Consider the following 57,671-nt stretch of genomic DNA (forward strand, 5'->3'; position numbering starts at 1 on the left):
CATATGGCAATAGCAGATCCCGAGAAAGCGTGGAGTTATTTTCCGTTATGTACCGAATGGGCTATTGGAGCACGTGACCTTATTAGTTTCGAATTTTCGTTAAATTTATTGCCTCTGTTAAAACAAGGCGGTACACGGAAGTTAAACTTAAACAGTAACTTACCTTATTACAGAACGGATGGCATATATAATGTTGATGAATTATATGAATACTATCTTAATCTTACATTAAGTTATGTATCCCGCTTTGATGCCCGAAATGGGAGTGCGCATTTTAAAGAGCAATTTGATGAAGTGTTTGATATGATATGAAAATTAACTTATTGTTGAAAAACAATTTTTGCCTTTCGCTACAAATATCATAACTTTGTTATGTAACCAGAAGAAATAAAAAAAATGAATCAGCCCCTTGCAGAACGTATGCGCCCTCGTTCGTTAGACGAATATATAGGACAAAAACACCTGGTTGGCGAAGGTGCGGTGTTGCGTAAAATGATTGAATCGGGGCGTGTACCATCGTTTTTACTTTGGGGGCCTCCCGGTGTGGGAAAAACAACACTGGCACAAATCATAGCCAATACATTAGATACAACTTTTTACACGCTTAGTGCTATAAACTCGGGTGTGAAAGATGTGCGCGAGGTTATAGAAACTGCAAAACGAAGTACTTTTTTCAGCACACAAAGCCCTATATTGTTTATCGATGAAATCCATCGATTCAGTAAGTCTCAGCAGGATTCCTTACTTGGGGCTGTAGAAACGGGGGTAATTACACTGATAGGAGCAACTACCGAAAATCCGTCGTTCGAAGTTATACGACCTCTTTTATCACGATGTCAGGTATATGTGTTGAAGTCGTTGGATAAGGATGATTTACTCGAACTTATTAATAGAACTATAACTACCGATTATATACTGAAAGAAAAGAATATTGAGTTGGAAGAAACAGGCGCATTGCTTCGTTATTCGGGTGGTGATGCACGTAAATTGCTCAATATATTGGATTTGGTAATATCGGCCGATGTTAATGATAAGGTTATAATAAACGATAAGATTGTAACCGAAAGGTTACAGGAAAATCCGGCAGCATATGATAAAGGCGGTGAAATGCATTACGACATTATTTCGGCTTTTATTAAATCGATACGAGGAAGTGATCCCGATGCTGCTATTTATTGGCTTGCACGTATGGTTGCGGGTGGGGAAGACCCTAAGTTTATTGCTCGAAGGCTAGTTATTTCTGCGGCCGAAGATATTGGATTGGCAAACCCGAATGCTTTGTTACTGGCTAATGCATGTTTTGATGCATTACAGAAAATTGGATGGCCCGAAGGACGTATTATTCTTGCCGAAACTACAATATATCTGGCTACTTCGCCGAAGAGCAATTCGGCATATTTATCGATAGATAAGGCTTTGGCTCTGGTAGAGCAAACAGGTAACCTGCCTGTTCCGTTGCACTTGCGTAATGCTCCCACAAAACTGATGAAGGAATTGGAGTATGGAAAAAATTACCAGTATGCACACGATTTTAAGGATAATTTTGTTGAACAGGAGTACTTGCCAAAAGAAGTTCTGAGACAGCGCTTTTGGGAACCGCAACAGAATGCAGCCGAGTCGAAAATAGTAGAACATCTTCGTCGTTTATGGAAAGACCGTTATTGAGGTTGATCTCTTATTAAATAAAATGGTTCTGTACAAAATAAAAACCGTCAATACATTGAATATATTGACGGTTTTTTCTGTCAAAGACAGATTCATTTATTTCTTATGCTTTTTATAAAACTCGTCCCTGTCAAAATATTCGTATCGGGGTGTCGTGGGCCTATAATCGTCATTATCCCATAGCGGACTTGTTAACATCAGATCGGCGCTGTACCTATTACAAGCAATAGGAACATTATGAACCCTACACTGGCGGAGTAACATCATAATATCGGCTTCGTGAGGTTGTGCACTTAAATCGTCTATTAAAAATATAGCTAAATCTACTTCTTTCCGAACTACCATTGCGGCAATTTCGGCATCACCACCCAAAGGACCTGAGTTCATGCGAATTATTTCGGCATCTATATCTTTCGCTTCAAAAGCTTCTTTTACAAGTTGTCCCGTTGTTCCGGTACAAACCAAACGGTGTTTAGCGAGAAAATCGGAATTGTAATAACACCACTCAACCATATCAGCCTTTCGCCTGTCGTGTGCAACAAGGGCTATTGTTAATCTTTTATTCATAAATATTCTTCTTGATTTTATTTTGTGAGTGTAAAGTTAAACAAATACTGTTAAGAATCTATTACTTTATTATATAGTTAATTACAATCCAACTGATTCACGCAAAAAGTCGATAGACTCGAAAATATCTTCTTTGCTTGCTGTTTGATCTAGTTTTATTTGCCCTATATCGCTTAATAAGGTAAAATTGATTCGATTGGCAGATGCATTTTTTTTATCATGTGTCATCAGCTCATATAGCTTTTCGTACTGATTGCAGTCGAAATAAAATTCGCCATAGTTTTCTTTGATAAAGTACACGGTCTGACGTAACTTTTCTTTGGGAAAACCACAGAGTTTTAACGATAAATATAGTTCGCAAACAATCCCCCAAGCTACAGCATATCCGTGTTGCATCGGGCGACCCATATTATACGATAGACTTTCGAATGCATGACCTACCGTATGTCCTAAATTTAGAGCTTTACGAATGCCTTTTTCGAAAGGATCTTCTTCCACAATGCGTTCTTTAACGGCAACAGAATCTACAACAAGTTGGTTTAGTTTTTCATAGTCAATGTTTTCCGTGTCGAACGATATTATTTTAATCCACTCTTCGTCTTTATCTATCAGACTGTGTTTAAGCATTTCGGCATATCCCGACAACAAGTTACTGTAATCAAGCGATTTGAAAAACTCGGCATCAATTAATACCGTTTCGGCAGGAGCAAAAGCACCTACTTCGTTTTTTAAACCGTTAAAGTTTACTCCTGTTTTTCCACCTACGGCAGCATCTACAGCACCCAGCAATGTTGTTGGAATATTTATGCATTTTATTCCTCGTTTGAAGGTTGCAGCGGCAAATCCGCCTAAATCGGTAAGCATGCCACCTCCCAAATTTATGAGTAAGGAGTTGCGCGTCGCACCGTTTTCGGTAAGATACTTCCATACAAAACCTAAAGTTTCAATGTTTTTGTTTTTATCACCAGCTTTTACTGTTATCTTTTCAGCCTGTTTTACTTCTTCTATATCCTTAATGCGGGGAAAGCACAGTCTCTCAGTATTTTCATCGGTAAGGATAAACAGTTTATCGTGTAGGATATTGCGTATCACACTTTGCAGGTCCTTTTTTATATCTGTTGATTTTATTACTTTTTGCATAATGAAGTGTCTTAAGTGTTACTCAAAAATACTGTTGTCTGAGAATTTAAAGCCCCTTAGAAGTTCATCTGTTTTCATTGCTTTTTTTCCGGGTAATTGCATTTCATTTATACTCAGATAGCCATCAGCACAAGCAATATTAAGATAAGTTTTATTGTCGGTTTCTATATATCCTGTACTGAATGAATGAGATTTTTCTATTATTTCAGCCGAATAAATTTTTACAGGCTGAATTGTTTCCTCTCCAATTTTAAGTGTAGTCCATGCGGTAGGGTAGGGTGCTAATCCTCTTACAAAATTATAAATAGTTTTTGCAGATTGTTTCCAGTCTATACGGCAAGTTTCTTTAAATATTTTAGGTGCAGGCTTTAATATTGCTCCGTCTTTATCTAGTTGTTCCTGAGAAATAGCTTCAACCTTATCTTCTATAATAAGATCTACAGTGCGTTTCACAAGTTTTGCACCTGTATTCATAAGTTTATCATGAATAATGCCTGCATTATCTGTTTCGGTAATAGACACTTTTTCCTGTTGTATTATTTTACCTGTATCTATTTCATGAGTTAAAAAAAATGTTGTTACGCCGGTTTCAGTATCGCCATTTATTACAGCCCAGTTGATAGGTGCTGCTCCTCTGTATTGAGGTAATAACGAAGCATGCAGATTGAATGTTCCTTTAGGAGGCATATTCCATACCACTTCAGGTAACATTCTGAATGCTACTACTATTTGCAGGTCTGCATTCCAACTTTTTAAGGATGCGATGAACGATTCATCTTTTAATTTTTCTGGCTGCAAAAGAGGCAAATTATGCTCTAATGCATATTTCTTTACTGCCGAATATTGTATTTTATGCCCCCGGCCTGCCGGTTTATCAGGCATAGTAACTACTCCGGCTATATTATATTCGTTTTCTACCAGTATGCGCAGGCTCTCTACTGCAAAGTCGGGCGTTCCCATGAAAACTATCTTCAGATTTTTTTTATCCATTGTTTAAAACTCTAATATCAATTGAAGTATTAGTCAAATTTTATTCTTAAATATAAATCAAAGATACATATTTTGTTTTATTGATAATTGCTTATAAATAGTGAAATATAAATATGTTTGATATTACTCTATTTTACTATAAAAATAGATTTTGTTACGGAAAATTTAATATATTTGTCTATTCAGAACAGATTATTGTTACAAAAGAAAATCTGAGTAAATTTAGAGAAACCCGCATGGATACACCTGAAAAAAAGAGAGTATATGTTATAATAAACCCAGTATCGGGTACAAAGTCAAAAAAAAGTATTCCTCAAAAATTGTTAGCTATAGATGCCTTGAAATATGATGTGCATATGATTATGACACGTTATGAGGGGCATGCAACTCAAATCGCACTTGAAGCAGTGAACGATAAGGTTGATTGTGTAATTGCTGTAGGAGGGGATGGAACAATAAACGAAGTGGCAAAAGTACTGGTAAACACTGATGTTGTTTTTGGTATTATACCAAGCGGTTCGGGTAATGGATTAGCACGCGATTTGTATATCCCGATGAATTATGATAAAGCAATAGAAATAATACAGCAAGGAAATGTTAAACGGATTGACTATGGGGTTGCAAATGGAAATATATTCTTTTGTACATGTGGAGTTGGTTTTGATGCTCAGGTTAGTGAAAAAGCTTTGACTCAGACTTCGCGAGGAAAGTTAATGTATGCCAAGAATATGGTAAGTACGTTTTATAAATTTAAACCAGAGAAATATAAAATAGAAAGTGCAGATGGTGTTTTTGAAGAAGAGGCATTTCTTATTACCTGTGCTAATGCTTCTCAGTATGGGAACAATGCTTATATTGCACCTCAAGCTGATATTCAGGATGGAAAGATGAACATATCGATACTGAAGCCTTTATCAGTGGCAAATGTCCCTCAAACAGCAATTCAGATGTTTTCCCGTAATTTAGGAAATAATTCGAAGTTAATTGAAATACTAACGCCGGAAGCAACTATTTTCAGAGAAAAAGAAGGTGTTATGCACCTTGATGGAAATGCTATTTATACAGGCTCCGAAATTCATGTTAAAATTATACATCAAGGCTTGAATGTTTTAGTTCCACGCGAAGTGCCAAAAAGCAAGCTAAAGAAAGATGCTTTTATAACAAATATCACTCGTTGGATTTAAAGAATATGTAATGAAAAAAATAAATAAATACTTTCTTCTTTTTGCCGCTGCTTTTGCGCTGACTTTTACTTCGAATGCCGAAAACAATAATAAATTGTGGTATAATGAACCTGCTAAGGTTTGGGTCGAAGCTTTGCCTTTAGGAAATGGACGATTGGGCGCAATGGTGTATGGAAATCCTCAGAAAGATGAATTTCAAATTAATGAGGAAACTATTTGGGGCGGATCGCCTCATAATAATACAAACAATCTGGCTAAAAATCACTTATCTGAAATAAGAGAGTTGATTTTTAAAGGAAACAATCTAAAGGCACAAGATTTAGCCGGTAAGTATATTTCTTCTCTACAAGCTAAAGGCATGCCTTATCAAACAGTAGGCTCTTTAATTCTCTCGTTCGACGGATTAGATAACTACGAAAATTATTACAGGGAGCTCGATATAAGTAAAGCTATTACTCTTACACGTTTTTCTTCAAACGGTATTGAATATACCAGAGAGGCTTTTACATCTTTCCCCGACCAGATGCTTGTAATAAGATTAACAGCCTCGAAGAAAAAGAGTATATCTTTTACTGCAAAATATTCTACACCGTTTAATAATGCAGTTTTTTCGGTCTCTGAAAAAATGCTCCAATTAGAAGCAAAGGGGGAAAATCATGAAGGTATTGATGGTAAAATCAGATTTACAACTTTGACAAAAGTAAAAAATGAAGGAGGAAAGCTTGAAATTTTACCCGATAACTCGTTAAAGGTTACTGAAGCTAATAGTGTTACAATTTATCTTTCGGTAGGTAGTAATTTTATAAATTATAAGGATATATCAGGTGATTCGCAAAAGACTGCAGAAACATATTTGAAAAATGCAGAAAAAAAGACATACGAGAAATATAAATCGGAACATATTAGCTACTACGAGAAGTTTTTTAATCGAGTATCTCTTGATCTGGGTTCAAACGATCAAGTAAAACGACCGACCAATCTTAGGGTTCGGGATTTTTCTAAAGTGTTTGATCCTCATATGGCAGCTCTTTATTTTCAGTTTGGGCGTTATTTACTAATTTGTTCGTCACAACCGGGTGGGCAGGCAGCAAACTTGCAAGGAATATGGAATGAAAAGCTTTTGGCTCCTTGGGACGGAAAATATACTACAAACATAAATGTAGAGATGAATTATTGGCCGGCAGAGCTCACAAACTTGATGGAAATGCACGAACCTTTTATTAAGTTAGTAAAAGAAGTTGCCGAAACAGGGAAAGAAAGTGCACAAATGTATGGGTGTCGGGGTTGGACGTTACATCACAATACCGATATTTGGCGTACAACAGGATCGGTTGATGGAGCCAGATATGGTATATGGCCAACATGTAATGCTTGGTTTTCTCAGCATTTATGGGAACGCTTCTTATATTCCGGCGATGTTGATTATTTACAGTCTGTATATCCATATATGAAAGAAGCTTGTAAATTTTATGTTGATTTTTTGGTCGAAGAACCTGTGAACGGCTGGTTGGTTGTTTCACCTTCAAATTCTCCGGAAAATGAACCCCATACGCCATGTGCTAAAGGTTTTGCAGTGGTATCTGGTACAACTATGGATAATCAAATGGTTTTTGATTTGTTATCTAACACAATAGAAGCTTCAAATTTTTTAGAAGACAACGATAGGTTCACTGATACCCTTAAGCATATATTAACGAAACTTCCTCCTATGCAAGTTGGCAAGTGGGGACAGTTACAGGAATGGATGGAGGATTGGGATAATACGGCAGATCACCACAGGCATGTTTCTCATTTGTGGGGGCTTTATCCGGGTTCTCAAATATCATTTGTTAATTCTCCCTTATTGTTTAACGCTGCAAAAAGATCGTTAGAGGCACGGGGAGACGCATCTACGGGATGGTCTATGGGATGGAAAGTTTGTCTTTGGGCAAGATTGCTTGATGGAAATCGCGCATATAAATTAATAACTGATCAGATAAAACCAACACAGGCAACCAGCGGGCAAGATGGAGGTACATACCCTAATTTGTTTGATGCACATCCTCCTTTTCAGATAGATGGCAATTTTGGTTGTACGGCAGGTATCGCAGAGATGCTTGTACAAAGTCATGCTGGAGCAGTGCATTTGTTACCATCTTTACCCGATGTTTGGAAAGAGGGTGTGGTAAAAGGGTTACGTTGCAGGGGAGGTTTTGAAATTGAAGAGCTTTCGTGGAAAGAGGGCAAGATTGTTAAGGCTGTAATAAGGTCTAACAAGGGTGGTATACTACGCTTACGTACATCTAGTAGTTTATTTATCAATGGCATAGCAATGAAAGATGCAAAAGATGAGAATCCGAATCCGTTTTTTAAATTGCAGCAAATAAAGAAACCTTTGGTAGATGTACAGGCCCCTATTAATAATACACGTAAAATGAATTATTTTCATTACGATTTAGAAACGATGCCGGGACAAACCTATGAATTTACAACAAATTAAATTGTTGCTGATTTTTCGAGATGATAGAAGATTTTTTTCTAAAAAAAGTAAGTGAAAACTTTCGTTTTGAGTTTACTGAAGAACAAACAGTAATACTTAAAAAGATAGTTGAGTTCTTATTCTCAAAAGATGTGGATAGCTTATTTTTATTGAAAGGATATGCTGGTACCGGAAAGTCGTCTCTTATTGGAGCATTGGTTAAGACTATGACTGATTTTAAGCAGAAAACAGTTCTTTTGGCTCCTACAGGCAGAGCTGCAAAAGTATTTTCTGTGTATGCCCAACACCCAGCTTTTACAATTCATAAAAAGATATACAGACAAAAAAGATTTTCGAATGAACCTACAGGGTTCGTTCCTTTGGATAATATGCATAAAGATACTCTCTTTATTGTTGATGAAGCATCGATGATTAGCAATGAGGGTATTGATTCGTCCATATTTGGAACAGGACGTTTATTGGATGACCTGATTCAATATGTATATTCAGGAGAAAATTGTCGATTACTTTTTATAGGAGATTCGGCTCAGCTTCCACCTGTTATGCAGAATGTAAGCCCTGCCTTACAAACCGAAATGTTAAAAGGCTTTAATTTAAACATCATTGATGCAACTATTACACAAATAGTTCGTCAAACAGAGAAATCGGGTATATTGTTTAATGCAACAATGTTACGAAAAGCATTGACTGAGGATAAAACAACTATTTACCCCAAATTCTCATTGGCGGGATTTTCCGATATTGTGAAAGTTTCAGGAGAGGAACTAATAGATGAAATATCGGCATCTTATGATAGAGATGGAATTGAAGAAACGATTGTAATATCTCGATCCAATAAGTGGTCGAATATATATAATCAGGGTATAAGAAATCGAATTTTGTATAGAGAAGAAGAATTGTCATCAGGTGACATACTGATGATTGCTAAGAATAATTATTATTGGAGCGAAAAGATCGATCAGATTGATTTTTTGGCAAATGGAGAGTTGATTGAGGTATTACGGGTACGGAAAATTACTGAGATTTATGGCTTTAGGTTTTGCGACGTTTTGATAAAGCATCCTGATTATGATGTAGAGATGGAAATAAAGGTTTTGTTAGACACATTACATACTGATAATGCGGGTTTATCGAAAGAACAGTCGGAAAAGTTGTTTTACAGTATATTAGAAGATTATGTAGATATACCCACAAAAGCAGGTAAAATGAAAAAAATGAAAACAGATCCGTATTATAATGCTGTTCATGTAAAATATGGTTATGCTATAACCTGCCATAAAGCACAAGGAGGGGAGTGGAAAAATGTTTTTTTGGATTTAGGTTATATTTCCGAAGATTTTTTAGGAGAAAATTTTTACCGATGGTTATATACTGCCTTAACCCGGGCGTCTCAAAAATTGTATTTGGTTAATTTACCAGAAGAGTTTGATTGAAATTTTGTAAATAATTGTGAATAAATAAAGAACCGATGCAACGTTTTAAAATTTGTTGCATCTATTTTAATGACATCAGAGACGAATGGATGAATTGCAGCTAATATCAGGGTGCAAGCAAGGGAAACGCGAATATCAGAAATACCTGTACGAGAAATATTCTCGTTCAATGTATGGTATATGTATGCGTTATTGCTCCGATCCAGAAGCGGCACAAGACCTTCTTCATGATGGATTTATAAAAATTTTCTCGGTAATTGGCTCTTTTTCAGAGAAAGGTTCGTTTGAGGGCTGGATGAAACGGATTTTTATAAATATGGCTCTTGAAAATATAAGAAAAGAAAAGGGGCATCTAGCTACCGAAGATATTGAAAATGTTGCCGATATCGCCGATAATATAGATAGTGATGCTGATAGAATATCAGAAGATGAGCTTTTGAATATGATACAGGAATTACCGCATGGATACAAAACTGTATTTAATTTATATGCTATCGAGAATCTTTCGCATAAAGAAATAGCTCAAATGCTTGGTATTGCCGAAGGAACTTCTAGGTCGCAATATATCAGAGCTAGGCAATTGTTACAAGAAAAGATTCTCGAATATCAGAGAAAGAATAGATAAGGGATTGAATGATGCAAGATAAGGATAATATAAAAAATATATTTTCGTCGAAATTTAAGAATTTCGAGTCTGACGTGCCTGACTCTGTTTGGTCGAAAATAGAAGCTAGTTTATCAACGGCGAATGTTGTACCCATAGCTTCAAAAAAGACATTGTATAGGCGTTTAACTATGGTTTCGGGTGTTGCAGCAGCATTAATTATTGGCTTTTTATTTATTTTGAATGATCAGCCAGAAAAACAGGCTTCTGATTTTATTGCTTCCCAAGAAAAGCACTCTTTCACAGATATTGAAAAACAAATCCAGAGGAATATTAACAACGAAGTAAGTATAACTGAGAAATCTAATCAGTATGCATATATATCTACCATTAGACAAACAGGAGTACAACAGCCTGTAATAGAAACAAATATTGCAGTAGAAACTCATAGCAATGACGAGGTTCACTCTATCGATGTAAAATCTACAATAACAAATTCTAAGCCATATACCGAGTCGGAACTAAGAGATAAAATTAGACTAATGGAACGGCATGCAAGTGGCGAATATGTTGAAATGGGACAACCAATTGCTAAATTACAAAAATCAGAAAATAAAGGATTTGGTATATCTGTAGGTGGACACTCTGGATTATCCAGATCGGCTAGTGAGATAGCCGCTAACCCCTCATTACGAGTTTCTACTGAAGAATATGATGTTCCATCTAATTCTTCGCCTTTTTATAACCCGATGAGCCCCGAAACCACATTAACTAATGGACTTCCTTTGTACGATAAGGATAAAGTAAATATCGATCATAAGCAACCTATATCTATCGGTTTAAGAGTAAGCAAATTGTTATCTAAAAATCTTTCACTGGAAACAGGTTTGGTTTATACTTATTTATCTTCAGATATAAAGTCTGCTGAAACAGCATCATCGGATTATCCTAAAACCGGTTCACAGAGTTTCTATTATTTAGGTGTGCCAATATCTCTTAATTACGAATTTGTGCAATGGGGTAAGGCCCGTTTCTATGTGTCTGCCGGAGGTATGATGCAAAAAGACTTTTATGGAAAATTAGACTTAAGGGAAAGTTACGATGGTCTTATGAATACAGATTATAGTGTTATAAATGAAAAAGTAAGCCAAGATCATATACAATTTTCAGTAACAACGTCGGTTGGGGTTAGTTATCCGGTTTACAAAAAACTGCATGTATATTCGAATATTGGCGGTGCTTATTATTTTGACGCTAAAAATGAATATAGAACTATTTATACAGATAGAAAAACACAGTTGGATTTGAATGTAGGTTTTAAATATGAGTTTTAATACTTATATTAATTTTTAACTTCGTATATGAATTGATTGTTGTACTTTTAGGGTCGATAAAGTATTAGTTTTGTTATTAAAGTTATTATTAACCAGAGAGAATTGTATAAAACCAATGAAAAAAGTTGTTTCTAAATTAGCTTATGCTTTTGCAGGATGTATTTTATTATTATCTTCTTGTTTGGGCGATACAGAAAATGTTACAGAGGTAACGGGTGCTAATGTATATATTGCATCGGAATCGGGAAATAAATATGGTATATTAGGTGTAAGCCCATATTATCCGATGGAGCATTCAAAAATATCAGAGCTATCGCAAGGTGATGTAATATTAGGAGCATCTATACGTTTAAACTTTGAACAAATAGGGAAGTTTGGTTATGCTTTAGAAAAGTTTGAATATCCGGAAGAGGGTTATGTACCCAAGTCTAAGCAGATTCAGCCATTATTGCTTGCTGATCAGATAGATACTTCAGCTATAACATCAAAAACGAATATCCTGGAAGGTTTAAGTTTATCTATTGTTTCTCAATACGCATCTTGGGGAGATAGATGGGTGGCTACAATAAAATACCAAACATTGGAAGAAGAACCTCTGCCTGAAGTTTCTATATCTTATGATAAAGAAAGACAGCGTGATCTTGATGGTTTACCAATAAGAGAAGATGAGAGGATAATAGATCTCAGAATCAAGAGATTTCCAGAGTCGGGTGTTGCCGGAACAGAAAATTCAACAATTATTAATAGTGTCTTCAATTTGTCGGATTTGCGAACTTGGGTTCAAATGGAAAATAGTGATATAGATCTTGTTTATATAAGACTAAGGTATTACAACAAAACATCTTTAGATTCGGCAGATGGTAAATATCAGATTTATTTAACTAACAGAAATACGAATTTAGCATTGGCTTATTCTTCAGATGAAGATCAAAAATAATGAACTAAAGTACTAGATAAAATAAAACGCGAGAATCCGTCAAAGTTAATTGGCGGATTCTTTTATATAATTATACTAATGTCTGTGAATAAAATATTCCGTTAGTATATTTATAGGTAATTATAGTTCGAATTTAATAGTTTTTCCTTCAACAAATACGCCTTTCGATACTTTAATGGCTATTTTGTGATCGGCACTGTAACCAATAGTTTCACCATCTTTTAGGGTTACATCATTTTCAATAACATAAGATGTAATGTTAAGTATGAAGTTATATAATTCTTGCGCATCTTTATCCGATTCTATAATCTCCATTTCGTTCTGATAGAAATTTGTCAGTCCATAAGTGTAGATACTTACTTTATTTTCATCGTTAACACGAACTCCTATATATACCCATAACGGAACAGGAATACTTCCCGATTGCAGGTCTTCAACACAATTCAAATAATACTCTTTCGATAAAAGAAGAGTTTCGTTACCTTGGTATATACCTACACAGTTAGATGTACTGAGAATAGATACCAGCATTTTGCTTAATATTCGAAATCGATCAACAGGAGTCAGATCTCCGGACATTACCGTTACTATAACATGCCCTGTATGATCTTTTAATACGTCTAGAGCATTTGGCCACAAATAGTTGTAAGACGCAACACTTACTATATCCTCATAAGGAATAGGAGCGGGCATTTTAGCTATAGCCACCATTTGCCCGTCAATATTAAAAACTGCTGTTTCGTCACTGGCTCCTTCATCTTCGGTTATTTCAACTTGCCAAAACGACTTCAAATGCTCTATAACCTTTTGAATGTTATAGCTTTCGTTGTTTTTAAACATTGGCATAGCTAATAATATTCTAGATTCCGAGTTTTCTGATTCAGTTTTGGAAGGAGTAGTATCCTGTGTTTTCTTTTTGAAAAAATCGAATATTCCCATAATTTATCTGTAAAATTGATTAAAGTTTGGTTTCAGTAGCCTAATATAGTACAAATATTTTTTATTTGAATTTGTTAAAAAAACAAAGCCAACTAAAATTATGAATTAGTCGGCTTTGTTCTATCTGTTTAATAAGCTTTTATTTGCTGCTATTTTCTCCGCAAGGAATTTTATCGATACGTCTTTGATGTCTTCCTCCTTCAAAAGAAGAATTAAGGAATGTTATCAGAATTTTATGAGCTTCCTCCAGAGGAATGTATAGTCCCGGAAGGGTTAATACATTGGCATTATTATGTGCACGAGCAAAAAATGCAAGTTCTTCGGTCCAGCATAAAGCTGCACGAATATTTTGATGTTTATTTACGGACATATTTATACCATTTCCCGAAGCACAGATTGCAATTCCCGGATAACATTCTCCGTTTTCTACAGCCGAAGCCATTGGATGTGCAAAGTCAGCATAATCACTACTTTCCATAGAATAAGCTCCAAAGTCTTTGTATGCAATGCCTTTTTTATCTAATAGACTAATAAGATACATCTTCATAGGGTATCCGGCATGGTCACTGCAAATGCCAATAGGTTTATCAGTAGGCTGTATCAATGATTTCTCTTCCATTACGGTGTATTATTTATTTTTTCAAGTAGTCTTTAACTTGGTTATATACATTCTCAGCAGTGAAGCCTAGCTTTTCATCTAACACTTTGTAAGGAGCAGAGAATCCAAATGATTCTAATCCCCATATACGTCCGCTATCACCAACCAAGCCAAGTAAGTTTACGGGTAATCCGGCTGTTAGTCCAAATATTTTTTTGCCAGCAGGAAGTACTGACTGTTGGTATTCTGCCGATTGACTACGGAATAAACCTTCAGATGGAACAGATACTATACGTGTTTTTATTCCATCGTTATTTAATAGTTTTGCTCCATCTACAAGTGTTGATACTTCTGAGCCTGAAGCTAGAAGAATAACATCGTAATTTGCATCATCTTGCACAATATAAGCTCCTTTTTTTGCTTGTAATGCGTCTTGATAACCATTAATTGGCAGATCGTTAATATTTTGACGAGACAATATAAGTGCAGTAGGAGTGCTTACGTTTTCCATTGCCATTTTCCATGCTACAGTCGCCTCGTGTACATCGGCAGGACGAAGAACTAACATTGAGTTATGACCTTTATGGTTTTTAAGTTTCTCCATCAAACGTATCTGAGCCTCTTGCTCAACAGGTTCATGTGTTGGTCCATCTTCCCCAACACGGAAAGCATCGTGTGTCCAGATATATTTAACCGGTAACTCCATTAGAGCAGCCATACGCACGGCAGGTTTCATATAATCGGAGAATACGAAGAATGTTCCGCAAGCAACAATAACACCACCATGTAGTGCTATACCATTACACAGACATGCCATTGTAAATTCAGCAACACCTGCTTGAAGGAATGCTCCTGAGAAATCGCCTTTACGGAATATTGTTGTGTTTTTTAAGAATCCGTCAGTTTTATCTGAATTTGATAAGTCGGCTGAAGAAACAATCATGTTTTCCACATTCTTAGCTAGCTCAACCAACACTGTTGATGAAGCTGCACGTGTAGCGGCATTTGCTTTTTGTTGTATTCCAGCCCAATTTATGGCAGGAACTTCATTTGCAAACCATTTTTGCATTTTAGCAGCAAGTTCAGGATTTGCTTTTTCCCACTCTTGTTTAGCTGCATATTTTTTTGCAACAATTGCTTTAAGTTCGGATGCCCGTTTTGCATATAATTCCTGAACTTCAGGGAATATTACAAATGGATTTTTAGGATCACCACCTAAATTGGCAATTGATTTATCGAAACTAGCTCCAGCCTCGCCTAATGGCATACCATGTGTTGCACATTTGTTCTCGAAACTTGAACCATCTTCTGTTACTGCACCTTTCCCCATAATTGTTTGTCCAATTATAAGTGTAGGCTTTTCTTTTTCAAGTTTGGCTTCGGTTAATGCAGCACGTATTTCTGATATATCATTTCCTTTTATTGAGATAACACGCCATCCCCAAGCCTGATATTTTGCAGCAACATCTTCTTCTGTTACATCTTTGGTTTCGGATGACAATTGTATACCGTTCGAATCGTAGAACATAATAAGGTTATCTAAACCTAAATGTCCGGCAATACGACCAGCTCCTTGTGATATTTCTTCCTGCACACCACCATCAGATATAAATGTATAAATTGTTTGGTTCATACATTCTCCAAAACGGGCTTTCAAAAATTTAGCAGCGATAGCAGCCCCCACAGCATAAGTATGACCTTGCCCTAAAGGACCAGAAGTGTTTTCAACGCCACGTTTCAGGTCTAGTTCGGGATGTCCGGGGGTAACGCTGCCCCATTGGCGGAACTGTTGTAGATCTTCAAGAGTGAATTTACCTGTTAAAGCTAAAGTAGAATATAACATTGGAGACATATGACCAGGATCAAGAAAGAAACGATCGCGACCTTCCCATGTAGGATTTTCGGGGTCATATTCCAAAAATTCAGAATATAATACATTAATGAAATCGGCTCCACCCATTGCGCCTCCGGGATGTCCTGATTTTGCTTTTTCTACCATTGCTGCAGCAAGAATACGTATATTATCTGCTGCTTTTTCCAAAACTTTGAAATCGTTGCTCATATTGATTGATTATATAGTAATTTTCTAGGCGACAAATATAGATAAATATCAGCGAGTTTACAAACCATATTTCGGTTATATGAAACTATTTACAGATACTTATTGTTGAAGAATAGCGTACAAGTGTTTTATTTACACTTATTTTAAATAGGCACTTATTGTATATAAGTGGTTCTTATTATAAAAACAAAAAAAATGTCCTTTACATAAAGTATAAGGACATTTTTATTTTGTATTTATCATTCTTCTTGTAAAAGAAGAATTGCTCTATCCTGAATTATGCCGGATGTATAGCTTCTGTTGGACAAACATCAGCACAAGTACCACAATCAGTACAAGTATCCGGATCGATTTTATAGATATCTCCTTCAGCAATTGCATTTACAGGACACTCGTCGATACAAGTTCCGCAAGCAATACAATCTTCATTAATTACGTAAGCCATACTTCAAAAATTTTAATTCTATTATTAATAATACTAACTTTGATACCACAAATATAAATAGTTTTTCTATTAAGCCAAAAACAATATTTATAGATATTCTGTATATACAGATTTATTCTGTCTATAAACGAAAAACAATAGTATAATATAAGCTTTTGTATTCTAAACATATAAGTATACAGAAAAGTTCACTTTATACTTTTACATTTTTAAGGTTATTTTAAATCATTCTAAAAAGTAAACTGTGTTTATTTGCAATAATAAGTTTCGAAAATGAACGTTATATAATAAAAAAGTAAGGTATTGCATTGAAAACAAAAAATATAATAATATTATTCGTTGCGTTATTTCTGTTTGGAAACAGCGTATATGCACAAAAGGAAAAGGTTAAAAACCGTCCTCATGCCGACCAAAAAATGTTTAGCCTGGGCTTTACGGTTGGTATAAATATGCAGGATTTAATTCTTTCACACTCTGGCTTTGCGCAACCTAACGGTGAAGTTTGGTTTGCCGAAATACCGTCTTATAATCCGGGTTTCAGTGTAGGGATTATAGCAGATCGGTATTTGAATGAGCATCTTAACCTCAGATTAGTTCCTTCTTTACATTTTGGGGAAAAACAGTTTACATTTAAAGAACAAACCTCGAAAGAAATTTTTAAGACTACACTTAAAACCAATTATTTAACTGTTCCGTTATTGTTAAAGTATAGTGCGAAGCGGTTAAATAATTTCCGTCCATATGTTTTAGGCGGTGTATATGGTAGTATGGAAATTGGGGGTAAAAAAAACATGCCACTTAGAGCAAAAGGAAGCGATTATGGATTGGAGTTTGGTTTTGGTTGCAACTTCTATATGCCGTTATTTAAATTTTGTCCCGAAATAAGATTTTCTTTAGGTTTGAAGGATATGATACAAAAAGATCGTTCGGATTTGGTTGATAAAGAACAATATTTGAAGTATACCGAAGCATTCAATTCTGGAAAATCGAGAATGATAATTATTACATTCAATTTTGAGTAGTAAGTATAATCGCAAAAAAGGACAAGTTATTATATCCTTAAACTTACTACTTTTGTTACGTAATTAATTAGTAACAAAAACATATAATCATGGAACAGAATTTTTGCCAAAGTTGTGGAATGCCGCTAACAGAAGAGCATTTTGGATCTAATGCTGATGGAAGTGCAAATAGCGAATATTGTACTTATTGCTATAAAGATGGAGCCTATACATCGGATGTAACAATGGATGAAATGATAGAACATTGTGTGCAATATTTGGATGAATTCAATAAGGATTCGGATACAAAATTTACGAAAGAAGAAGCTATAGCTCAAATGAAACAATTTTTTCCAAATCTTAAACGTTGGAAAAGCTAAATATAAATAATATATGAGCAGGTGTCAGAATATTTTATATTGATGCCTGTTCTTTTTATATATCCTTTTATCGTATGAGAAACTCGGTCTGTCAAAGTTGTGGAATGCCGTTAAAATCGGTCGAAATGTTAGGTACAGACATAAACGGGTATCGTATTGAAGATTATTGCCGTTATTGTTTTATAGATGGGCAATTTACATCGAATGTGACAATGGACGAAATGATTAAGCTTTGTGCAAAATTTGTACAAAACGAAAATAGGGAGTCTGTTATAAAAAATATGAGGATACAATTTCCTACACTGAAACGATGGGCAAGAAAAGAAGATACTCAAAACGAATATCATAAATCGATAAATAAAGTACTTGATTATATTAATGATCATCTGAACGAAAAACCAGATCTTGATACATTATCGCAAATTGCAAATGTTTCGCCTTTTCATTTTCATCGTATATTTAAAGCTATTATTGGCGAAAATTTGGGGGGATATGTACAACGGCTTAGGCTCGAATTTGTAGCCAGACAATTGAGAACCACAGACGATAGCCTTGATAAACTATCGGAAAAGGTAGGATATAATAGCCAGCAAGCACTATCGAAAGCTTTTAAAAAACATTTTGGAATTCCACCCAGCGTATATAAAATAACGAAAGGAGAATGGAACAAATATAGAGTATTAGATTTATCTCCAAGAATCTGCAAAATAAATTCCAAGCATGTTATTTATATTCGTGTAATGGATGAATATGGCTCTACCGAGTCGTATAGCGAAGCATGGAAAAAGTTATATACTTATGCTGTGCTAAGCGGATTATTTTCGAAAGATAGCGAATCTCTTGGGGTTAGTTTCGACGATCCTTCTATAACAGAAGCCGAAAAGTGTAGGTTTTATGCATGTATAAGTATAGATCAACATGTGAAACCTAAAGGTATATTTGGTTATAAAGAATTGGATGGAGGACTATATGCTATTTTTACGCTTAAAGGTCATTACAGGGAGTTACACAATCTATATAAGCTTATTATATTTATTTGGTTGCCCGAAAGTAAATATAAGTTACGAAAAGGTGTTTTTTATGAAAAATACCTGAATAATCCACATTTAGTCGCCGAAGAAGAAATACTTACTGAAGTATATATTCCAATAAAAGAGTAGGGGAAAGGGTAATAAAAAAGAAGGACGCCAAAATTAAGCGTCCTTCTTCGGCTCACAAGTCATTATTTAATGGCATCTGTTAAAGAGAATATACGCTCAACAAGTTGCCATTTTTCTTCCGAACGTTTACCTTCTTCTGTTATCTGGTATTTGGAAACAAAATCCTCCCATTCGGCTTGTTTCTCATAAGTTGCCAGTTTGCCAAAAGCTTCGTCCCATTCAAAGTCAATAGGTGTTTCCAGTATCATAAAAGCCATATTTTCTATCACATAGATTTCCATATCCAATATGCCAGCTTTACGAATACCTTCCGGAATCTCTTTCCATATATTATGGCTATTATGCCAATATTTATATTGTTCGAGAGTTTGGGAATTGAGTTTAAGAAACTGACAGAAACGTTTTGTTGCTCCTGCCGGTTTTCTCACATATCCATCCTTCAAATTCATTTAATAATTTATTTTTTATACAATGGACCGTATGTCTGGCATGCGCGGTAGTCGGCACTTTCTTTATCCATACCAAATGCACCCCAAGCAGCCGGACGATATATATCTTTTATTTCTACATTATGCATGCTCACAGGAATACGTAACATCGAAGCCAAAGTTATGAGGTCGGCACCTATATGTCCGCAACTTATCGAGCCGTGATTTGCACCCCAATAGTTCATAACCGAATATACATCTTTAAAGTTGTCATCCTCGGTAAGACGTGGAACAAACCATGTTGTTGGCCAGCCTTTATCAGTGCGATCGTCTAGAATTTTGTGTACTTCCGGATCAAGTTCTACGGTCCATCCTTCGGCAATTTGTAAAACAGGTCCCAAGCCTTTTACAAGGTTTAAACGTACCATTGTACAAGGCATACCTCCACGAGTTAAGAATTTTGACGAAAAACCTCCCCCTCTGAAATATTCTCTGTTTGCCGGTACCCATGATGTTGCATCCAAACAAGCTTTTGCTTCAGCTTCTGTAATATCCCAGAAAGGCTTCATTGTAGGTTTTCCATCCTTGTCGCTTTGACGTCCAGAACCATCGAGTGTTGCAGCACCCGAGTTGATAAGATGAATCATACCACCCGAAGCTAAACCATCAAGTTTTTTACCTGTCACACGTTCTACAGCTTCCGGACTCCAATATGTACGTACGTCTGCAAAAATCTGAGCAGTATTAGTTAGTAGATAGCCGAATAGCATGGCAGTGCCGTTTAATGCGTCGTTTTCGGTTGCTAACACATAAGGGGCACGCACACCTGTCCAGTCGAACGAAGAGTTAAGTATTGCCTCGGTAAAGTCTCCGTTCGGGTAAAAATCGGTCCATTGGCGTTGTCCCTGAAACCCTGCGGCAATAGCATTATGCCCTAATGCTTCTTCTCCAAATCCCATTTCCTTAAGTTTAGGATTCCCTGTCATCAAGTCTTTAACAATAAGAGTCATTTTCACGATAAACTCCCAATCAGCATCATTGCCTTCGCGGGTTTTAACTAAATGAGGCTTATTTATATTATCCGCAACTTCTTTGCAATTTTCTTTTGCCCATGCAAGAGCTTTTTTATATTCTTCTTTATCGTAAATACCTTCGGTCATACGGCGAATGATCTCCACCTCGTCAATACCTTCACAACGCATACCCAAATAGTCTTCAAAAAAATCGGTATTTACAATAGAGCCTGCTATACCCATACATACAGCACCTATCGACAGGTACGATTTACCTTTCATTATAGCTACAGCCATACCAGCCTTTGCAAAACGTAAAAGTTTTTCCTTTACATCGTCCGGTATGGTAGTGTCAGTAAGATCTTTTACATCGTGTCCATAGATTCCGAATGCAGGTAGTCCTTTTTGTGCATGAGCAGCTAATACGGCTGCCAGATACACAGCCCCGGGACGTTCGGTTCCATTGAATCCCCAAACAGCTTTTACTGTATGCTGATCCATATCCATAGTTTCGCTGCCATAACACCAACAAGGAGTTACAGTTATGGTTACCCCTACATTTTCGCGTTTGAATTTTTCGGCACAGGCGGCACTTTCAGCCACACGTCCGATAGTAGAATCGGCAATAACACACTCTACGGGAGTCCCGTCAGGGTATTTCATTGTAGATGTAAGCAAATCTACTACGCTTTTTGCCATGTTCATTGTTTGTACTTCGAGAGATTCTCTTACACCTCCCATACGACCGTCGATAGTTGGACGGATGCCTATTTTGGGCCAGCTGCCCTGATACCTAGTTTTCATGATTATAATTTAAGTTTATAATGATCTATTTTTTCAAAGGTAAATAATTCTGATTTCAAAGCGTTTCATAATATCGATTATCGAATAGTACAAAATCACCAAAAGATGATATATTGTTTCTAAAATTAGTATATTTACAGATGGTAAACATAACAGAAAAAAGCTAAGAATATAATGGATGCGGTAGATGGTACATCGAATCTTATATTATTAAATATCGGGTATACCGAATTAAATGCAAACTGGAACTGGACTAACATACATAGCCCATTTGCGCGTATATATTATGTAACAGGAGGAGAAGCTAGAATAAGAATAGGAGACAGAACACAGATTTTAAAACCGGGTTACTTATACTTAATACCTCCTTTCACTTTACACAATGATGAGTGCGATAGCTATTTTTCATTATACTATATACATTTCTATCAGAAAGCGGTCAATCAGGAGTCTGTATTCGATAAATATGATTTTCCATTGGAAGTTCAGGCAACGCATACAGATATTTTGCTTGCCAAAAGATTGACAGAAATTAATCCGGGCAGGCATTTAATGAGTTACGATCCTCAATCGTATGATAATTTACTCACGTTTTCGAAATATATTGCCGATAATAAAAAGATTCCGATACATCTGGTAATAGAGTCGCAAGGTATACTACTCCAATATTTGTCTCGGTTTTTAGAATCGGCAAAAGTAAAATCGTTAAAAAAAGACGAACGGATAAACAGATGTATCAAATATATTCACGAAAATTTTGATAAAGATTTATTGATTACTGATTTGGCTGATGTAGCCTGTTTGTCCGAAAACCATTTTATAAGGTTATTCAAAAAAGAAATGGATGTTACACCATTAAAATATATAAACTTAAAGAAGATAGAAAAGGCTCAGTTGTTACTTTTAACAACCAATCGTCAGGTGAGGGATATTGCCCTTGAGCTTCTTATTGATAATATATCTTATTTTAATCGCATATTTAAGCAGTATACAGGTAAAACCCCTGTACAATTCAGACAGGAAAGCAACAGGCAAGAAATAAATTTACAGTTCTAAATGTTTATTTCTTCCAAAGGATTCCAGAATATTTTCTTCCAGTTTTTTATTTTGTTATTAACAACGGTTATACCTTCTGCTTCGAGAAGTTTTTCCATCTCATCAGATGTGCCAAAAGCATCTTTACCCGATAATATACCTTGGCTATTCACAACCCTATGAGCTGGAATATTTTGTTCGGAAGAGTTGCATGCAGCCATTACACTTCCCACCATTCGGGAAAAATCAGGAAACCCAATGGCCTTAGCTATAGCTCCATAGCTTGTGGCTCTGCCATAGGGTATGCTTTTTACTATATCATACACAGCTGTGATGAAAGCTTGTTTTTCAATATCAGTCATGCTTAGCCTTTATTCCTATGTAAAGTTAGGCGTTTTCATCATCAAAGCCAAATGTGATTTTTTATAACATCTGAATAATACGGCTTGCAAAACAATTTATACAAGCGATAGGAGCACAAAAAGGAGAAAATTTTAGTTGTCACACAATCTTTTGTCAAATATTTAGTTTTTATTTATAGAATGTGTTTTTCGTGAAACGAAATAATAAACATATATTTGTTATTGGTTTTGTAAACATCGCTAATGTATGAATAAATTATCAGCCTTAATCTTTGGTTGTTTAATCGTTCTAATTGTACATATACCAATGTATGGTCAGAATGGTGAGAAAGTCTATCGTTTTCTTAGTTTACCTACTTCAACTCATATAAATGCTTTAGGAGGAAATAATGTTTCTTTAGTTGACAATGATTTATCTTTGGTTTTTCACAATCCTGCTTCGTTAGGAGAAGAGATGAATATGTTTCTCAATGTTAATTACATGGCATATGTGGATGATATAGGAGTCGGGAGTGCAATATTTGCAAAATCCTTATCTCCAATTTCAACAATGGCGTTTGGCGTCAGCTATATTAATTACGGCGATTTTAAACGTTATAATGCAGAACAAATTAGCGAAGGAGATTTTTCGGCAACAGATATGCTTGTAAGTGGGGTATATAGCCGCGACCTTACTCCAATGCTACGAGGCGGGGTTACTGCTAAGTTTATATACTCGTCATACGACAAATACTCTTCTACAGCCGTAGCCTTCGATGTGGGATTGAGTTACTACAAAAAAGAAAAAGATTTATCGGCCGGAATAGTTTTGAAGAACATCGGGGCACAATTAAGTTCGTTTAATGAAGATAGGGTAGGGCTACCTTGGGATGTTCAGGTTGGCTTTACAAAAAAAATAGCTCATGCTCCAATCCGATTATCGGTTACAGGAATGTACCTCACACAATGGAAGTTTGAAAAAATAGACGAAGCTAATGGTATAGAATCGAAAGACGATAATTTCTTTAAAACATTGTTTAAACATACTGTTATTGGGGTTGATCTTCTGCCTTCACAAAACATGTGGATTGGAGTAGGATATAGTCCTAAAATAAATTCAGACCTTAAAATTACAGAAGGTAATAAATGGGGTGGATGGAATTTAGGAGCAGGGCTAAAGGTTAGTAAATTTAACCTTGGATTCTCATTATCCCAGTATTCTCCATCTGCAACATCTTATCATTTTAGCTTCTCGACAGACTTATCTAAATTTTAATTAACGAGCAAAACTTGTTTCTCTTTTTGTTGCAATCTATTTGCGGCAAATACTTACCTTTGCATACGTTTAACAATAAAATAATAAGAGCGAAACTAAAGTAAACACGATAGAATTAATGTTTACTTATAACGTTCGGACATCATATATTTTTATGAAAAAGATTACAATTGCAGTTGATGGATTTTCGTCTAACGGAAAAAGTACAATGGCTCGGGGATTAGCTAAATCTATTGGTTATATATATATAGATAGTGGTGCTATGTATCGGGCTGTAACATTGTATTGTATACAGAATAATATAATTGATGAACAAGAGATTGATATAAATAAGCTGGAAGCTTCTATTAACAATATTAAAATTGATTTTAAAATAAATAATACAACAGGTTTACCCGAAACCTATTTGAATGGGATAAATGTCGAGAAAGAAATACGCTCGATGAAAGTTTCGGGAAAAGTGAGTATTGTAAGTGCGATAGGGTTCGTTCGCAAACGCATGGTTAAGTTGCAACAGGAAATGGGAGAAGCCAAAGGTGTAGTTATGGACGGACGAGATATTGGCACTGTTGTTTTTCCTAATGCCGAATTAAAAATATTTGTAACAGCTACCCCCGAAATAAGAGCTCAACGACGTTTAGACGAAATGCGAGCAAAGGGAGACAATAATATAACATTTGATGAAGTACTAAAAAATCTTGTGGAAAGAGATACGCTTGATCAAAACAGAAAAGAAGGACCATTACGTCAGGCCGAAGATGCCATCGTTTTGGATAATACTTATATGACACAAGAAGAGCAAATGGAATGGCTTCTTCAAAAATATAAGGATGTTATAAATAAATGAGCAAGATAGAAATAGATCCAAAATCAGGCTTCTGCTTTGGTGTGGTAAATGCTATACAGAAAGCGGAAGAAGAATTAGCTAAAGGTGGTATTTTATATTGTTTAGGCGATATTGTGCATAACAATCTGGAAGTAGACAGGCTTGAAAAATTAGGATTAAAAACTATTAATCACGAACAGTTCAGGCAACTTAAAAATGTAAAGGTATTATTGCGGGCTCATGGCGAGCCTCCGTCCACATATCAGATAGCTAAAGAAAATAATATAGAGATTATAGATGCATCGTGCCCGGTTGTATTGAGGCTTCAACGAAGGATCAATGACAAATACAATGCTGAAAAAGATAATGAAACCCAAATTGTTATATATGGTAAAAGTGGGCATGCCGAAGTTAATGGTTTAATGGGACAAACCAATTCGAGTGCTGTTGTAATAGAAAGTAAAGAGGACTTGGATAAACTTGACTATTCGAAGAATATATGTTTATTTTCTCAAACAACTAAGCCTTTGGATGGTTTTCAGGAAATAATAGATTTAATAAAGACAAAAATAAGCCCTCTGGCTAAGTTCGAATACTTCGACACCATTTGCCGTCAGGTATCGAACAGAATTCCTAACATTAAAGAATTCGCTTTATCGCATGATTTAATATTTTTTGTAGCAGGGAAAAAGAGCTCTAACGGGAAAGTCCTTTTTGCCGAATGTAAACAATATAATATAAACTCTTATTTTGTGTCCTCGTCCGAAGAAATAGACCCATCCGTTATTCAAGCAGGTTTATCTATAGGTATATGTGGAGCAACATCGACTCCTAAATGGCAGATGGAAGAAATAGAAAAAGAGGTAGAGAATATTTTAATAAAAAAACAGGTTATCTAGTATTACAGACTTTAATTTCGTTGAAAATTATGGCAAACATTAAATGCATCGGAATATTAACATCGGGAGGTGATGCCCCGGGAATGAATGCGGCTATACGTGCCGTAACTCGTGCAGCAATATATAATGGATGGAAAGTAAAAGGCATTATGCGTGGGTATCGTGGACTTATTTACGATGAAATTGAAGAATTTAAAACAAACTCAGTCAGTAATATAATCCAACAAGGTGGAACAATACTCAAAACCGCTCGAAGCCAGGATTTTAGAACACCGGAAGGACGTAAAATAGCTCACGAAGCATTACTTCGCGAAGGCATTGATGCTTTGGTAGTTATAGGTGGAGATGGATCTTTAACAGGTGCTAAAATTTTTGCTCAAGAATATAATTTCCCAATAGTAGGTTTACCCGGAACTATCGACAACGATTTATCCGGTACAGATACTACTATTGGTTACGATACTGCGTTGAATACAATAATGGAAGCTGTTGACAAAATTAGAGATACAGCTACATCGCACGAACGTTTGTTTATTATAGAAGTTATGGGACGCGAATGTGGTTTTCTGGCATTAAACGGGGCTATTGCTACAGGTGCCGAAGCTGCTATTATTCCCGAAATATCTATGGAAAAAGACCAATTGGAAGAACTTATTTCCAATGGTTTCAGAAAATCCAAGAACAGTAGTATGGTACTCGTTACCGAAGGCGAAATTACAGGAGGCGCAATGGCTATTGCAGATAGGGTAAAAACCGAATACCCCGAATACGATGTACGTGTTACTATATTAGGGCACTTACAACGCGGTGGATCTCCAACCGCTGCAGATCGTATATTGGCCAGTCGTATGGGTGCCGCTGCCGTAGATGCCTTAATGGACGGACAACGTAATGTTATGATTGGTATACAGAATGATATAATAGTTAACGTACCTTTTTCTAAAGCTATAAAAAAGAATAAACCTTTAGGAGATGGATTATTATCAACATTGAAAGTATTGTCAATTTAGTCAGAAAAACTATAAAAAACGGAAAGCATTCATAAAAATATGAATGCTTTTTGTGTTTATAAATAAAAAACCATAACAGATTAAACCTTTTCGAAAAAAAAAAGTCATAGATTACGTTATATGTTTAAAAATATAGGAAAATTAAAAATAAAATGAAATGAAATTTTACTTGATCTCTTTTTTCCTCCTACTAATTACGTTAGGAGGTTTTGCTCAATCTACAGGCACAGTTGCAATTTCGGGGACGGTACTCGATAGTTTAAGTAAAGACCCTATCCCTCAGGCTGGTATTCGGATATTAGCAGCAAAAGACAGCTCGTATGTAAATGGTGCAGCAACAAATCTGTCTGGTCGTTTCAATGCTTCGGTTAAACCCGGTAATTATATCATAGATATTTCTTTTTTAGGATATACCAATCAGTACTTAAATATTCAAGCAACAAAACCTCAAAACCAATTGGGAAATATATATCTAAAAGAAGATGGAATCCTATTACAAGAAACTACTGTAATAGGCAAAGCTCCAGATATTATAGTGAAAGGCGATACTGTAGAATATAATGCTGATGCCTACAAAGTTCAGGAAAGTGCAGTTCTTGAAGATTTGATAAAAAAAATACCTGGAGCAGAAGTTGATTCGGAAGGGAAAATAAAGGTTAATGGTAAAGATATTTCAAAGATATTGGTAGATGGTAAAGAATTTTTTAGTGATGATCCTCAAACCGCATCTAAAAACCTTCCGGCTAAAATTGTTGATAAATTGCAAGTGTTAGATAAAAAATCGGACATGGCGCAAATTACAGGATTCGATGATGGAGAAGAAGAAACAGTTATAAACCTTGTTGTAAAGCCCGGAATGAAGCAAGGTTTGTATGGTAATGCTTTGATTGGCTATGGAAGTGAAGATCGTTATGAAGGAAATGGATTTCTTAACTATGCAAAAGATAATACACGCATTTCTGTTTTAGGAAACTTCAACAATAATAACAACCAAAACGCAAACTCGCGGTCTGGAGGCCGGGGAATAACTGAAACAAAAGAGGGCGGAGCAAACTTTGCAATAGAACCATCTAAAAAATTGAAATGGGATGGTGATATATATTACTCGCAAACAGATAGAGAAACAATAAGCGAAAGTAATAAATCTTATATAAATGTAGATAAAACCGAAAGTTCTCGATCAAGAAGCAATGTAATAAGCGACAGGTTTAATATTCGTCAAAAACTAGAATGGGAACCTGACACCATGACAAAGGTAATTTTCAGGCCTAATTTAAATTATTCGAAAACAGAAAACAGATCGCGCAACACTTCAAATCGTATCGATAATGATAGTATAGAGTTGAGCTATGAAGGGCTGGAGGAAAATAGCACCAATAGTAAGAACTTGAACCTTAGTGGTAATTTATTAATTAATAGGAAGCTGAATAATAAAGGGCGTTCGGTAACACTCGAAGTATCGGGAGGTTATTCAACAGGTGATGATGATGGTTTAGAGTATAATGAGATCGATTATTATGAAACATCCAATCCGCTTAAAATTACTAACAGAAAAAGTAATACCGATAACGACAGTTACAACTGGCGTGCACGCCTGTCTTACCTCGAGCCTGTTGGCTATAATAATTTCTTGGAGTTTGCATACAATATCAGACAGAACATATCTAAAACTGATAAAAAAACTTTTGATTATGACGATTTTACAGGAGACTATACAGAGGTTGCAAACGATTTTACCCGTAACATAAAAAACGAGTTTTTAAACCAGAATATATCGTTAAATTTTCAGAGCCGAAAGCAAAAATATAATTATACCTTGGGCTTAGGTGTAGAACCCTCGAAATCGAAAACAACAATAAATCACCCTGATCAGGAGAAAAAAGAAACTAATCGTAATACTGTCAATTTCTCGCCACGGGTAGAGTTCAATTACTTATGGGACAAGCGTCATAATTTAAGAGTAAGATATAATGCCCGAACAAGTGAAGCTTCTACAACTCAGTTGTTTGATGGTATTATTAGTCAGAATGGAACGGATAAAACTATTGGGAATCCTAATCTTAAACCAAAATTTACAAATAATTTATTCGTTCGTTATCAGAAATATATACCGGAAAGAGCATCTTCAATAATGGCATTTGCGAGGTTTACCCATACGTCTAACGACATTGTCACAATAAATAAATGGAATAATGATGGGGGAAGAACAAATACTTATGAGAATATAAATGGAAATATGAATGGAAATTTCAGATTGATGTATAATACACCATTGAAAAATAAAAAGTTCTCAATAAATACGGCAACCTATGGGTCTTACAACAGGGACAATAAATTTATACAACAACGAGACAGTTCTATTCAGAAAAATACAGCAAATGTATTTAATATAGGAGAAGATTTAAGATTGAAATTTAACTCAGATGTATTCCAATTCGATTTAGGAGGTCGTGTATCGTTCGAATCTACTCGAAATTCTATAAACTCGAATCAAAATCAGGAGGTTTACAATTTCGGAGGTTTTGGCAATTTCTCTTGGTATTTGCCTTACGATTTTGTAATTGAAAGTGATATTAATTACTCATCTAACTCAGGATACTCATCAGGATATCAACTAAATGAGTGGCTGTGGAATGCTTCTGTTTCGAAACAGTTCTTAAAAGGTAAAAATGCAACAATTAGGTTTAAGATCTACGATATTTTGAAGGAACGCACCAATATATCACGTTCGTCAACAGCCGAAGCTATAACCGAATCGGTAACAAACAGTTTGAACAGTTACTTTATGGTAAACTTTATTTACCGGTTTCAATCATTTAAAGGATCAAGCCGTTCTAATAATTCTGACGGAGAGGAAAGACAAGGCCCGGGCAGATTTGGAAGAGAGGGTAGAGGAGGAAGTGGCAGACCTCCCGGTGGAATGTTTTAAGCATAAAATATATATATAAAGAAAGCCTGAACTTAAAAATTCAGGCTTTCTTTGTATTAAATATAAAAGTTCTTTAACTCTTTATTCGCATAGCGTAGAACGAACGATAGATAAAAACAAGGGCTACAACTAAGAATCCTAGTCCTATCCAAATACTAAAGTTGCTCAGTTTATCAGAGATAGCAATTTCAACAGCTAATAATCCGAATAACGTAGAAAATTTAATAATAGGGTTCAAAGCTACCGACGAAGTATCTTTATAAGGGTCGCCTACAGTATCGCCCACAATAGAAGCTTCGTGTAATGGAGTATTACGTTCTTTAAGTTCAACTTCAACTATTTTCTTTGCATTATCCCATGCTCCTCCTGCATTTGCCATAAATATTGCTTGAAACAAACCAAATACAGCTATTGATATCAGATATGCAACAAAGAAGTTAGGGTCGATAAATGCAAAAGCTAAAGTTATGAATAAAAGAGCTAGGAATATATTCCACATTCCTACCTGAGCATATTGTGTACAGATTTTTACAACTTCTTTCGAATCATTTATATCTGCTTCGTCCTTATCTAATTTTATGTTATTCTTTATAAATTCCACAGCACGGTATGCTCCTGTAGCTACAGCTTGCATAGAGGCTCCTGAGAACCAGTAAATAACAGCTCCTCCACAAATAAAACCTAACAATACCGGAGCGTCGGTAAGGCTGATACTTAGTAATCCGAATTCTTTCAACACCAATATTATCGAAAATATCATTGTTGTTGCTCCAATAACAGCTGTTCCAATCAATACAGGTTTTGCTGTTGCTTTGAATGTATTTCCTGCCGAATCGTTTTCTTCTAGATATTCTTTTCCTTTTTCAAAATCAGGAGTAAAACCAAAATCTTTTTCTATTTCTGCCGACACGTTAGGAATACTTTCTATACGTGAAAGCTCAAATACCGACTGTGCATTATCGGTTACCGGGCCATAACTATCTACTGCTATCGTAACAGGCCCCATACCCAAAAATCCAAATGCAACCAATCCAAATGCAAATATTGAAGGATAAGACATTACAGAATCCAGCCCTTGCATTGATATTATATAAGCAACAGCCATTAATGCAGCAATAACCATACCCTTCCAGAATGCACTAAAGTTTCCTGCAATAATTCCCGAGATGATATTTAAGGATGCACCACCTTCACGCGATGCTGTAACAACTTCCTTCACATGACGCGATTTTGAACTGGTAAAAGCTTTCGTAAGTTCAGGTATCAATGCTGCAGCCAATGTACCACAACTAATGATAGACGCTAGTTTCCACCACAATCCGGCTTGCATATCGGATAACAATAAATAGCTTGCTATATATGTTGCAACGATAGATATAATTGATGTAATCCAAACTAAAGTTGTAAGCGGAGCCTCGAAGTTGAATGCTGCTTTACCTTTATATTTTGCAGTAGATATAATGTTGTTAATGTAATAAGAAAATATTGAAGTAAATAACATCATTAAACGCATTACAAAAATCCAAACTATAAATTGAGCCTGAATTTCAACATTCATTACAGCTAAAACGATAAAAGATATTAAGGCAACACCCGTTACTCCATATGTTTCAAAACCATCAGCTGTAGGGCCTACACTATCACCGGCATTATCACCTGTACAATCTGCAATAACACCAGGATTACGAGGATCGTCTTCTTTTATATTAAACACTATCTTCATTAAGTCGGCACCAATGTCTGCAATTTTTGTAAAAATACCTCCGGCTATACGTAAAGCAGAAGCTCCGAGCGATTCTCCAATAGCAAAACCGATAAGGCATGCACCGGCCATATCTCCGGGAACAAATAAAAGTATGGCCAACATAAGAATAAGCTCAACAGTGATAAGAATTACCCCTACACTCATACCTGCTCTTAAAGGAATATTTACTACATCCCAAGGTTGCTTACGTAATGAGGCGAAAGCTGTTCGAGAGTTGGCATAAGTATTAATACGTATTCCATACCATGCTACACCATACGAGCCTAAAATACCAAGTACTGTCCAAAACAATACGTAAACAAGAAAGGTTATACTACTAACTTCTCCCGTTGCAACAATATCAGGATTAGCCAAAAAACCGAAGTAGAGAATCAATACTACCCCGATTATACATAATAAATAAATAAGGAATTTTCCTTGCTGAATAAGATAAGTTTTACAAGTTTCGTAAATAGTAACAGATACATTAAGCATCGTTTTATGCACCGGCAATTTTTTAATCTTGATGTATTGTCCTAAACCAAACGCAACACCTAGCAGCAAAACAATCATACCCCATAATAGCAGATTGTATCCACTTCCTAAATCTGGAACTTTAAGATCGGCCTCGCTTGCCATAGCAAAGGCCGGAAAAAAAGAGAGAGCTAATAACTGTAATTTTTTCATAGTTTTTTGTTTTATAAATGTTACAATTTATTTTATTTTCTTTTAAACAAGCTACAGTATTCTCTTGTTCTGTTTTATTAATAGTGCATGAACACTTTTTGTATACTGAGATCAGTATACCGATTTTTGTTAACGAGATAAATATAATGAAAAAGTTTATAAAATTGAGATTTGCATAAAAAATTGTTGTTGTTTACACAACTTTCAGCCATATTTTAAAACTTTGAATCAAAAAGTAAAGATTCTATTTTGCAATATTAAGAAAACCAATCAATTTGTCAGACCTTTCGCCTATAGGACGATAATATACAAAAATCTGATATTCATTTTCAGTTTCATAATAGTTGCCTTCCATTGGGGCTGTTGAATATTTATCGCCATCTTGTGCGAGATAAAGATAGTTATATGCACCCTGTTTTAACAATATAGTAGTATAATATTCTTTTTGCTCATAATCGTATTGCATCAGATTATCTTCTCCAAAAATATTATAACAAAAATCGCCGGTTACATAAATTCTATTCAATATCGGATCTTCTGCCGAAAGAGAAAATTTTGTATAAAAATAATCTGCATCAATATCATTATCCGATGCTTCGGCATTACGTATATAAAATCGTCCGTTTTGATCCTGATCGTATATATAACGTTTGTAAGCCCTTATTTGATCGGGTATGATATACGTATAATTATAAGGACGAACATACTCGGTGCGATCTATATTTAATCCGTTATAGCGATAACTGACCGATTCGAATCGACGATATTCGTTTCCTGCTTCAAATATTAAATCTTTATTTTGCTCATAAACCAAACGGTTAGGTTGTATATATGTAGGTTTTACTAATACTTTCTGATTATCCAGTCGGTTGTTCTGTCGAACAAATACCTTTAGTTCTTCGAGAGGATCTTTAATACTAATATTTTGATGATTTATAATAAACGATATCTGATGATGCTCTTTATGCGAATCGATAAGTGTATTCGACGACATACCACCGGATATACTTATAACATTGTCTATAACGGAGAAGCATGCATTCAATAAAATATTATCTTGATTATCTTCTTCATAAACAATAACAGCATAATTGCCTGAAACTTTTAACGATAAATCCTGGTTTGGAATATTTATCCCGAAGTTAGTATATTCTACCGTCGTATTTACCGACGATGCATAATCTTCTATATAATTGTCGTTAAACCCATCAAGATATTCGATGTACGAAAGAGTAGAAGGTGTCCAATCAGCATTACAATGAACTAGTTTATAACGCAGCCTATTAAAAGAATTTTCGCCCAATCGGTCAAAATTTATACGAATAAAATCGCCCGAATGTAAATTGATAAATGGCGGCTGCAGCCAATCTCCATTCTTATTTACACTTATAGTTTTTATTTCGGACGATAAAGGTTGGGTTTTGTAATTCTGCGACTTTACAATAAGAGGTGCAATAAGCATGCATATTATTAATACTAATTCGAGTTTCTTCATTTGAATTTATCTTTAAAACGAAAACAAGATAATAAATAATACAGATTAAAAAACCCTAACTATATATTTTTTATTTAGAACCGATGATTGGTGTATTTCAATAGGTACGTATTGTACCGAAAATTTAAATAAAAAACGCCAAGAAACGTTTTTATATTTCCCGGCATTTTGTTTTTACTTATATATCATTCGCTTCCGTTACGACGACAATGCTCTTTTCTTTGCAAGAAATTCTTTTACACCACCAATATGCTCTCTGACCATTTTATCTGAAAATTCGAAAACCTTAGTTACAAGCCCATCCAGAAAATCACGGTCGTGCGATACAAGTATTACAGTTCCATCGTAGTCGAGTAGGGCATTTTTTAAAACTTCTTTGGTTTTTAAATCAAGATGATTGGTCGGTTCATCTAAAATAAGCAAATTTACAGGCTCTAATAATAATTTAATCATTGCTAAACGTGTACGTTCTCCACCCGACAGAACCTTTACTTTCTTTTCAGAATCTTCTTTATTGAACATAAACGCACCTAATATGCTTCGTATTTGCGTACGAATATCCCCTTCGGCAACTCTGTCAATAGTTTCGAATACAGTAAGATCTTCATCTAAAAGGTCAGCCTGATTTTGTGCAAAATAGCCTATTTTAACATTATGCCCAAGCATAATAGTTCCATTATAGGGAGTTTCGCCCATAACACATTTTACAAAAGTCGATTTTCCTTCTCCGTTTTTTCCGGCAAGAGCCACTTTTTCTCCTCTCGAAATCATTAGGTTGGCATTCTCAAAAACAAGATAGTCGTCGTACTTTTTAGTAACCATATCCACAGTAAGGGGATAATTGCCCGAACGTGTAGCCGGTTGAAACCTTATACGTACCGATGATTTATCTTCTTCGTCAATTTCAACTCGCTCCATCTTCTCAAGCTGACGTATACGGCTTTGCACAAGTACTGCTTTCGCTGCCTGAGCACGAAAACGCTCAATAAATTCTTCTATTTCGGCTATTTGTTTTTGTTGCGATTCCCAAGCATGTATTTGCTGCTGACGGCGCTCCTGCCTTAATTCAAGATACTTTGAATAATTAACCTTGTAATCGTATATTTTGCCCATAGTAAGTTCTATGGTGCGTGTAGTTACTGCATCAATAAAAGCCCTGTCGTGCGATATAAGAACCACAGCATTGGCCTGAGTAGTTATAAAATCCTCTAGCCATCCTATCGATTCTATATCCAAATGATTGGTGGGCTCGTCCAATAACATTACATCGGGATTACGCAAAAGCAATTTAGCCAGCTCTATACGCATTCGCCATCCACCACTAAATTCACTCGTAGGGCGGTCTAGGTCTGTTCGCTTAAAACCCAAACCCAAAAGAGTTTTTTCTACTTCTCCCTCAAAATTCAAGCCTTCGACCATCGACAGACGTTCGTGTGCCTGCGTAAAATCGTCAATAAGTTTAGCATAACTGTCCGACTCGTAATCGGTACGTGTTTCGAGTTGTTTATTCATATCTTCAATTTGTTCCTGCAAATCAAAAATATGTACAAATGCCTGAGATGCCTCTTCCCGAACCGTTCTCTCATCCGAAACTTTCATTACCTGAGGCAAATAGCCAACAGTCATACCGTCGGGGCCTGTTACAGTACCCTTATAACTTTTATTTACTCCTGCCAGAATTTTTAGCATAGTACTTTTTCCTGCACCATTTTTACCGACAAGAGCTATTTTATCTTTGTTGTTTATTATATAGTTAATATTATCAAAGAGTATTCGCCCTCCCAATTCAACTTTTAAACTTTCAACTATCAGCATCCGCGTAAATAAATTTAATCTTTAATTAAAAGGCTGCAAAGGTAGTAATTTAATAATAAAAAGGCAGGCGAATAAGCAAATGAAAATCGTATCCGAAAAGAGTGATATATTTTGGTTTTAAGCTTTAAAAATGTATTTTTGCGAGGGTTTCGATTGAGTTTTAAGCGTTTTTAGCTAAAGGTTCATCTCGAAATATCAAAAAAGATAGCATTTTGCTATTTTAAAATTACATCTTAGATATTATTATATATTATATATAACTTAACCGGCAGATATTTATAAAAATTTGCTATGCAAAAATCATTTAAAATAAAAAAAGGGCTTAACATTCCGATTGAAGGAGAAGCTCCCGAAAATTTCATTGGGAATATAACAACAGACGTTATAAAAATATATCCTGAAGATTTTCCGGGGTTAATACCCAAAGTTGATGTTAAAATTGGGGACATTGTAAAAGCAGGAACCCCTCTAATGCATGACAAAAACAATACAGATATTGTATTTGTTTCACCCGTAAGCGGCGAAGTAACATCAATAACCCGAGGCGAAAAACGGAAATTACTTGATATTACGGTAAAAGCTGATCCTGTAACAGAATACGTTGATTTTGATAAAAAAAATCCGAGTAGTTTATCTACAGACGAGGTTAAAGAATCTTTATTGAAAGGAGGTTTATGGCCATTTATAAAACAACGCCCATATGATGTTATTGCAAATCCGTTATCGGAGCCCCGTGATATTTTTGTGACAGCGTTTTCGACTGCACCACTTGCCCCTTCGTACGATTTTATTTTAGACAAGCATACTGATGATTTTCAGACAGGACTTGATGCCTTAACTAAATTAACCCAAGGTAAAGTTTACTTAGGCATAAGCAATAAAACCAAGTTATCTGCTATACGCAATGCTCAGAATGTCGAAATATACGAATTTGACGGACCTCACCCAGCAGGAAATACAGGCGTTCAGATAAATAAAATAAAGCCTGTAAATAAAGGAGAGTGTGTTTGGACAGTTGATGCTCGTGATGTAATATACTTCGGGCAACTTTTTAATAACGGACATGCCGATTTTACAAGAACGGTAGCTTATACCGGATCGGAAGCTGTGAAAAAAGGTTATTACTCAATTGTTATCGGAACTTCTATTAAAGAATTGGTAAATTCTAATACGACAAAAGAAAAGCATTTACGTTTTATATCGGGAAATGTGTTGAGCGGTACAAAAATAGATGCTGACGGGCATTTAAGATTTTACGATTCGCACATTACAGTTATCCCCGAAGGCGATGATACTTATGAAATGTTAGGCTGGGCAACACCCGGGTTTAATAAATATAGCGCTGGATGTACATTTTTCACAAAATTATTTAGAGGAAAAAAATTCAAGTTCGATGCCCGCTTACTTGGTGGACGCAGAGCTATAATAATGTCGAACGAATACGACCGTGTTTTCCCTATGGATATTATGCCCGAATTTTTGATAAAGGCTGCTATCTCGTTCAATATTGATAAAATGGAACAGCTTGGTATTTACGAGGTGGCTCCTGAAGATTTTGCTCTTTGCGAATTTGTTGATACATCGAAACTGGAAATACAAAAAATTATTCGCGACAGTTTGCTTAAACTTAAAAAAGAAATGGAATAAACATTCTGTTTCTCTATACAGAGTTTAATATTGATTTAATAATAAAACTAGGCTTTTTAAGCCTGCAACTTTAAAATTTACTAACATTGAAAGCTTTAAGAAATACGCTGAACAAAATAAAGCCTCAATTTGAGGAAGGAGGTAAATTGCAGAAATTTCACTCGTTATACGATGCAATAGATACCTTCTTGTTTGTTCCGAATAAAACATCTAAATCGGGAGTGCATATACACGACGCTGCCGATGCAAAGCGTACTATGTCAATAGTTATACTGGCGCTTGTGCCTGCATTATTGTTTGGTATGTATAATGTAGGGTATCAACATTATCTCGCAATAGGACAAGAAACTATTTTGTGGGAGTGCTTTGTGTTTGGCTTACTAGCCGTATTACCTAAAATAATAGTATCGTATGTTGTTGGTTTGGGTATAGAAGTAGCTATAGCACAAGTTAAGAAAGAAGAAGTACAGGAAGGATTTCTGGTATCGGGAATACTTATACCAATGATTGTACCTGTTGATACTCCACTTTGGATGATTGGTGTGGCAACAGCTTTTGCTGTTATTTTTGCAAAAGAAGTATTTGGAGGTACAGGGTACAATCTGTTTAATGTTGCACTCATCACTCGTGCGTTCCTATTCTTCGCTTATCCATCGCAAATGTCGGGCGATAAAGTGTTTGTCAGAACATCAGATAGTTTTGGATTTGGAGCACCGGAAACGGTTGATGGCGTTGCTCAAACAATAGATGGTTACTCGGGTGCTACACCTTTGGGTCAAATTGAGGGTATAACATCGGCTCCGGTTTTCTCAGGAATCGACGGACATATATTATCTGTGTGGGATATGTTTTTAGGTTTAATACCGGGATCAATTGGCGAAACATCTACATTAGCTATTTTATTAGGTGCTGTACTTTTAATTGTAACAAGGGTTGCCAGCTGGAAGGTAATGTTTTCGGTTTTTGCAGGAGGTTTGTTAACCGGATTGCTATTTAATGCAATAGGAGCTAATCCTTCAATGCAAACCCCGGCTTTAGCACACTTATTGTTAGGAGGTTTTGCTTTTGGTGCTGTATTTATGGCTACCGATCCGGTAACATCGGCCCGAACAGAAACAGGTAAATGGATATTCGGTTTTTTAATAGGTATACTTACTGTTATTATCAGGGTGTTTAACCCGGGATATCCCGAAGGAATGATGCTTGCTATATTATTAGGTAATGCATTTGCCCCACTTATCGACTACTTTGTAGTTGAACAAAATATAAAGAAACGATTGAAAAGAGCTATAAAATAAGGACTATGAACAGAGAAAGTAATAAATACACTATAATATTTGCTTCGGTAATGGTAATTATTGTTGCCTTGGTGCTTTCGCTTGCTCATGAAGCCCTAAAAGATAAACAGCAACTAAATGTAGAAGCTGACAAAATGCAACAAATACTTCGTTCTATAAAGATTGAATCAAGTGCAAAAGATGCTCCATCGAAATTTGATGAAATTATGACAGATATCTACCTGATAGATGCAGATGGTAATAAAATACCTGATTCGAAAGACGATGCCTTTAATCTTGATTTAAGTAAAGAACAAAAGAAAGCAGACTCGGAACGTAGGTATTCAATATTTGAAGCCAAGCTAGAAGGTAAAACCATTTATATAACAACATTACTTGGTAAAGGCTTATGGGGCGATGTATGGGGATATTTATCGATTGAAGAAGACGGAAATACAGTATATGGAGCCGATTTTAGCCATGCAGGAGAAACCCCCGGGTTAGGTGCTGAAATAGCAACACCTTATTTCTGCGATCAATTTATAGGAAAGCATCTGTTTAAGGATGGAACTTTTAAATCAATTGCTGTAGTAAAACCGGGTAAGAGCACTAACGACCGCGATTATGTTGATGGAATATCGGGTGGCACTATTACAGGTAATGGTGTTCAGGATATGTTATTCAATTCGCTGGAAGGATATAGCAACTTTTTCAAGAAACTTCAAAAGTAAAAGAATAGAGAGATATGAGTAAATTTATGTCTGAAAAAACAAGAGCAATCTTGTTAGGCCCTTTAAATAAGAAGAATCCTGTAATTATTCAGGTTTTAGGTATTTGTTCGGCACTGGCCGTAACAACAAAACTCGAAGCAGCTTTAATGATGGGTGTTTGTGTTACTATTGTTGTTGCTTTGGCTAATGTTGTTATTTCTCTAATTCGGAATCTTGTTCCTCAAAAAATAAGAATCATTGTTCAACTTGTAGTTGCAGCAATGTTGGTTTCGTTGGTTAGTGAGATTTTAAAAGCATATTCTTACGAACTCAATAAACAATTATCGGTTTTCATTAGCCTTATTCTTACCAACTGTATACTGATGGGACGGCTCGAAGCTTTTGCTTTAGGCAATGGACCTTGGCCTTCGTTTCTTGATGGTATTGGCAACGGATTGGGATATGCCATTATTCTTGCAATTGTAGGTTTTTTCCGCGAATTGCTGGGTTCCGGAACTTTACTCGGATATCAGGTTTTGCCCGATGCATTTTTCGAGTTGGGTTATATGAACAATGGTTTGATGATTCTTCCTCCAATGGCACTTATTGTTGTGGCTGTAATAATTTGGGTACATCGTAGCCGTAACCCTGAGTTACAGGAAGAAACAAATTGATTTTAGAATTTGCTTAATAAATTTATAACAAATAATCATGCAAGAAAATATAAGCATCTTTGTACGGTCTATTTTTATAGATAATATGATATTCGCATACTTTTTGGGTATGTGTACATATTTGGCTGTATCGAAAAACGTAAAAACAGCCATAGGGCTTGGTATAGCTGTAGTATTTATGTTAACTATAACTGTACCAATAAACTATCTGCTCGAAAATTATATCCTTAAAGCAGGGGCTTTAACATGGATAAACGACGATTTTGCCAACGTAGACCTAAGTATGTTAACTTTGTTGGTTTTCATTACGGTTGTAGCATCAACAACACAAGTTGTTGAAATGGCTGTCGAAAAATTCAGCCCTGCACTATATAGTACATTAGGTATATTCCTGCCATTGTTAGCTGTAAACTGTGCTATATTAGGAGGATCGCTATTTATGCAACAAAAAGAGTTTTCGAGTATTGTTGAAGCTACCAACTATGGTTTCAGCTCAGGCATAGGATGGTTTATTGCAATAGCATTGCTTGCTGCTGCCCGTGAAAAAATCGAATATTCGAATATTCCTAAACCATTGCGTGGGCTAGGTATTACATTTATTATAACTGCCTTAATGGGAATCGGCTTTATGTGTTTCTCTGGTATCAGTATTTAATTAAACAGCGAAAAGTTTCAGAAGATGATATTACTTGAATTAAATTATTTAAACGTAGCATCCAGTGTTATAGCATTTTTAGTACTGATATTGGTATTTGTTTTTATCATACTTTACGCCAAAGCAAAGCTTATGCCTGCGGGTAATGCTAAAGTAATAGTTAACGGCGAAAAAGAATTTGAATCTCCCATGGGAGGTACTGTTTTAGGAGCATTGCAATCGCAAAATATATTTCTTTCATCAGCTTGTGGTGGTTCGGGAACTTGCGGACAGTGCCGTTGTCAGGTTTATGGCGGAACTGGCGAGATTCTTGCTACCGAAGTGGGCTTCTTTTCCCGTAAGCAACAACAAGATAATTGGCGTTTGGGATGCCAAACAAAGATTAAGGGCGATATGGAAATAAAAGTTCCAGAAGAAGTGTTTGGTGTGAAAGAGTGGGAGTGTGAAGTGGTTTCAAATCATAATGTTGCATCTTTCATTAAAGAGTTTGTTGTAAAACTACCAGAGGGAGAACACCTCGATTTTAAACCGGGTTCTTATATACAGATTAGTATACCCAAATACGACCTTAAATTTACCGATTTCGATATTGAAGAAAGATTTAAAGGAGAATGGGATAAATTTAAAATGTGGAATTTAGCTTGTAAAAGCGACGAAGAAACAACCCGTGCTTACTCTATGGCTAATTATCCGGCCGAAGGTGATATTGTTATGTTAAATATCCGTATTGCAACACCTCCATTCGATAGAGCTACTAATGGATGGAAAGAAGGTATTAAACCGGGTATTGGGTCTTCATTTATATTCAATCTAAAACCGGGAGATAAAGTAACAGTATCGGGTCCTTACGGCGATTTCCATATATTAGATACTAAACGCGAAATGCTTTATATTGGAGGTGGTGCCGGTATGGCTCCTTTACGTTCGCATTTATTGCATTTATTCAATACATTGAAAACTACAGATCGGCAAATATCGTATTGGTATGGAGCACGTTCTAAAAACGAAATATTCTACGAAGAAGATTTTCGCAAAATAGAAAGAGAGTTTCCTAATTTCAAATTCAATATAGCATTATCTGAACCCCGCCCCGAAGATAATTGGGATGGATATGTAGGGTTTATTCATCAGGTAATTCACGACGAGTATCTTGTAAACCACGATGCTCCCGAAGATATAGAATATTACATGTGTGGACCGGGTCCGATGGCTAACGCAGTGAAAGGTATGCTCGACAGCCTTGGTGTTCCACCTGAAATGTTAATGTTCGACGATTTCGGATAAATAGAAATATCTATTATTAAATACTAACTTGATAAATATGCGTAAGTTTTAATTAACTTGCGCATTATTTTTTACATATTACCTGATGATTAGAAACAATAATATGCACTTAAAGATAACTGAGTGGGCAGAAGAAGACCGTCCTCGCGAAAAGATGCAGATGAAAGGGGCTGCAGCATTGTCGGATGCCGAATTGTTAGCTATATTAATTGGTTCGGGTAATAAAAACGAAACAGCAGTAGAGCTATCTAAGCGTATTTTGCATACCGTAAACAATAACCTTAATTCGCTAGGAAAATTAGATATAAAAGAACTTATCAGTAACTTTAACGGAATTGGCGAAGCTAAAGCCATAACCATTGCTGCAGCTTTAGAACTTGGTCGCAGGCAAAAAATATCAGAGGCTGAGAAAATTGAAAAGATTGTATGTAGTGTAAATGTTTATAATATATTCCATCCTCTGTTAAGCGATTTAAAGCATGAAGAATTTTGGGTGTTATTATTAGGTAAATCTAATAATATTATAAAAAAGACATTGATAAACAGAGGAAATGAAAACAGTGTAGGGGTTGATATAAAGCTCATTTTAAAAGAAGCCATAGAAACTTCAGCTTCCGGCATTATATTGTGCCACAACCATCCGGACAATAATAGCAGTGCGAGTAAAAATGATGATGATATAACATTCCGATTATATAAAGCCGCCGCCCTTATGGATATAGCCTTGCTCGATCATATTATAATTTGTAATGGTACATACTATAGCTACAAGGATAGTGACAAGCTTTAGCTTTTCGTGTTATTTATATATGCTTTATTTATCTATATACAGGAGTTTGATATTGGTAAGCCATAACCAATAAAGTGCAAATATCCGTAAAATGTAAATTTCTGTCAGGTATGTCAGGTTTTTCAATTATATACTTTTTAATGCATTGTGAGCTGTATGAAATTCTATATTTATAGAATAAGCGTTCTTTTAAATAACAAATACTGCGTGTGAAAGAAGATTGCTTGTACTACTTTTTGCAAAGCTAAAAAACGATACCTTTTTAGGGAAAGATCAAAAAAAACAAAACCTGTCAGGTGTGTCAGGTTTTAGCAAAAAAACGTATTATGGGCTATATTCAAAGTATTTAATTCTATATATATAGAATACTTATAGTTTTTCGTTACTAAAATGTAGAGGTAATAAAGCTTTTACCGATTCTACTTCGTATACTTTATCTTTAGCACACATTAGTATTCTTATATTATTCTTATAACGATTTTCAGTTTCCAGTATAACTTGTCTGCATGCTCCGCAAGGCGAACATATATCATCAGTGAATCCACTATTATTTCGGGCTATAATAGCAATCGTTTTAACCGATTTATCGGGATGCAGAGCTCCTGCCTGAAATATAGCTACACGCTCGGCACATAAGCCTGACGGATATGCAGCATTTTCCTGATTATTACCTATTATAATAGTGCTATCTTCCAACATTATAGCAGCACCCACAAAATAATTAGAATATGGGGCATAGGCCTTTTCTGTAGCCTGACGGGCACAGTCAATCAGCATCCTGTCTTCATCACTCAGTTCGTCGAAAGAGTATGATTTAATATAAGTTACAATATCAAAACTATTCATCAATTCAAAATGCTTATATTTGTAACTTTAAAGATAGGAGATAAAAACAAAAAAATGTAAGGTTAAACCTTTTTTTAGAGTATGAAACGACAAATATTTAAGAGTTGTATTTTGTTATTAATGATATTAGGTGTAAGTGTTATAACAAAAGTAAGTGCTCAGCAACAGAATCAACATTATAGATCGTACATAAACAAGTATGCTAGTTTGGCGTCGGAACACAGGAATAATTATAATATTCCGGTAAGTATAAAATTAGCTCAAGCTATATTAGAAACAGGTGGAGGACGTAGCGACTTGGCATCGAAATATAATAATCATTTCGGGATCAAATGCAACAAAGACTGGACTGGCCGTTGTATAACAAAATCGGATGATCGTCCCGATGATAAATTTAGGGTATACAATAATGCCAAGGAATCGTACGAAGATCATTCCATCTTTTTATTAAAACCTCGTTATAAAAAATTATTTGATCTTAAAACAACAGACTATAAAGGATGGGCTCATGGACTTAAAGAATGTGGTTATGCCACAGATCCGCGATACCCCGATAAGCTTATAACAATTATTGAGGAATATAAGCTATATGAATATGATAGAGGAAAAGTTATAACACATTCGTCTTCGGGTACAAATAGAAATACCGGACGACACCAACCCATTATTATGAATGGCATGGCATGTGTTGTTATTAAAGATAATAATACTACGATTGAAGAAATAGCTAAAGACTTTAATTTTAAAGCAAAGGATTTAAGAAAATGGAATGATATTTTTAGCCCGGCTAAACAGCTTAAAGCTGGAGATATTGTTTATTTTAAGGGTAAAAAATCGAAAGCAGATAAGCCGTTTTATGTGCATGCAATACAATCAGGCGAGTCGTTACACGATATTTCTCAAAAATATGGAGTTACGGTAAAAAGCTTGTATAAAATGAATAACTATAAAGATAGCCATATGCCCAAAGTTGGGGATACTGTAAGACTCAGATAAAAAAATAATTAATAGAAAAGAATAACATCTTTTCCGTGTAGCTTAGGATTAACCACGTAAAAAACAAAGAAGAATGAAACCAAACAATTCAGCCTTAGTGCTATTTTCGGGAGGACAAGATTCTACAACTTGCTTATATTGGGCATTGAAGAAATTTTCGTCCGTCCGTACATTATGTTTTACTTACGGACAACGACACTCGAAAGAAGTTGAGATTGCCCAAAGTATAGCCGAAAAAGAAAATGTTCCTTTTCAGTTGTTAGATGCTTCTATCATCAGTCAACTATCAACAAATTCTCTGACAGATGAGTCTGTTCTAATGGATAAAGAGAAACCGGAAGATTCGTATCCAAATACTTTTGTACCGGGTCGTAATTTATTATTTCTGACCTTTGCTGCTGTTATAGCACGTAGCCATAATATGCAACATATTGTAACCGGTGTGTCGGAAGCCGATTACAGCGGATATCCCGACTGTCGCGACACTTTTGTTATGTCTGCTAATACAAGCATCAATTTAGCAATGGACGAGCATTTCATAATACACACACCATTAATGTATCTGGATAAAGCCGCTACATGGGAGTTGGCTGACAACTTAGGTGCTTTTGATATTATAAAAAATGAAACTCTCACTTGTTATAATGGCATTCCGGCTGACGGATGCGGAGAATGCCCCTCTTGTTTGTTGCGAAGAAAGGGATTGGAGGAGTATCTTAAACGTAGAAATAAAAAGTAATAATTTATCTATAATATGAAAATAGAAGGATTAAGCCATCTTGGAGGCAAAACCGAATATAAAGATGATTATGCACCGGAAGTGCTGGAAGCGTTCGATAATAAGCATCCTGAGAATGATTATTGGGTAACATTTAATTGTCCGGAATTTACCAGCCTTTGTCCGATAACAGGTCAACCGGATTTTGCGACTATCCATATTAACTATCTGCCGGATATTAAAATGGTCGAAAGTAAAAGCCTAAAATTATATTTATTCAGTTTTCGTAATCATGGAGCGTTTCATGAGGATTGTGTGAATATCATAATGAAAGATCTTATAAAACTGATGAATCCTAAATATATCGAAGTTATAGGAATATTTACTCCACGAGGGGGAATCAGTATTTATCCTTATTGTAATTATGGACGCTTGGGCACAGAGTATGAAGATATGGCCAAAACTCGCCTTATAAATCGTAATCTGCAGTAAAACACATAAAAGTTTACTGTCAAAATATTGGAATTAAAACATAATTATATTACTTTTGCACACGCATTCGGGATGTAGCTCAGCCCGGTAGAGTACGCGTCTGGGGGGCGTGTGGTCGCAGGTTCAAATCCTGTCATCCCGACGAATGAATATTAAAGACTTACAGATAAATTCTGTAAGTCTTTTTAGTTATAGTATAAATTTGTTCCTATAAATCCAAATTTCAAACCAAACATAACAGCTTGTCATCTGTACTTTTATCCCCTATTGAATGAGAAAGCCCAACAATAACACCTTCTCCTACAATTGCAGAAACAACTGTTGAGCCATTCGGGTCACTATGATTTGCTTCCCAAATAAATAGTTTGTGTACCTCACATTAAATATATTTTTCCATGTACCTTTAGAATTTGTTCGTTTTTGCATAGAAGAAATATTAAAAGTCACGCCTTTACAGCTATAATCACGATCAAAAGTGATACCATTTCCAAGAATATTATACCATTTTTTTCCTATTACTACAGTTTTCATTAATGTCAACTGCTCAATTGCCAACGAGCTTATTCTTTGTCTTATATTTGTACATCCCGTTACACTAAATATAAAGAAAAATATTACACTATACACTTTTCAATTCTTTTATTACTTGTTCGCCAATTGTTGTAATATTTGCATCGTTAGTTATATTCTCTCCTTGAATATCTTTCTATATATAAACTGTCTTTTAAACTATATATAGTTGTTGTGTAAAGATTTTCTTTCTCTTTTCTTATTTCATATTTGGAGTTAGTAGCGTTATATCCAATTATAAATGGTAATGATTTATTATTTTTGTCCCATATGTAGCCCCCAAAAGAGTGATGATAAGTAAAAAAATGATTCCTAAAAGTATTTCCTTTTTCATATAAACTGTATTTTTCGTAAATAATGAGCTCTAATTATCAATCAATAACTTAATATAAGATAGAATCTCCTCGCATTTTTCTTTTTCGATGAAAAATTGCCATGATAACTCTTGATCTCCACCATCACCTCCTTCTCTAATAATAATATTATTACTTCCTGAGTATATCTTGCATAATTCAATGTAATTAATGACTCCATTGCTTTGATCTACAATATTATCTGTTATATATTCAACATTCTGATGTAGTAAAAGATTTTTGTCAGAAAGTATTATCAAATTATTACTCCTATAAGATAATGCTCCTATGAGATAATCAATATTAGATGGTGTAACTTTAGCCAGACCTGCAATAATAGTATAATTTTCTTCTACGTTTATTTCTGTTTCTATATAATCATTAATATTTAAACTCCTAGAGAAGACTCCTTTATAACTTCGAATCTTACTTTTTTGCTTTTTATCACTTACACTATATAAATATATGAACTGATTTGTTAGCCTTGAAAATAAATATTTATTCAAAAAGGAATTGTAATTAATTAAAAGTCTATTATATAAATCATTATTGCCGTGTGTCCCTTCAAATATGATTTCTATAATATTATAATTAATCAAAAAACTTTTATCTGTTTCTTGATTAATATTAAAGCATTCATCTCTATTCCAAGCATTAATTCTTAATGAATCTTTTATTAAATCGGTATATATAGAAATAGAAATATTATTGGTCATAATTATGATGTTGTTTTAATTTATCTGTTTTTTCTTCTATTTTTCCTGCATTATAATGTTTTCCTTGTGAACCTCCATCTGGATATTTTACAGGATTATCCTTTCTTATTAAAACTTTTTCCCCTTTACTATTTGTGTATTCATATTGCTTTAGAGGCTTCCCTGTATTTTTATCTCGAACGATGCTTGTTTTATCAGGTTGTTGACTACGCGGAATTCCATTTTGATCTTTAGCATTTCGTAGAGCCTCCCGACTTGTTTTATTAGTTGTACTATTTGCTCCATCAAACAAATTAAATGCATTCTTATCTAGTTTCTTTACAGCATTTCCTCCTACTGCGGGTATCAACAAACCACTCTTTGCTGCATCAACGTCTTCGAAAGTTGCAGGACTAAAACTAATTCCGATGTTATATACTCCGTTAGATTCAATAGAGAATTTTGCTGGAGCCCCCGTTAATGCTGTTATTAATATAAATGCATCTTGCAAATCCGAATTATTTATTGCGCCAATCATAGTATTTGCCACTCCTTGGTTAAGGGCAGGACCTCCAATTATAACTTGTCTGCCATCAGGGTCAATATATTTTACAGGATTATTCAAACAATAGGTGTAGGGGCTAATGCTGTAATACTTTTCAGCCAACGGATCAATAACATGCCATCGAGCAAGGGTTGGGTCGTACATACGAGCTCCGTAATCGAGGAAGTTTTGCCCATGCATGGTTTTTACCTGTTTTCCGTTAAAGCGCTCCAATGTATTGGAATTGTTTTTATAACTAAATTCAACCCCAAACGGATAATAGTGCCTCAGCGATTTTACGTTGGCAGCAGTCGCTGCTAAGTCGTATTCTGCCCTTACGCTTCCCAAATGGTCTTTTATGTATGCTAAATGCCTCACTTTCTTCGATACTATATTAAAGGTTCCTTCTTCGGTATAAGTTTTTTGAAGGTTTGCCAGTCCGCTACCACTTTTGTTGTATATTTTATTACCTACATAATACCTGTACGATGTAAATCGGATGTTATCGGATGTAAGTTCCACTAAACTACCCATTGGCACAGATGTTCCCTTGGCTGTAAGTTCCTGTTCGTAAAGCAACGTCCCTGTTGCATCGTATACGTATTCGGCTACGTGCCCTTCTTCCATCTGCAGCTTATATGGTAAATTTAAATAATTATACTTTATTTTACTAATTCTTTTATTATAATCGGTCACCATATTTCCGTTTTTGTCGTATAAATATTCAGTGCCGAGGCTTGCCCTGTCCGTGAAAAACATGGTATTGTAGGTTGCTGTATTCCGCTCCCCATCGTCAACAGCCTGGAGTTGATTTCCATTGTATCTATATTGGAGCAGGTCGGGTGTAACAGTTTCATTCCACGACGGAGCATTCAGTGTATATGTTCTTTTCAGATCGGTTATATTCCCATGTTTATCGTACGACAAGCTTTCGTTAAATTCGTCCATGTTTACACCATTGGTATATTTATCAATCCGGTGGAAACGCGATTCTTTCAAGCGTCCAAGGTTATCGTAGTCGTAGGTATAACCATATCCATAATTATTCCCTATTCCATCTGTTTCGAATCCGTAAGAAACAGCCGATATATTACCATTATAATATGCTTTTTTAGAACCAATCAGCGGATAGGTGTTCTCGGTATTATAAGCTATATTTTGCCTGAATAGGCTATTTCCTGCATATGTAAGCCAGCCTCTTATGTTGTACAAATATTGTGTATTGAATTTAGCATTGTATATTTCCTTTGTTTGAAGCTGTCCGTGCTCGTTGTATTTCATTTCAGACATAACGATTGGTGTTTCGTTATTTACCTGATAGTTGGTTTTTATGAGGCGCCCTACATGGTCGTACTCGTAAACATATTTTTCCGAAGTGCTTGCGACTCCCGGAATGGTATCAAAAACTGTACGTTTGTTTACATGCCCAACTTTATTACGCTCAAATTTTTCGATTGTGAGCCCGTTCAAAAGATGATAAGTCATTTTTACATCGGGTTCGTCCGAAGTCTCGTCATACGTAAATGCTTTATAAATATTTCGTGGGGTATCTTCCAATGTTTCTATCCGTTGCCCTGTTGGTTTTAATGCAGCAATGATAAACTCCTTTTTATAGCGGGATTCTTGTGCTATATATGTCCTGAGTAATTCTGGAAACTGAGCAGATTGAGTATAATTATAGTTGTCGTAATAGTTTACTATCAACGACCGTGTATTATTTATCTGATCCGATGCCGGATAACTTCGCCATGTATACATGTCTCGGCTACTAGTGCTGAATTCTTCATAAACGACCGAATTTGCATCTACTGCCGATTGCATTTGAGCCCATGTTGCGCTTTTGTTTAATACACCTTCTATCACTATCCGACCGAATGCGTCATATTTATAAAATGTCCATTTATTTTCGATACGCTGATTTCCGTTTTGTTGCATTCTGAGTCTGTCGGCTTTGTCATATACATAATATGTCCAATCGCATCCAGGCCAACGACTAGCTATACAACGGTTTCGGCTGTCATAGGTATATGAATAGCAATACCCATGTACTTTTTTATCTTCTTCGTTTATCCATGTTCCATAATTGCTTGTTTTAGATGCTATATAATCGCTCGCCATTGGAGGGAGTACATAACGCAAATTACCATAAATATCATAAACATAATATGTATCGTATTTTTTTTCTTCATTAATCTGCCTGCTTAAAAGCAATTGCTTGGAAGAATTATAAAAAGTATACGAAATATTATTGTCCTCGTCTGTTGTTTTTATAACGTTTAGTGTACCTTCCAAATATTCGTCAAGTCCTTGCCCAGCCTGTCCGGCAAGTTTAACCTGACCCCAAATAAGTTTTGAGTCACTAGCCTCAAACCATAGACATTTTAAGTTGGCATCGTTGCTCCAATTTAATGTTTTTTCGGTTTTCATATGTTTATTACGACTTCGCCATGCTTTTCCCGGACCATATGATAATACGATATTACCCAAGCTGTTAAGATAAGTTGTTTCATAACTTGCATCATAATCGCCATACACGGCCAGCATATCTTCCTGCATATCAGATTCTGTATAAAAAGAATTTTCACGAAAAGGATCCATTGGTATGGGCAACGTTTTTACCACTTCATTGCCATTCATATCATGAACGTAGAATGTTGCAACATGCCTTTTTTCGGGCGATGCTTGTCGTTGTATTTTTTGATTCAAAGTTCCCAAACCATCATAAAAGCTATCTTCTATTATGCTTTTTTTTGCGTTCAGATATGTTTTTGCCCTTACTTTATTTACCGGAAGATAATCGTCTCCATTCGATTGGGCTAATAAGGCTGTGCTCTGTAAGGAAATAAGGATACCGATAAATACAATAGCTATATATATTAAATTTTTCATACTTCAATTATTAATATTCTATTAATACTGCTCTTTTGTTCGGAATTTATATTCAAACTCATTCATTACACCCAATTTCCGTGATTCGATCATTTGTAACCTGTCAAATTTATCGTAAGTAAATTTAGAACCAGAGCCTAAAAAATCTCCGGAAATGTACTCAACCTGCGATGATGGTGTGTATTTATAATGCTTTATTTTTACATCTTTGTTTTGAGCTTTAAATTTTTCAAAGAAATTATCAACAACAGAAATACCACTCCAATCAGTATTGCTGTTTCTTACTATATTTTGTAAGTCTTCGCCCAGAATTAATGCTGCTTCATCATAAGTAATATTATCTATAAGCATTGCCGGCTTACGTTTGCCGTAATCCCATATAATTGTTTTTGGAACCTGATCACGCCCTTTATATGTAAGCAAATTACCTTTCTTATCGTATTGTAAAAATTCATACTCCGTTGTCATGCTGTTAATATCACGTGGCGACGATTCTAATTTTGAAGGAACTAATATGTTTTGATACTCTAGAATACCTTCATATTTGGGATGACAGGATGTCCACATACAATGGCAATAGCGCATTGAGTCTTTTATTCCAGCCTGTTTAAATGTAACTCTTTCCGCTCCGGCAGCTATTCCATTTATAGTTTTTCTTATTTCTACAGGACTACCTATTCTAAACTGGTTTTCTAATTCTTTTAGTTCTGAATTTTGATTTTGTAGAAATATATCCGTCGGGTACCGATATAGTGTTTCGTATACATTTCCTGTTTGGTCTGTCACTATTTCTTTATGTAATTGGCTAACCCAAACCATTCTATCTTCACCAACAGGAGTACCTCGATAACTGTATGATGAATACTTATCTCTCTTTATATACAGAGGTCTTTCATTTTTTATATAATCTTTTATTATAGTTTGACTAACTGACTTATTATTCTCTTTTTCTATATAAGTTCTGGTTTCTTTTATTACATCATATTTTTGATAATACCGTTTATACTCATTACCTTTTTTAGCAAACCACAACCTAAACTGCCCTGTTCCTTCATACATATTTGCTTCTATAAAAAACGAAGCCATGTCAATAGCTAAACTTGAATAATTTGATTTAAAGTGAGTATGAGCAATATCACTATATTTATATTCTATAATTTCAGTTATGTCTTTATTATCAAGATAACTATATGTTGTTTGTTTTTTTAACTTTCCTGTCATATAATCCAAATCGGGAAAAGAAAAATCTGAAGATAGATAATTTATTTCAGTACTGCCTATAGTTGAATAAACGGCCTTCCTGAACTCTTCTAATATATCTCCCTCATAGTTTGTATATTCATATTCATTTATCATTGCAGTACCTACAGCATCAAACCTTATCTCTGTAACATTAGAATAACCAATATGGTATCCTGAGCTGTTAGACAATGGTATTATAGGAGTAATAAAATTTTTGGAGACAGCAATTTCATTTTCATAACCATATTCCTGTGGATATACTTTGGCATTAAATGATATTGTATTCATAGGAATCGTATATAATATTCCGCTTTCTAGAGCTCCTTTCATTTTCTTATAGGAATATTCTTTTTTCGACTTAAATATCTTGAAAGTCCCATTCATAGATGCATTGTCAATATCGTAATCTGTAATTCTTTTTATACGTAGCCCTCCGGCTTGTTGAACATCTGCTGTATACTTTAAAGTGAAAAAATCGGGATTATCAAGACTCCAACAGGAAGATATTAGGCAATGTTCATACTTATTAAATGATTTGTCAATGTATCGTTTATACCTATTAGCTTCATATTCAAAAATGCTACATCCTCCGGTCGGATAATTTATCCTCGTTAAAATACCATTCGGATACTTATCTAATAAATCGAAACTCTTATCGTAGCCCCAATAGTCAACAAAATCATCTAAATACAATCGGACATTTTTATAATTGTGATATTCGAAAGAATAGGATTTCTCTGGACTAGAAAAGTTTGAGGAAAAAGAGACTTTTGTAAGAAATAAGCGTTCGCTTTCTTTCAGATCATCTGCACGATCCCCTTCTTCGTTATAATAAAAATTTATTTGTTGACTTTTATGTCCTTCTCCTACGTTTGGTCCTGTTTTTTCATATAAATCAATATTGTCTAATCTTTGCCATCTTAAACCCAAAATTGGTTTGTCATAATATGCTCCAGAAAAATAACTAGGCCATCTCACATATTGCGAACTACCGAACAATCGAACAGGTGCTCCTCCCCATTCATGGTCTTGTTTCACTTTTTTTATTTGCAGATAAGGATACCTTAAATTTCTATCAATGTACAATATATACTACCTTTTTCCATCATAAAATCAGTATAACTACCAAAAGGAAATGTTCCTTCGTTCCGAGAACATGATTCGACTCCACGTCCAAAAGGAATATTTTTATATGGACGCTCATGGGAGTCACTACTATAAAAAGCCATTGCCTGCTTGTTGGGGACATGAAATATTTCTGTCAGATATACCGGAGATATCAAATTCCCTCCAATATAAGTTCGATCTCCATTATATTGATTCCCAAATCTATTTAATTCATCCATATTTTTGTAGTAATAACCTCCATTGCCCCCATAAAAAGAATTTTCTTTGTATTTATAGAAGTCGGCAATGAATGGACCTCTGTTATAGCTAAGCTCAAATAAAGTATTACCGTATTTATCTATTACTTTTGTTAAATACCAAGCATTTGCAATCCAACGATCTTTCCATTTCATTCCTTCGGCCAACTTCCATTCTCCTGCTCCGTTAATACTTGAATAAAAACAATGATTATCTAATTTCGATTCTCCAAAAATATTTTGATTAAAAAAATCCATCGAAAACTCTATTGCATTTATATCGTATCCAAACTCATAGAGAGTGCCTTCATCATCCCGTAAACGAAATCCAGCAATTACTGTAGGAAATGGAAACTTGGAAGGTATAACATCTCTGTATTGTTCTCCTTCTTCTACATATCCAGCATATCCAAATATTGGTGCTATAAAATTATGTTCTTCATCTCGATCCAATATTTTATCTCGTGATCTGGATGCCCGAAAGATAACCTCAATATTCCAATCGCTTTGCACATGCCACTGTTTATCTGAACCGTAAAAAAACTTTCCTGTTTTCCCCATGACATTAAAAGTAAATACATCAGCTTCTAAATCAAGTGCATTCCCATTGTTTTCAAAATTTGCTAAATAGTTATAATTATTACTTTCTACAATTTCAAAAAAGCCACCTTTTTCCACAACCCATGATTCACCATTACTAGGATCTACGGCATCTGAACAACCATTCATTCGGGGTAATTCATCCTCATACCCATGAACAGTGCGTGTGATTACTCCTCCGGCAACCAAGCTCCAATTTTGTCCAACTGATGAAGGATGTTGGTTTATCCTGATCCCAGAAGCATCATAACTAAGATACACTGGCATGTCAACAATTCCGTTTTTGAATTCATGAATGGGAATTGTTACATTAGGTGTTCCTGTAAATAAAGATACCGGAACATCCCCGAATTTACCCAAACTTGCAGCATTTGGACTCTGTATATTTACAGGCATAGGTCTTTGTATCGAATGGTCTGCATTAACATAGATAGAAAAAAACAAACATAATATTGGCAATAGCTTCTTTTTCATAGCTTTTATTTTGAGTTATTAGTTTTTTAAAATTTTTTCAACAATCTGTTCATTACCTATATTAAAATGAAGAAAATAGGTACCACTGCTTAATCCAAAACAGTTAATAGACTCTTGGTATAGACCTGCTTGTTTGTTATATTGGTATATTCCGGTGATTTTCTTACCACTTACATCATATAATGAAATACTTACATCAACATCGTATGTCAGATAATATTCTATATTTAGTAGTGAAGCAATTGGATTAGGATAAAAGTTATAGGCAAAGTTGTTATTATATTTAAACTCTCCGATGTTTTTTTCATTCAGATCAGACTTTGGTTTTAAACTATTGTGAAGGCTATCTAAAACTGACAAGTTTTCACTATCATCAGCTAAGTAATAATGTTTCAATGGAGAATAAAAAAATGCCAACTTAAAAAACTCTTTGGTATGTTCATTATTGGTAGTACTCTTTGTTGTCTCGAAGATGGGATATCGATAGCCAGTAGCATACCATTGATAAGTTTCTATTTCAATGGTTTCTGAATCTGTAGATAAATAATACCTTATACTGTCAATTTCTAATAAATGAGCATCTTTTATCTCATCGCTAGTCAACAATGGAGATAATTTTTCTATGTATTTTTTATTAGTCTTTATCCGTAAAATATTATTTAAAGTATCTTTATTAGGAAGTATAATCATGCCTGAGGCATCAACTATCTGTGATTGAACACCGATTACATCCAAAGATAAAAAATCACAATATTTACCTTTTCCTTCATAATACTTAAAATAAGACTTCCCATATATTTCTGGAAATATCTTTGTTATTTCAGGGCGAATATTTATCATTTTTGTTTTAGGATTTTCATATCCTTTCAGGAACAATGAATCATTTATTATATGGTAATAATATCTTGTATCATGTTCGATACCAACTATTACTGTTTCTTTCTCTTGTAGATTAAGAACAATACTGTCTCCAGCTAATAAATAAGTTGAATCATTTAACATCCAAGGTTTAGTGTATGATAGTATATATGATTCATTTATGGTTTGTAATTTGCTAAAATCCCAGACTACATTTTGTCCCGATCGTCCTGGGTCTTTATATTCTATCTGTTGCTTAATAATCTCATCTCCAATACGGATAACATTGTTTTTGTGTGTTATTTGTGCAGATAAAGACAATACAAGGAATAATAAAAGTAGGGTTAATGACATTCTCATAGCATTGTTGGTTATTTATTTAATATTTGTTTTTTTGCTTAAAAATAAAAAAAATTATATAAACAATATAATTCGGAAGCAAAATAATTACACTTTCTTAAAATTTATAATGCAGCAATGCTATACCTTTATAGAAGAAATGAGTACAAAAATTATCCAAGTAAATCTTTGCTGGGATTAAGTAATAATTTCGGAAGCTTTTTTCGAGAAAGAATTAAAATTTGTGAATACAAATAATTTGTGTAAAAAGAGTCGGGATGAGATGACTCGAACATCCGACCTCCACGTCCCGAACGTGGCGCGCTACCAACTGTGCTACATCCCGATTTGTAGCACAAATTTAAACCTATTTCTATTGTCAAACAAGAATTATGTTAAAAAAATAATGTTACTGATTATCTTTTGTCTTATAAATATTACTGAATTTGGGTAAAATAAGTAGTCGTAAAGATACATCATAGTTCAAATAGCTCCATATCCAGTCAAGAAATACCGAAACTTTGTTCTTCATACCAACAATCGATAGAATATGCACTATCAGCCATAACCACCAGGCTACAATACCACTAAACTTAAATTTGCCTAAATCGGCAACAGCTGCATTACGACCAATTGTTGCAAGCGATCCTCGGTCAGAATAGACGAACTTTTTGAAGTCAGTTTCCTTGTTCGCATTACGATTCAAGTTTTTTGCCAAATTTTGAGCCATTTGCATTGCTACCTGAGCTACCTGAGGATGTCCTTTCGAGCTCTTCTCCGAAATTAAAATGCATGTATCTCCAATCGAAAATATATCATTATACCCCTTTACTCTGTTGCATTCATCAACAACCATGCGCCCACGATTGTATGCATCTTCATTTAAGCCTGTAATTGTGTTTGGTTTAATGCCTGCAACCCATAATACATTGCTCGAAATAATACGGGTACCATCACTAATTTCTACACACAAATCTTCGTAGCTTTTAACCGATTTATCCTGATGCAGAATTACTCCACGGTTTGCTAAAGTATTTGCAGCATTAGCAGATGCGTTTTCTGACATACCAAATAATAGGCGAGGGGAGGCATCTACTAAATGTATCTCCATTTTAGAAAAATCGAGCTCCGGATAGTCTTTAGGCAATATCGTTTTTTTCATATCCGCTAAAGCACCGGCTAATTCAACACCTGTAGCTCCACCACCAACAATAACAAATGTCAGTAATCGTTTTAATTCATCTTCATTTTTTGCATTCAAGGCATTCTCTAAACTCATAAGAATACGATTTCTCATAAGCAGAGCCTCGGGAATAGATTTTAAAGCAAAAGTTGTTTCCCTAAGCTGTTCATTTCCAAAGAAATTAGTATCGCACCCTGTCGCAATAACCAAATAATCGTATTTTATTTCGCCAATTGTGGTTTCTACAATTTTTGATTCAGAGTTTATATGTTTAGCTTGGCAAGTTCTAAAATGAAAATCTTTCTCGTTTTGAAATGCTTTGCGGTGAGGGTAAGAGATAGAACTCGGCTCGAGACCACCTGTAGCTACCTGATAAAAAAGAGGTTGGAACTGGTAATAATTTACCTTGTCGATAAGAACAACCTGATAGGCTTTATGGTTTATTTTTTTTGCCATCTGTAAACCAGCAAAACCACCACCAATAATTACAATTCTTTTCTTCCCTTTACTATTGGGAATGTTAGTTATTGATTCCACTTTAAGTCAAAAGCTTTTACTGTTTAACAATCTTTTTTTCTCTATTACAAAAAAAGAACCTTTTGATTAAAAGATTCTTTTCATAGTATGTTACGTTATGCTGTTTTATCCGAACCTTTCATCTTTGCCCGAACAATCTCAAATATACCCGGCATTATTGATATGATTATGATCAAAACAACAATTAGCTTCAAATTATTTTGAACAAACTGAAAATCACCAACAAAATATCCTAACAAACAGAATATAGAAATCCAAGCTACTCCACCTATCACATTAAACGAAAAGAAATGCTTATAAGTCATTTTTCCCATACCTGCTACAAATGGAGCAAATGTTCTTACAATAGGTACAAATCGTGCAATTATAATCGTTTTGCCACCGTGCTTTTCGTAAAAATGATTTGTTTTCTCCAGATAACTTTGTTTGAATATTTTTGAATTCGGATTTCGAAATAATTTTTCGCCAAAGAATCGCCCAATTGTATAGTTTAACGCATCTCCAAGAACAGCTGCCACAATTAATACTCCTACCAATACAGTTATATTTAGGTCATTATCTGGTCTGTGTGCTAGTATTCCGGTTAAAAAAAGAAGCGAATCGCCCGGCAAAAAAGGAGTAACAACCAATCCTGTCTCACAGAATATAATAAGAAACAGAATTGCATATACCCACATTCCATATGTATTAACTAATGTATCGAGGGTAGTTTCG

48 protein-coding genes and 2 tRNA genes (2 of these 50 running past the window's edge) are annotated in these 57,671 nt (G+C 35.1%); 28 read left to right on the forward strand and 22 right to left on the reverse strand.

From position 1 onward, the window contains the following. Both D0T53_RS02920 and D0T53_RS02925 read left to right on the forward strand, forming a co-directional pair. Positions 1-312 carry the 3' end of a hypothetical protein gene (locus D0T53_RS02920; RefSeq protein WP_163264907.1) on the forward strand. Its footprint begins 768 nt before the window's first position, so 312 of the gene's 1,080 nt are visible here — the last part of the coding sequence; its start codon lies beyond the left edge, outside the window; it ends in the stop codon at positions 310-312. An 84-nt stretch (positions 313-396) separates the two neighbouring features. After that, positions 397-1,665 carry a replication-associated recombination protein A gene (locus tag D0T53_RS02925; protein ID WP_163264908.1) on the forward strand — a complete coding sequence of 423 codons (1,269 nt, stop codon included), beginning with the start codon at positions 397-399 and terminating at the stop codon, positions 1,663-1,665. Positions 1,666-1,761: 96 nt separating this feature from the next. Here D0T53_RS02925 and D0T53_RS02930 read toward each other — a convergent pair whose 3' ends face one another. The 3 genes from D0T53_RS02930 to fmt all read right to left on the reverse strand — a co-directional run bounded on the left by D0T53_RS02930 (position 1,762) and on the right by fmt (position 4,362). Further along, positions 1,762-2,232: a methylglyoxal synthase gene (locus tag D0T53_RS02930; protein WP_163264910.1), complete on the reverse strand. Its 471-nt coding sequence runs from the start codon at positions 2,230-2,232 to the stop codon at positions 1,762-1,764. Between the two features lie 81 nt (positions 2,233-2,313). Continuing rightward, positions 2,314-3,372 (reverse strand): 3-dehydroquinate synthase, encoded by a 1,059-nt coding sequence (aroB, locus tag D0T53_RS02935; RefSeq protein WP_163264912.1) that lies wholly within the window; start codon positions 3,370-3,372, stop codon positions 2,314-2,316. Positions 3,373-3,390: 18 nt separating this feature from the next. Continuing rightward, positions 3,391-4,362 carry a methionyl-tRNA formyltransferase gene (fmt, locus tag D0T53_RS02940; RefSeq protein ID WP_163264914.1) on the reverse strand — a complete coding sequence of 324 codons (972 nt, stop codon included), beginning with the start codon at positions 4,360-4,362 and terminating at the stop codon, positions 3,391-3,393. A 236-nt stretch (positions 4,363-4,598) separates the two neighbouring features. Between fmt and D0T53_RS02945 the strand changes: the two genes are divergently transcribed. The 6 genes from D0T53_RS02945 (at position 4,599) to D0T53_RS02970 (ending at position 12,333) form a co-directional block, all read left to right on the forward strand. Beyond that, a complete protein-coding gene (locus D0T53_RS02945; RefSeq protein WP_163264916.1) occupies positions 4,599-5,546 on the forward strand; it encodes a diacylglycerol kinase family protein in 948 nt (315 codons plus the stop codon). A gap of 10 nt (positions 5,547-5,556) precedes the next feature. Next, the gene (locus tag D0T53_RS02950; protein WP_163264918.1) at positions 5,557-8,025 is read left to right on the forward strand and encodes a glycoside hydrolase N-terminal domain-containing protein; all 2,469 of its coding nucleotides are present in this window, start codon (positions 5,557-5,559) and stop codon (positions 8,023-8,025) included. Positions 8,026-8,045: 20 nt separating this feature from the next. Further along, positions 8,046-9,458 carry an ATP-dependent RecD-like DNA helicase gene (locus D0T53_RS02955; protein WP_163264920.1) on the forward strand — a complete coding sequence of 471 codons (1,413 nt, stop codon included), beginning with the start codon at positions 8,046-8,048 and terminating at the stop codon, positions 9,456-9,458. Between the two features lie 85 nt (positions 9,459-9,543). Continuing rightward, positions 9,544-10,083 (forward strand): RNA polymerase sigma factor, encoded by a 540-nt coding sequence (locus D0T53_RS02960; RefSeq protein WP_163264921.1) that lies wholly within the window; start codon positions 9,544-9,546, stop codon positions 10,081-10,083. A gap of 8 nt (positions 10,084-10,091) precedes the next feature. Then, entirely contained in the window at positions 10,092-11,396 is a 1,305-nt protein-coding gene (locus tag D0T53_RS02965; RefSeq protein ID WP_163264922.1) for an outer membrane beta-barrel protein, read from the forward strand. Positions 11,397-11,511: 115 nt separating this feature from the next. Continuing rightward, on the forward strand, positions 11,512-12,333 hold the full coding sequence (locus tag D0T53_RS02970) for a hypothetical protein (RefSeq protein ID WP_163264923.1): 822 nt from the start codon (positions 11,512-11,514) through the stop codon (positions 12,331-12,333). A gap of 120 nt (positions 12,334-12,453) precedes the next feature. Here D0T53_RS02970 and D0T53_RS02975 read toward each other — a convergent pair whose 3' ends face one another. The 4 genes from D0T53_RS02975 to D0T53_RS02990 form a co-directional block, all read right to left on the reverse strand. Further along, positions 12,454-13,272, reverse strand: a complete 819-nt coding sequence (locus D0T53_RS02975; RefSeq protein ID WP_163264925.1) for a DUF4261 domain-containing protein — start codon at positions 13,270-13,272, stop codon at positions 12,454-12,456. Positions 13,273-13,411: 139 nt separating this feature from the next. Next, positions 13,412-13,891 carry an RpiB/LacA/LacB family sugar-phosphate isomerase gene (locus tag D0T53_RS02980; protein WP_163264927.1) on the reverse strand — a complete coding sequence of 160 codons (480 nt, stop codon included), beginning with the start codon at positions 13,889-13,891 and terminating at the stop codon, positions 13,412-13,414. 13 nt (positions 13,892-13,904) lie between these two features. Continuing rightward, on the reverse strand, positions 13,905-15,932 hold the full coding sequence (locus D0T53_RS02985; RefSeq protein WP_163264929.1) for a transketolase: 2,028 nt from the start codon (positions 15,930-15,932) through the stop codon (positions 13,905-13,907). 277 nt (positions 15,933-16,209) lie between these two features. After that, positions 16,210-16,377 carry a DUF362 domain-containing protein gene (locus D0T53_RS02990; protein WP_163264931.1) on the reverse strand — a complete coding sequence of 56 codons (168 nt, stop codon included), beginning with the start codon at positions 16,375-16,377 and terminating at the stop codon, positions 16,210-16,212. A gap of 308 nt (positions 16,378-16,685) precedes the next feature. Here D0T53_RS02990 and D0T53_RS02995 point away from each other — a divergent pair, with 308 nt between their 5' ends. The 3 genes from D0T53_RS02995 to D0T53_RS03005 all read left to right on the forward strand — a co-directional run bounded on the left by D0T53_RS02995 (position 16,686) and on the right by D0T53_RS03005 (position 18,918). Continuing rightward, positions 16,686-17,399 (forward strand): porin family protein, encoded by a 714-nt coding sequence (locus D0T53_RS02995; RefSeq protein ID WP_163264933.1) that lies wholly within the window; start codon positions 16,686-16,688, stop codon positions 17,397-17,399. Between the two features lie 89 nt (positions 17,400-17,488). Next, complete coding sequence (locus D0T53_RS03000) at positions 17,489-17,758, forward strand: zinc ribbon domain-containing protein (protein WP_163264935.1); 270 nt, start codon at positions 17,489-17,491, stop codon at positions 17,756-17,758. A gap of 74 nt (positions 17,759-17,832) precedes the next feature. Beyond that, entirely contained in the window at positions 17,833-18,918 is a 1,086-nt protein-coding gene (locus D0T53_RS03005) for a GyrI-like domain-containing protein (protein WP_163264937.1), read from the forward strand. Positions 18,919-18,980: 62 nt separating this feature from the next. On the opposite strand, the gene D0T53_RS03010 is transcribed toward D0T53_RS03005, so the two are convergent. Next, positions 18,981-19,367 carry an L-rhamnose mutarotase gene (locus D0T53_RS03010; RefSeq protein WP_163264939.1) on the reverse strand — a complete coding sequence of 129 codons (387 nt, stop codon included), beginning with the start codon at positions 19,365-19,367 and terminating at the stop codon, positions 18,981-18,983. Positions 19,368-19,375: 8 nt separating this feature from the next. Next, on the reverse strand, positions 19,376-21,163 hold the full coding sequence (locus D0T53_RS03015; protein ID WP_163264941.1) for an L-fucose isomerase: 1,788 nt from the start codon (positions 21,161-21,163) through the stop codon (positions 19,376-19,378). A 174-nt stretch (positions 21,164-21,337) separates the two neighbouring features. On the opposite strand from D0T53_RS03015, the gene D0T53_RS03020 reads away from it, so the two are divergent. After that, the gene (locus D0T53_RS03020; RefSeq protein WP_163264943.1) at positions 21,338-22,219 is read left to right on the forward strand and encodes an AraC family transcriptional regulator; all 882 of its coding nucleotides are present in this window, start codon (positions 21,338-21,340) and stop codon (positions 22,217-22,219) included. Here D0T53_RS03020 and D0T53_RS03025 read toward each other — a convergent pair. Further along, entirely contained in the window at positions 22,216-22,560 is a 345-nt protein-coding gene (locus D0T53_RS03025; protein WP_163264945.1) for an MGMT family protein, read from the reverse strand. The genes D0T53_RS03020 and D0T53_RS03025 overlap by 4 nt on opposite strands. Positions 22,561-22,807: 247 nt before the next feature. Here D0T53_RS03025 and porQ point away from each other — a divergent pair, with 247 nt between their 5' ends. From porQ to D0T53_RS03050, 5 genes are all read left to right on the forward strand, one after another. Further along, on the forward strand, positions 22,808-23,815 hold the full coding sequence (gene porQ / locus D0T53_RS03030; protein ID WP_163264947.1) for a type IX secretion system protein PorQ: 1,008 nt from the start codon (positions 22,808-22,810) through the stop codon (positions 23,813-23,815). 154 nt (positions 23,816-23,969) lie between these two features. After that, positions 23,970-24,662: a (d)CMP kinase gene (gene cmk / locus D0T53_RS03035; protein WP_163264950.1), complete on the forward strand. Its 693-nt coding sequence runs from the start codon at positions 23,970-23,972 to the stop codon at positions 24,660-24,662. Then, complete coding sequence (locus D0T53_RS03040; RefSeq protein WP_163264952.1) at positions 24,659-25,540, forward strand: 4-hydroxy-3-methylbut-2-enyl diphosphate reductase; 882 nt, start codon at positions 24,659-24,661, stop codon at positions 25,538-25,540. Before cmk ends, D0T53_RS03040 begins: the two co-directional genes overlap by 4 nt. Before the next feature lie 29 nt (positions 25,541-25,569). Beyond that, positions 25,570-26,550 carry a 6-phosphofructokinase gene (gene pfkA, locus D0T53_RS03045; RefSeq protein WP_163264954.1) on the forward strand — a complete coding sequence of 327 codons (981 nt, stop codon included), beginning with the start codon at positions 25,570-25,572 and terminating at the stop codon, positions 26,548-26,550. 157 nt (positions 26,551-26,707) lie between these two features. Then, positions 26,708-29,479, forward strand: coding sequence for a TonB-dependent receptor (locus D0T53_RS03050; RefSeq protein WP_163264955.1), 2,772 nt, complete (start codon positions 26,708-26,710; stop codon positions 29,477-29,479). Positions 29,480-29,552: 73 nt separating this feature from the next. Here D0T53_RS03050 and D0T53_RS03055 read toward each other — a convergent pair whose 3' ends face one another. The 3 genes from D0T53_RS03055 to D0T53_RS03065 all read right to left on the reverse strand — a co-directional run bounded on the left by D0T53_RS03055 (position 29,553) and on the right by D0T53_RS03065 (position 35,220). Beyond that, positions 29,553-31,910, reverse strand: coding sequence for a sodium-translocating pyrophosphatase (locus tag D0T53_RS03055; RefSeq protein ID WP_163264957.1), 2,358 nt, complete (start codon positions 31,908-31,910; stop codon positions 29,553-29,555). A gap of 244 nt (positions 31,911-32,154) precedes the next feature. Then, on the reverse strand, positions 32,155-33,405 hold the full coding sequence (locus D0T53_RS03060; protein WP_163264959.1) for a DUF5103 domain-containing protein: 1,251 nt from the start codon (positions 33,403-33,405) through the stop codon (positions 32,155-32,157). A 198-nt stretch (positions 33,406-33,603) separates the two neighbouring features. After that, positions 33,604-35,220: an ABC-F family ATP-binding cassette domain-containing protein gene (locus D0T53_RS03065; RefSeq protein WP_163264961.1), complete on the reverse strand. Its 1,617-nt coding sequence runs from the start codon at positions 35,218-35,220 to the stop codon at positions 33,604-33,606. A gap of 291 nt (positions 35,221-35,511) precedes the next feature. On the opposite strand from D0T53_RS03065, the gene D0T53_RS03070 reads away from it, so the two are divergent. From D0T53_RS03070 to radC, 7 genes are all read left to right on the forward strand, one after another. Beyond that, entirely contained in the window at positions 35,512-36,867 is a 1,356-nt protein-coding gene (locus D0T53_RS03070; RefSeq protein ID WP_163264963.1) for a Na(+)-translocating NADH-quinone reductase subunit A, read from the forward strand. An 86-nt stretch (positions 36,868-36,953) separates the two neighbouring features. Continuing rightward, the gene (locus tag D0T53_RS03075; protein ID WP_163264965.1) at positions 36,954-38,165 is read left to right on the forward strand and encodes an NADH:ubiquinone reductase (Na(+)-transporting) subunit B; all 1,212 of its coding nucleotides are present in this window, start codon (positions 36,954-36,956) and stop codon (positions 38,163-38,165) included. A 5-nt stretch (positions 38,166-38,170) separates the two neighbouring features. Next, positions 38,171-38,875 (forward strand): NADH:ubiquinone reductase (Na(+)-transporting) subunit C, encoded by a 705-nt coding sequence (gene nqrC, locus D0T53_RS03080; protein WP_163264967.1) that lies wholly within the window; start codon positions 38,171-38,173, stop codon positions 38,873-38,875. Positions 38,876-38,889: 14 nt separating this feature from the next. Further along, positions 38,890-39,528, forward strand: a complete 639-nt coding sequence (locus tag D0T53_RS03085) for an NADH:ubiquinone reductase (Na(+)-transporting) subunit D (protein WP_163264969.1) — start codon at positions 38,890-38,892, stop codon at positions 39,526-39,528. A gap of 37 nt (positions 39,529-39,565) precedes the next feature. Continuing rightward, positions 39,566-40,183, forward strand: a complete 618-nt coding sequence (gene nqrE / locus D0T53_RS03090) for an NADH:ubiquinone reductase (Na(+)-transporting) subunit E (RefSeq protein ID WP_163264971.1) — start codon at positions 39,566-39,568, stop codon at positions 40,181-40,183. A 24-nt stretch (positions 40,184-40,207) separates the two neighbouring features. Further along, complete coding sequence (gene nqrF, locus D0T53_RS03095; protein ID WP_163264973.1) at positions 40,208-41,467, forward strand: NADH:ubiquinone reductase (Na(+)-transporting) subunit F; 1,260 nt, start codon at positions 40,208-40,210, stop codon at positions 41,465-41,467. Between the two features lie 103 nt (positions 41,468-41,570). Further along, the gene (radC, locus tag D0T53_RS03100; RefSeq protein ID WP_163264975.1) at positions 41,571-42,257 is read left to right on the forward strand and encodes a DNA repair protein RadC; all 687 of its coding nucleotides are present in this window, start codon (positions 41,571-41,573) and stop codon (positions 42,255-42,257) included. Positions 42,258-42,626: 369 nt separating this feature from the next. Here the strand turns inward: radC and cdd are convergent, their stop codons facing one another. Continuing rightward, entirely contained in the window at positions 42,627-43,103 is a 477-nt protein-coding gene (gene cdd, locus D0T53_RS03105) for a cytidine deaminase (protein WP_163264976.1), read from the reverse strand. Positions 43,104-43,184: 81 nt separating this feature from the next. Between cdd and D0T53_RS03110 the strand changes: the two genes are divergently transcribed. The 4 genes from D0T53_RS03110 to D0T53_RS03125 all read left to right on the forward strand — a co-directional run bounded on the left by D0T53_RS03110 (position 43,185) and on the right by D0T53_RS03125 (position 45,451). Next, entirely contained in the window at positions 43,185-44,099 is a 915-nt protein-coding gene (locus tag D0T53_RS03110) for a glucosaminidase domain-containing protein (protein WP_163264978.1), read from the forward strand. Between the two features lie 73 nt (positions 44,100-44,172). Then, the gene (gene queC / locus D0T53_RS03115; protein WP_163264980.1) at positions 44,173-44,838 is read left to right on the forward strand and encodes a 7-cyano-7-deazaguanine synthase QueC; all 666 of its coding nucleotides are present in this window, start codon (positions 44,173-44,175) and stop codon (positions 44,836-44,838) included. 15 nt (positions 44,839-44,853) lie between these two features. Then, positions 44,854-45,309, forward strand: coding sequence for a preQ(1) synthase (gene queF / locus D0T53_RS03120; RefSeq protein ID WP_163264982.1), 456 nt, complete (start codon positions 44,854-44,856; stop codon positions 45,307-45,309). 68 nt (positions 45,310-45,377) lie between these two features. Further along, positions 45,378-45,451 (forward strand) — tRNA-Pro (locus D0T53_RS03125). A gap of 792 nt (positions 45,452-46,243) precedes the next feature. Here D0T53_RS03125 and D0T53_RS03130 read toward each other — a convergent pair. The 8 genes from D0T53_RS03130 to D0T53_RS03165 all read right to left on the reverse strand — a co-directional run. After that, positions 46,244-46,948 (reverse strand): hypothetical protein, encoded by a 705-nt coding sequence (locus tag D0T53_RS03130; protein ID WP_163264984.1) that lies wholly within the window; start codon positions 46,946-46,948, stop codon positions 46,244-46,246. After that, complete coding sequence (locus tag D0T53_RS03135; RefSeq protein ID WP_163264986.1) at positions 46,938-50,360, reverse strand: RHS repeat-associated core domain-containing protein; 3,423 nt, start codon at positions 50,358-50,360, stop codon at positions 46,938-46,940. The genes D0T53_RS03130 and D0T53_RS03135 overlap by 11 nt, the downstream gene beginning before the upstream one ends. A 21-nt stretch (positions 50,361-50,381) precedes the next feature. Next, positions 50,382-52,640: a hypothetical protein gene (locus D0T53_RS03140; protein WP_163264988.1), complete on the reverse strand. Its 2,259-nt coding sequence runs from the start codon at positions 52,638-52,640 to the stop codon at positions 50,382-50,384. A 26-nt stretch (positions 52,641-52,666) separates the two neighbouring features. After that, positions 52,667-54,040 (reverse strand): hypothetical protein, encoded by a 1,374-nt coding sequence (locus D0T53_RS03145; RefSeq protein ID WP_163264990.1) that lies wholly within the window; start codon positions 54,038-54,040, stop codon positions 52,667-52,669. An 18-nt stretch (positions 54,041-54,058) separates the two neighbouring features. Next, the gene (locus tag D0T53_RS03150; RefSeq protein WP_163264992.1) at positions 54,059-55,258 is read right to left on the reverse strand and encodes a T9SS type A sorting domain-containing protein; all 1,200 of its coding nucleotides are present in this window, start codon (positions 55,256-55,258) and stop codon (positions 54,059-54,061) included. A gap of 252 nt (positions 55,259-55,510) precedes the next feature. Further along, positions 55,511-55,583 (reverse strand) — tRNA-Pro (locus D0T53_RS03155). 63 nt (positions 55,584-55,646) lie between these two features. Further along, positions 55,647-56,957, reverse strand: coding sequence for an NAD(P)/FAD-dependent oxidoreductase (locus D0T53_RS03160; RefSeq protein ID WP_163264993.1), 1,311 nt, complete (start codon positions 56,955-56,957; stop codon positions 55,647-55,649). Between the two features lie 95 nt (positions 56,958-57,052). After that, positions 57,053-57,671, reverse strand: partial view of a DedA family protein gene (locus D0T53_RS03165; RefSeq protein WP_163264995.1) — the 3' portion only. 53 nt of this gene lie beyond the right edge of the window; only the last 619 of its 672 coding nucleotides appear in the window; the start codon falls outside the window, past its right edge; its stop codon occupies positions 57,053-57,055.

It is taken from the genome of Dysgonomonas sp. 216, from assembly GCF_010501065.1.
Lineage (GTDB): Bacteria > Bacteroidota > Bacteroidia > Bacteroidales > Dysgonomonadaceae > QVMM01.

Excerpts from the sequence above, each read along its gene's own strand:
- D0T53_RS02925 (WP_163264908.1), top strand. The coding sequence starts at position 397 with ATGAATCAGCCCCTTGCAGAACGTATGCGCCCTCGTTCGTTAGACGAA.
- D0T53_RS02930 (WP_163264910.1), bottom strand. The coding sequence starts at position 2,232 with ATGAATAAAAGATTAACAATAGCCCTTGTTGCACACGACAGGCGAAAG.
- aroB (WP_163264912.1), bottom strand. The coding sequence starts at position 3,372 with ATGCAAAAAGTAATAAAATCAACAGATATAAAAAAGGACCTGCAAAGT.
- fmt (WP_163264914.1), bottom strand. The coding sequence starts at position 4,362 with ATGGATAAAAAAAATCTGAAGATAGTTTTCATGGGAACGCCCGACTTT.
- D0T53_RS02945 (WP_163264916.1), top strand. The coding sequence starts at position 4,599 with ATGGATACACCTGAAAAAAAGAGAGTATATGTTATAATAAACCCAGTA.
- D0T53_RS02950 (WP_163264918.1), top strand. The coding sequence starts at position 5,557 with ATGAAAAAAATAAATAAATACTTTCTTCTTTTTGCCGCTGCTTTTGCG.
- D0T53_RS02955 (WP_163264920.1), top strand. The coding sequence starts at position 8,046 with ATGATAGAAGATTTTTTTCTAAAAAAAGTAAGTGAAAACTTTCGTTTT.
- D0T53_RS02960 (WP_163264921.1), top strand. The coding sequence starts at position 9,544 with ATGGATGAATTGCAGCTAATATCAGGGTGCAAGCAAGGGAAACGCGAA.
- D0T53_RS02965 (WP_163264922.1), top strand. The coding sequence starts at position 10,092 with ATGATGCAAGATAAGGATAATATAAAAAATATATTTTCGTCGAAATTT.
- D0T53_RS02970 (WP_163264923.1), top strand. The coding sequence starts at position 11,512 with ATGAAAAAAGTTGTTTCTAAATTAGCTTATGCTTTTGCAGGATGTATT.
- D0T53_RS02975 (WP_163264925.1), bottom strand. The coding sequence starts at position 13,272 with ATGGGAATATTCGATTTTTTCAAAAAGAAAACACAGGATACTACTCCT.
- D0T53_RS02980 (WP_163264927.1), bottom strand. The coding sequence starts at position 13,891 with ATGGAAGAGAAATCATTGATACAGCCTACTGATAAACCTATTGGCATT.
- D0T53_RS02985 (WP_163264929.1), bottom strand. The coding sequence starts at position 15,932 with ATGAGCAACGATTTCAAAGTTTTGGAAAAAGCAGCAGATAATATACGT.
- D0T53_RS02990 (WP_163264931.1), bottom strand. The coding sequence starts at position 16,377 with ATGGCTTACGTAATTAATGAAGATTGTATTGCTTGCGGAACTTGTATC.
- D0T53_RS03000 (WP_163264935.1), top strand. The coding sequence starts at position 17,489 with ATGGAACAGAATTTTTGCCAAAGTTGTGGAATGCCGCTAACAGAAGAG.
- D0T53_RS03005 (WP_163264937.1), top strand. The coding sequence starts at position 17,833 with ATGAGAAACTCGGTCTGTCAAAGTTGTGGAATGCCGTTAAAATCGGTC.
- D0T53_RS03010 (WP_163264939.1), bottom strand. The coding sequence starts at position 19,367 with ATGAATTTGAAGGATGGATATGTGAGAAAACCGGCAGGAGCAACAAAA.
- D0T53_RS03015 (WP_163264941.1), bottom strand. The coding sequence starts at position 21,163 with ATGAAAACTAGGTATCAGGGCAGCTGGCCCAAAATAGGCATCCGTCCA.
- D0T53_RS03020 (WP_163264943.1), top strand. The coding sequence starts at position 21,338 with ATGGATGCGGTAGATGGTACATCGAATCTTATATTATTAAATATCGGG.
- D0T53_RS03025 (WP_163264945.1), bottom strand. The coding sequence starts at position 22,560 with ATGACTGATATTGAAAAACAAGCTTTCATCACAGCTGTGTATGATATA.
- porQ (WP_163264947.1), top strand. The coding sequence starts at position 22,808 with ATGAATAAATTATCAGCCTTAATCTTTGGTTGTTTAATCGTTCTAATT.
- cmk (WP_163264950.1), top strand. The coding sequence starts at position 23,970 with ATGAAAAAGATTACAATTGCAGTTGATGGATTTTCGTCTAACGGAAAA.
- D0T53_RS03040 (WP_163264952.1), top strand. The coding sequence starts at position 24,659 with ATGAGCAAGATAGAAATAGATCCAAAATCAGGCTTCTGCTTTGGTGTG.
- pfkA (WP_163264954.1), top strand. The coding sequence starts at position 25,570 with ATGGCAAACATTAAATGCATCGGAATATTAACATCGGGAGGTGATGCC.
- D0T53_RS03050 (WP_163264955.1), top strand. The coding sequence starts at position 26,708 with ATGAAATTTTACTTGATCTCTTTTTTCCTCCTACTAATTACGTTAGGA.
- D0T53_RS03055 (WP_163264957.1), bottom strand. The coding sequence starts at position 31,910 with ATGAAAAAATTACAGTTATTAGCTCTCTCTTTTTTTCCGGCCTTTGCT.
- D0T53_RS03060 (WP_163264959.1), bottom strand. The coding sequence starts at position 33,405 with ATGAAGAAACTCGAATTAGTATTAATAATATGCATGCTTATTGCACCT.
- D0T53_RS03065 (WP_163264961.1), bottom strand. The coding sequence starts at position 35,220 with ATGCTGATAGTTGAAAGTTTAAAAGTTGAATTGGGAGGGCGAATACTC.
- D0T53_RS03070 (WP_163264963.1), top strand. The coding sequence starts at position 35,512 with ATGCAAAAATCATTTAAAATAAAAAAAGGGCTTAACATTCCGATTGAA.
- nqrC (WP_163264967.1), top strand. The coding sequence starts at position 38,171 with ATGAACAGAGAAAGTAATAAATACACTATAATATTTGCTTCGGTAATG.
- D0T53_RS03085 (WP_163264969.1), top strand. The coding sequence starts at position 38,890 with ATGAGTAAATTTATGTCTGAAAAAACAAGAGCAATCTTGTTAGGCCCT.
- nqrE (WP_163264971.1), top strand. The coding sequence starts at position 39,566 with ATGCAAGAAAATATAAGCATCTTTGTACGGTCTATTTTTATAGATAAT.
- nqrF (WP_163264973.1), top strand. The coding sequence starts at position 40,208 with ATGATATTACTTGAATTAAATTATTTAAACGTAGCATCCAGTGTTATA.
- radC (WP_163264975.1), top strand. The coding sequence starts at position 41,571 with ATGCACTTAAAGATAACTGAGTGGGCAGAAGAAGACCGTCCTCGCGAA.
- cdd (WP_163264976.1), bottom strand. The coding sequence starts at position 43,103 with ATGAATAGTTTTGATATTGTAACTTATATTAAATCATACTCTTTCGAC.
- D0T53_RS03110 (WP_163264978.1), top strand. The coding sequence starts at position 43,185 with ATGAAACGACAAATATTTAAGAGTTGTATTTTGTTATTAATGATATTA.
- queC (WP_163264980.1), top strand. The coding sequence starts at position 44,173 with ATGAAACCAAACAATTCAGCCTTAGTGCTATTTTCGGGAGGACAAGAT.
- queF (WP_163264982.1), top strand. The coding sequence starts at position 44,854 with ATGAAAATAGAAGGATTAAGCCATCTTGGAGGCAAAACCGAATATAAA.
- D0T53_RS03130 (WP_163264984.1), bottom strand. The coding sequence starts at position 46,948 with ATGACCAATAATATTTCTATTTCTATATATACCGATTTAATAAAAGAT.
- D0T53_RS03135 (WP_163264986.1), bottom strand. The coding sequence starts at position 50,360 with ATGAAAAATTTAATATATATAGCTATTGTATTTATCGGTATCCTTATT.
- D0T53_RS03145 (WP_163264990.1), bottom strand. The coding sequence starts at position 54,040 with ATGAAAAAGAAGCTATTGCCAATATTATGTTTGTTTTTTTCTATCTAT.
- D0T53_RS03150 (WP_163264992.1), bottom strand. The coding sequence starts at position 55,258 with ATGAGAATGTCATTAACCCTACTTTTATTATTCCTTGTATTGTCTTTA.